Source organism: Chryseobacterium sp. Leaf405 (assembly GCF_001425355.1).
Taxonomy (GTDB): domain Bacteria; phylum Bacteroidota; class Bacteroidia; order Flavobacteriales; family Weeksellaceae; genus Chryseobacterium.
Genome location: NZ_LMQN01000016.1, coordinates 1 through 57,671, shown reverse-complemented (window position 1 = coordinate 57,671; position 57,671 = coordinate 1). Strand labels below are relative to the sequence as shown.

Annotated in this window: 49 protein-coding genes (1 of these 49 running past the window's edge); 27 read left to right on the top strand and 22 right to left on the bottom strand. The window is 33.9% G+C overall.

Annotated features, from left to right (window positions below; translation table 11 throughout):
• A protein-coding gene (locus tag ASG22_RS16100) for an aldehyde dehydrogenase family protein (protein ID WP_055986977.1) crosses the window boundary here: on the bottom strand, positions 1–1,291 show its 5' portion. Its footprint begins 260 nt before the window's first position; only the first 1,291 of its 1,551 coding nucleotides appear in the window; it begins with the start codon at positions 1,289–1,291; its stop codon lies beyond the left edge, outside the window.
• A gap of 137 nt (positions 1,292–1,428) precedes the next feature.
• Between ASG22_RS16100 and ASG22_RS16095 the strand changes: the two genes are divergently transcribed.
• On the top strand, positions 1,429–1,629 hold the full coding sequence (locus tag ASG22_RS16095; protein ID WP_055986974.1) for a hypothetical protein: 201 nt from the start codon (positions 1,429–1,431) through the stop codon (positions 1,627–1,629).
• Between the two features lie 79 nt (positions 1,630–1,708).
• On the opposite strand, the gene ASG22_RS16090 is transcribed toward ASG22_RS16095, so the two are convergent.
• From ASG22_RS16090 to ccsA, 3 genes are all read right to left on the bottom strand, one after another.
• Positions 1,709–1,897 (bottom strand): hypothetical protein, encoded by a 189-nt coding sequence (locus tag ASG22_RS16090; RefSeq protein WP_055986973.1) that lies wholly within the window; start codon positions 1,895–1,897, stop codon positions 1,709–1,711.
• A 106-nt stretch (positions 1,898–2,003) separates the two neighbouring features.
• On the bottom strand, positions 2,004–2,873 hold the full coding sequence (locus ASG22_RS16085) for an SPFH domain-containing protein (RefSeq protein WP_055986971.1): 870 nt from the start codon (positions 2,871–2,873) through the stop codon (positions 2,004–2,006).
• Between the two features lie 178 nt (positions 2,874–3,051).
• Positions 3,052–6,309 carry a cytochrome c biogenesis protein CcsA gene (gene ccsA, locus ASG22_RS16080; protein ID WP_055986969.1) on the bottom strand — a complete coding sequence of 1,086 codons (3,258 nt, stop codon included), beginning with the start codon at positions 6,307–6,309 and terminating at the stop codon, positions 3,052–3,054.
• A 429-nt stretch (positions 6,310–6,738) separates the two neighbouring features.
• On the opposite strand from ccsA, the gene ASG22_RS16075 reads away from it, so the two are divergent.
• From ASG22_RS16075 to ASG22_RS16055, 5 genes are all read left to right on the top strand, one after another.
• On the top strand, positions 6,739–9,312 hold the full coding sequence (locus tag ASG22_RS16075) for an FtsK/SpoIIIE family DNA translocase (RefSeq protein ID WP_055986967.1): 2,574 nt from the start codon (positions 6,739–6,741) through the stop codon (positions 9,310–9,312).
• A 103-nt stretch (positions 9,313–9,415) separates the two neighbouring features.
• Positions 9,416–10,063 (top strand): LolA family protein, encoded by a 648-nt coding sequence (locus ASG22_RS16070; RefSeq protein ID WP_055986964.1) that lies wholly within the window; start codon positions 9,416–9,418, stop codon positions 10,061–10,063.
• Between the two features lie 88 nt (positions 10,064–10,151).
• Positions 10,152–11,612: an LptF/LptG family permease gene (locus ASG22_RS16065; protein WP_055986962.1), complete on the top strand. Its 1,461-nt coding sequence runs from the start codon at positions 10,152–10,154 to the stop codon at positions 11,610–11,612.
• 136 nt (positions 11,613–11,748) lie between these two features.
• A complete protein-coding gene (locus ASG22_RS16060) occupies positions 11,749–12,537 on the top strand; it encodes a hypothetical protein (protein WP_055986959.1) in 789 nt (262 codons plus the stop codon).
• A gap of 101 nt (positions 12,538–12,638) precedes the next feature.
• On the top strand, positions 12,639–13,271 hold the full coding sequence (locus tag ASG22_RS16055; RefSeq protein ID WP_055986957.1) for a hypothetical protein: 633 nt from the start codon (positions 12,639–12,641) through the stop codon (positions 13,269–13,271).
• Positions 13,272–13,324: 53 nt separating this feature from the next.
• On the opposite strand, the gene frr is transcribed toward ASG22_RS16055, so the two are convergent.
• Positions 13,325–13,879: a ribosome recycling factor gene (frr, locus tag ASG22_RS16050; RefSeq protein WP_055986956.1), complete on the bottom strand. Its 555-nt coding sequence runs from the start codon at positions 13,877–13,879 to the stop codon at positions 13,325–13,327.
• Positions 13,880–13,990: 111 nt separating this feature from the next.
• Positions 13,991–14,698, bottom strand: a complete 708-nt coding sequence (gene pyrH / locus ASG22_RS16045) for a UMP kinase (RefSeq protein ID WP_055986954.1) — start codon at positions 14,696–14,698, stop codon at positions 13,991–13,993.
• A 676-nt stretch (positions 14,699–15,374) separates the two neighbouring features.
• Here pyrH and porQ point away from each other — a divergent pair.
• From porQ to ASG22_RS16015, 5 genes are all read left to right on the top strand, one after another.
• On the top strand, positions 15,375–16,367 hold the full coding sequence (porQ, locus tag ASG22_RS16035; protein ID WP_055986951.1) for a type IX secretion system protein PorQ: 993 nt from the start codon (positions 15,375–15,377) through the stop codon (positions 16,365–16,367).
• Between the two features lie 95 nt (positions 16,368–16,462).
• A complete protein-coding gene (cmk, locus tag ASG22_RS16030; RefSeq protein ID WP_055986949.1) occupies positions 16,463–17,137 on the top strand; it encodes a (d)CMP kinase in 675 nt (224 codons plus the stop codon).
• Positions 17,138–17,230: 93 nt separating this feature from the next.
• Positions 17,231–17,581 (top strand): YtxH domain-containing protein, encoded by a 351-nt coding sequence (locus ASG22_RS16025; protein WP_055986947.1) that lies wholly within the window; start codon positions 17,231–17,233, stop codon positions 17,579–17,581.
• A gap of 81 nt (positions 17,582–17,662) precedes the next feature.
• On the top strand, positions 17,663–17,971 hold the full coding sequence (locus ASG22_RS16020; protein ID WP_055986945.1) for a phage holin family protein: 309 nt from the start codon (positions 17,663–17,665) through the stop codon (positions 17,969–17,971).
• A gap of 3 nt (positions 17,972–17,974) precedes the next feature.
• Positions 17,975–18,472, top strand: coding sequence for a hypothetical protein (locus ASG22_RS16015; RefSeq protein ID WP_055986942.1), 498 nt, complete (start codon positions 17,975–17,977; stop codon positions 18,470–18,472).
• Positions 18,473–18,588: 116 nt separating this feature from the next.
• On the opposite strand, the gene ASG22_RS16010 is transcribed toward ASG22_RS16015, so the two are convergent.
• Complete coding sequence (locus tag ASG22_RS16010) at positions 18,589–19,314, bottom strand: TrmH family RNA methyltransferase (protein WP_055986941.1); 726 nt, start codon at positions 19,312–19,314, stop codon at positions 18,589–18,591.
• On the opposite strand from ASG22_RS16010, the gene ASG22_RS16005 reads away from it, so the two are divergent.
• Positions 19,300–21,897, top strand: a complete 2,598-nt coding sequence (locus ASG22_RS16005) for a BamA/TamA family outer membrane protein (protein WP_055986939.1) — start codon at positions 19,300–19,302, stop codon at positions 21,895–21,897. The genes ASG22_RS16010 and ASG22_RS16005 overlap by 15 nt on opposite strands.
• A gap of 21 nt (positions 21,898–21,918) precedes the next feature.
• Entirely contained in the window at positions 21,919–22,632 is a 714-nt protein-coding gene (locus ASG22_RS16000; RefSeq protein WP_055986937.1) for a class I SAM-dependent methyltransferase, read from the top strand.
• Here the strand turns inward: ASG22_RS16000 and ASG22_RS15995 are convergent.
• Genes ASG22_RS15995 through ASG22_RS15985 form a run of 3 tightly spaced genes read right to left on the bottom strand, consistent with a single transcriptional unit; the run spans position 22,629 to position 25,447 of the window.
• Positions 22,629–23,663 (bottom strand): GNAT family N-acetyltransferase, encoded by a 1,035-nt coding sequence (locus ASG22_RS15995; RefSeq protein ID WP_055986934.1) that lies wholly within the window; start codon positions 23,661–23,663, stop codon positions 22,629–22,631. The two genes, ASG22_RS16000 and ASG22_RS15995, sit on opposite strands and share 4 nt — an antisense overlap.
• A gap of 45 nt (positions 23,664–23,708) precedes the next feature.
• Positions 23,709–24,326 carry a vancomycin high temperature exclusion protein gene (locus tag ASG22_RS15990; protein WP_055986932.1) on the bottom strand — a complete coding sequence of 206 codons (618 nt, stop codon included), beginning with the start codon at positions 24,324–24,326 and terminating at the stop codon, positions 23,709–23,711.
• Positions 24,323–25,447, bottom strand: a complete 1,125-nt coding sequence (locus ASG22_RS15985; RefSeq protein ID WP_055986930.1) for a ferredoxin--NADP reductase — start codon at positions 25,445–25,447, stop codon at positions 24,323–24,325. The genes ASG22_RS15990 and ASG22_RS15985 overlap by 4 nt, the downstream gene beginning before the upstream one ends.
• A 31-nt stretch (positions 25,448–25,478) precedes the next feature.
• Here ASG22_RS15985 and ASG22_RS15980 point away from each other — a divergent pair, with 31 nt between their 5' ends.
• The 11 genes from ASG22_RS15980 to ASG22_RS15930 all read left to right on the top strand — a co-directional run bounded on the left by ASG22_RS15980 (position 25,479) and on the right by ASG22_RS15930 (position 36,028).
• A complete protein-coding gene (locus ASG22_RS15980; protein ID WP_055986927.1) occupies positions 25,479–26,033 on the top strand; it encodes a TlpA family protein disulfide reductase in 555 nt (184 codons plus the stop codon).
• A 23-nt stretch (positions 26,034–26,056) separates the two neighbouring features.
• Positions 26,057–27,028: a FecCD family ABC transporter permease gene (locus ASG22_RS15975; RefSeq protein ID WP_055986925.1), complete on the top strand. Its 972-nt coding sequence runs from the start codon at positions 26,057–26,059 to the stop codon at positions 27,026–27,028.
• Positions 27,029–27,086: 58 nt separating this feature from the next.
• Entirely contained in the window at positions 27,087–27,374 is a 288-nt protein-coding gene (locus tag ASG22_RS15970; protein WP_055986923.1) for a hypothetical protein, read from the top strand.
• Between the two features lie 3 nt (positions 27,375–27,377).
• Positions 27,378–28,301 carry an ABC transporter ATP-binding protein gene (locus ASG22_RS15965; protein WP_055986922.1) on the top strand — a complete coding sequence of 308 codons (924 nt, stop codon included), beginning with the start codon at positions 27,378–27,380 and terminating at the stop codon, positions 28,299–28,301.
• A gap of 164 nt (positions 28,302–28,465) precedes the next feature.
• Positions 28,466–28,912 carry a MarR family winged helix-turn-helix transcriptional regulator gene (locus ASG22_RS15960; protein ID WP_055986920.1) on the top strand — a complete coding sequence of 149 codons (447 nt, stop codon included), beginning with the start codon at positions 28,466–28,468 and terminating at the stop codon, positions 28,910–28,912.
• 17 nt (positions 28,913–28,929) lie between these two features.
• Positions 28,930–31,323, top strand: coding sequence for a 3-hydroxyacyl-CoA dehydrogenase/enoyl-CoA hydratase family protein (locus ASG22_RS15955; protein WP_055986919.1), 2,394 nt, complete (start codon positions 28,930–28,932; stop codon positions 31,321–31,323).
• A 39-nt stretch (positions 31,324–31,362) separates the two neighbouring features.
• Complete coding sequence (locus ASG22_RS15950; RefSeq protein WP_055986917.1) at positions 31,363–31,725, top strand: four helix bundle protein; 363 nt, start codon at positions 31,363–31,365, stop codon at positions 31,723–31,725.
• 39 nt (positions 31,726–31,764) lie between these two features.
• Positions 31,765–32,943, top strand: a complete 1,179-nt coding sequence (locus tag ASG22_RS15945) for an acetyl-CoA C-acyltransferase (protein ID WP_055986915.1) — start codon at positions 31,765–31,767, stop codon at positions 32,941–32,943.
• A gap of 21 nt (positions 32,944–32,964) precedes the next feature.
• Positions 32,965–34,752 carry an acyl-CoA dehydrogenase family protein gene (locus ASG22_RS15940; RefSeq protein ID WP_055986913.1) on the top strand — a complete coding sequence of 596 codons (1,788 nt, stop codon included), beginning with the start codon at positions 32,965–32,967 and terminating at the stop codon, positions 34,750–34,752.
• Between the two features lie 449 nt (positions 34,753–35,201).
• Positions 35,202–35,480: a hypothetical protein gene (locus ASG22_RS15935; protein ID WP_055986910.1), complete on the top strand. Its 279-nt coding sequence runs from the start codon at positions 35,202–35,204 to the stop codon at positions 35,478–35,480.
• Between the two features lie 101 nt (positions 35,481–35,581).
• Positions 35,582–36,028, top strand: coding sequence for a phosphohydrolase (locus tag ASG22_RS15930; protein ID WP_082505031.1), 447 nt, complete (start codon positions 35,582–35,584; stop codon positions 36,026–36,028).
• Between the two features lie 59 nt (positions 36,029–36,087).
• Here ASG22_RS15930 and ASG22_RS15925 read toward each other — a convergent pair whose 3' ends face one another.
• Positions 36,088–36,804 carry a DUF2490 domain-containing protein gene (locus ASG22_RS15925; RefSeq protein ID WP_055986908.1) on the bottom strand — a complete coding sequence of 239 codons (717 nt, stop codon included), beginning with the start codon at positions 36,802–36,804 and terminating at the stop codon, positions 36,088–36,090.
• A 73-nt stretch (positions 36,805–36,877) separates the two neighbouring features.
• Complete coding sequence (locus ASG22_RS15920) at positions 36,878–38,689, bottom strand: TonB-dependent receptor plug domain-containing protein (RefSeq protein ID WP_055986906.1); 1,812 nt, start codon at positions 38,687–38,689, stop codon at positions 36,878–36,880.
• Between the two features lie 581 nt (positions 38,690–39,270).
• Between ASG22_RS15920 and uvrA the strand changes: the two genes are divergently transcribed.
• Positions 39,271–42,063 carry an excinuclease ABC subunit UvrA gene (gene uvrA, locus ASG22_RS15915; RefSeq protein ID WP_055986904.1) on the top strand — a complete coding sequence of 931 codons (2,793 nt, stop codon included), beginning with the start codon at positions 39,271–39,273 and terminating at the stop codon, positions 42,061–42,063.
• A gap of 440 nt (positions 42,064–42,503) precedes the next feature.
• Here uvrA and ASG22_RS15910 read toward each other — a convergent pair whose 3' ends face one another.
• From ASG22_RS15910 to ASG22_RS15870, 9 genes are all read right to left on the bottom strand, one after another.
• The gene (locus tag ASG22_RS15910) at positions 42,504–43,322 is read right to left on the bottom strand and encodes a GLPGLI family protein (protein ID WP_055986902.1); all 819 of its coding nucleotides are present in this window, start codon (positions 43,320–43,322) and stop codon (positions 42,504–42,506) included.
• A gap of 1 nt (position 43,323) precedes the next feature.
• Positions 43,324–44,496: a carboxypeptidase regulatory-like domain-containing protein gene (locus ASG22_RS15905; RefSeq protein ID WP_055986900.1), complete on the bottom strand. Its 1,173-nt coding sequence runs from the start codon at positions 44,494–44,496 to the stop codon at positions 43,324–43,326.
• A 247-nt stretch (positions 44,497–44,743) separates the two neighbouring features.
• Complete coding sequence (locus ASG22_RS15900) at positions 44,744–45,658, bottom strand: helix-turn-helix domain-containing protein (protein WP_055986898.1); 915 nt, start codon at positions 45,656–45,658, stop codon at positions 44,744–44,746.
• A 94-nt stretch (positions 45,659–45,752) separates the two neighbouring features.
• Entirely contained in the window at positions 45,753–46,550 is a 798-nt protein-coding gene (locus ASG22_RS15895; protein ID WP_055986896.1) for an SDR family oxidoreductase, read from the bottom strand.
• Positions 46,551–46,903: 353 nt separating this feature from the next.
• Positions 46,904–47,410, bottom strand: a complete 507-nt coding sequence (locus ASG22_RS15890) for an endonuclease V (protein WP_055986894.1) — start codon at positions 47,408–47,410, stop codon at positions 46,904–46,906.
• A gap of 2 nt (positions 47,411–47,412) precedes the next feature.
• Positions 47,413–47,781, bottom strand: a complete 369-nt coding sequence (locus tag ASG22_RS15885) for a glyoxalase (RefSeq protein ID WP_055986893.1) — start codon at positions 47,779–47,781, stop codon at positions 47,413–47,415.
• The gene (locus tag ASG22_RS15880; RefSeq protein ID WP_055986890.1) at positions 47,778–48,221 is read right to left on the bottom strand and encodes a GNAT family N-acetyltransferase; all 444 of its coding nucleotides are present in this window, start codon (positions 48,219–48,221) and stop codon (positions 47,778–47,780) included. The genes ASG22_RS15885 and ASG22_RS15880 overlap by 4 nt, the downstream gene beginning before the upstream one ends.
• 118 nt (positions 48,222–48,339) lie before the next feature.
• Complete coding sequence (locus ASG22_RS15875) at positions 48,340–49,389, bottom strand: M28 family metallopeptidase (RefSeq protein ID WP_055986889.1); 1,050 nt, start codon at positions 49,387–49,389, stop codon at positions 48,340–48,342.
• Between the two features lie 142 nt (positions 49,390–49,531).
• Positions 49,532–52,531: a LamG-like jellyroll fold domain-containing protein gene (locus tag ASG22_RS15870; protein WP_055986887.1), complete on the bottom strand. Its 3,000-nt coding sequence runs from the start codon at positions 52,529–52,531 to the stop codon at positions 49,532–49,534.
• A gap of 352 nt (positions 52,532–52,883) precedes the next feature.
• Here ASG22_RS15870 and ASG22_RS15865 point away from each other — a divergent pair, with 352 nt between their 5' ends.
• Entirely contained in the window at positions 52,884–53,324 is a 441-nt protein-coding gene (locus tag ASG22_RS15865; protein ID WP_082505030.1) for a cupin domain-containing protein, read from the top strand.
• Positions 53,325–53,484: 160 nt separating this feature from the next.
• Complete coding sequence (locus ASG22_RS15860) at positions 53,485–54,624, top strand: aminotransferase class I/II-fold pyridoxal phosphate-dependent enzyme (RefSeq protein ID WP_055986885.1); 1,140 nt, start codon at positions 53,485–53,487, stop codon at positions 54,622–54,624.
• A gap of 46 nt (positions 54,625–54,670) precedes the next feature.
• On the opposite strand, the gene ASG22_RS15855 is transcribed toward ASG22_RS15860, so the two are convergent.
• Positions 54,671–57,397, bottom strand: coding sequence for a sodium-translocating pyrophosphatase (locus ASG22_RS15855; protein ID WP_055986884.1), 2,727 nt, complete (start codon positions 57,395–57,397; stop codon positions 54,671–54,673).
• Positions 57,398–57,671: the final 274 nt, after the last annotated feature.

Sequence of the window (57,671 nt, the reverse complement as noted above, 5' to 3'; positions counted from 1 at the left end):
ATCCCTGAGGAACGTCATTCTGAATAGTGATTGCTTCTTCTAATGTTGTGTATTTAATTAAATATAAGATCGGTGCAAAAGTTTCATGCTGAACGATTTCGTAAGAATTCTTAACTTCAGCAATACAAGGTTTTACATAACAACCCGATTCGTATCCTTTTCCTTTCAGCACTTCCCCTTCAACGATGAATTTTGCGCCTTCTTTTTTACCTTTTTTAATCGCTTCTTCATACATATTCACAGCATCGGTGTCGATAAGCGGTCCAACGTGATTCGTCTCATCCAAAGGATTTCCGATCTTCAATTGTCCGTAGGCTTTTGCCAATCTGTTTTTAACTTCATCATAAATACTTTCGTGAATGATTAATCTTCTTGTTGAAGTACATCTTTGTCCTGCAGTTCCAACCGCTCCGAAAACCGCTCCGATAATTGACATATCGATATCTGCATCTTTAGAAATGATGATGGCGTTGTTTCCTCCTAATTCCAGAATAGATTTCCCGAATCTTTGGGCAACATTTGTAGAAACCATTCTTCCCACTCTTGTAGAACCTGTGAAAGAAACCAAAGCAACTCTCTTGTCATCTACTAATTTTTGTCCGATTTCATGATCAGCAACCAAAACACTCGAAATTCCTTCCGGAAGACTGTTGTCCTTGATTACTTCATTCATTATATTTTGACAGGCAATCGCACAAAGTGGCGTCTTTTCTGATGGTTTCCAGATGGTAACGTTTCCGCAAATCCATGCTAATGCTGTATTCCAAGCCCAAACGGCTACCGGAAAGTTGAATGCTGTGATGATTCCCACCACTCCAAGCGGATGATATTGCTCGTACATTCTGTGACCCGGTCTTTCCGAGTGCATCGTGTACCCGTGAAGCTGTCTGGAAACTCCCACTGCAAAGTCACAGATATCGATCATTTCCTGAACTTCCCCTAATCCTTCCTGCAAAGATTTACCCATTTCATAAGAAACAAGTTTACCCAAATCATCTTTATATTCTCTTAATTTCTGACCTAACTGTCTTACGATTTCCCCTCTTTTAGGCGCCGGAATTGCCCTGAATTCCTGAAAAGCCTTTTGAGCCGTTTCAATAACCTTGTCATAATCACTTTCGCCAGACGTCTTTATTTTAGCAATCAAATTGCCGTCTACAGGAGAATAGCTTTCTATCACTTTTCCTGCTGCAAAGTATTTCCCGCCTACAGAAGTTCCTTTATTTTCATCCTTAATTCCTAGATTTTTGAGCGTTTTTTCAATCCCAAAATCCTTTACTTTTTTAGACATAAAAATTCTACTTTTCGTTTCCTCTAAAGATAAAAATATTATGCGAACTGCAAAATTTTAATTTTTTTAACGTGTTTTTTATTTGGAATGATTATAAACATGCTTATCTTTGTAGGGTAATCATTTGAATTTCAGAAATGGAAAATAATAAAACGATCAACGAACCTGTTGTTGAAGAAAAGAAAAATTCGAAGTGGAAAAGGCTGGTGAAGAAATTCGGAATCGGTGGGATTATATTTTTTACTGTGAAAGGAATTATTTCTTCTACTCTTATCTATTTCTTAGGGAAAAATGCATGGAGCGTGGTTGCAGGATATTTTACAGGAATATTTGATTAAATAAATTGACATATAAACAGCAAAAGCAGAGAAAACTTCTCTGCTTTTTGTTTTTTGTTAAAGGTTAATTTATGGGTGGCTATTCTTTCTTTTTCCTTCCCGAATTCGTTAGACTTTGATGCAGCAAATACTCAATTTGTCCATTCACACTCCGGAATTCATCATTTGCCCATTTTTCCAGAAGCTTGTAAGTAGACTCATCAATCCTTAGAACAAAAGATTTCTTGCCTTTATTTTCGGAAGGATTCTGAGCTTTTTCTGATTTCATTTTTTTATTTTTTTAACGCAAAGTGCACAAATTTTTTCTTACTTTTCGAGTGTTTTAAGTTCTCGAAGGCGTTTCACTCAAGCAAGATTTTACTATATTTAAAACATTAATTATATAAAGTTCCGGCATTTAAAATTGGTGTTGCTGCTTTTTCTCCGCAGAGAACAACCATTAGATTGCTTACCATTGCTGCTTTTCTTTCATCATCCAACTCAACAATATTGCCTTCTGAAAGTTTCTTTAAAGCTAAATCCACCATTCCGACAGCACCTTCCACAATCTTGGTTCTCGCTGCTACAATTGCGGTTGCCTGTTGTCTTTGCAGCATTGCTCCTGCGATTTCTGAAGCATATGCCAAGTGCGAAATTCTTGCTTCCTGAATGACAATTCCTGCTTTTGCTAATCTGTCGGTCAATTCCTGCTCTAAAATCGAATTGATTTTGTCACCACCTTCTCTCAAAGTAATCGGTGCATGGTCATCTTCCAGATTATCATAAGGAAAACTCATTGCCAAATGACGAACTGCCGCCTCGCTCTGCATTTTCACGAAGTCAGAATAACGCTCCACATCAAAAGCAGCTTTATAAGTGTCTCCCACCTTCCAAACCATTACAACTGCGATTTCTATAGGATTTCCCATTTTGTCATTTACTTTCAAAGTCTGTCCCTGAAGGTTTTCAGAACGAAGCGACATTTTCTGTGAAGAATACAAAGGATTAATAAAGAATAATCCGTTATCTTTTACAGTTCCAACATATTTTCCGAAGAAATTCAGAACTCTTGAGTGGTTCGGCTGGATAATCATCAACCCTTTAATAAAGAAGAAAAATGTGATAGCGCATGCAACTGCCAATATAATATTTGTAATATTTTCACTGTCTGCACCCGTAATAAACAAGTAGACCGATGCAATAAATAGTACTAAACAAATAACTAAAGCAAGATAGCCTGACATTGGTTTTAAAACTTTTTCCATGATATAATTTTTAATTTGATATTATTTTGATATCATAAAGATATGAGTAAATTTTGAATCAGAAGTAATTATGTAAAAATTTCTTTGATTTTTTAAAACTGAATATTAAAAATATGTCACAAAAAAATCCCTGAAAAATTAATTTCAGAGATTCTGTTTTATGTATAAAATTTAAATTTTATTTCTTGTTTAATATTTTAAATTTAAAGTAAGAAACTGCTGATAACAGTGCCATTGTTCCAAGTCCGATATATACCCACGCCGGAACCGGAACCGGATCTCCCGCTGCGTAAGAGTGAAGTCCACTCAGGTAATAATTTACTCCGAAATATGTCATTACCATCGAACAGAATGCAAACATTGTTGCTACGTGGAATGCCCATTTGCTTCTTAGTCCAGGAACTAATCTCATGTGCAATACAAATGCGTAAACCATGATTGAAATGAAAGCCCAGGTTTCTTTCGGATCCCAGCTCCAGTATCTTCCCCAAGATTCATTTGCCCAGATTCCTCCTAAAAAGTTACCTACTGTTAATGCAAATAATCCGATTGTTAAAGACATTTCAGAAACAATTACCAATTCTTTTAACGTTGTATCATGGTGAATTTTGTACGTCTCTTTATTTGAAATAATATAGAATACTAATGAAATCACTGCAATGATCATTGACAGAGCAAAGAAACCATAACTTGATGTAATAATGGCAACGTGAACGATCAGCCAATACGATTTCAATACTGGAACAAGCGGTGTGATCTGTGGATCAAGTGCTGAACCTCCGTGAGCAAATCCCATCATAATTACAGCAACCATAAATCCTGCCGCAGGAATTAATGCGTTTGAGTTTCGATATAAAATTAAACCTGCCGTAATACCAACCCACGAAATAAAGATAATCGCCTCATAACCGTTACTCCAAGGTGCATGACCAGAAATATACCATCTGGCAATCAATCCTAAGAAATGGAAAGCATATCCAATAATTCCTAATACAATGATTACTTTAATGATTTTATTTAAAACTTTTTTAGGCTTAAATAATTCAACAAAACCTAAGATCAATAATAATCCTCCGACTAAAGTATAGAAAATTAATAATTTGAAATTAAGATTCACTTCATTCATGAAAACTTCCAAATCGACTTTAGATTTTGCAGGAACTACTGCTTTCCCCCATTTTTGCTGATATTCTGAAAGTTTCGCCAATTCAGCGTCTGCTTTGCTCCAGTTTCCTGATTTCTGAGCCTGTAGAACTTCTGCGAAATAAGGTCCCATCACTTGTTGAGATTCCATATCCGGCTCCATTTTTTGGTCTAGCCAAGAATGCCAAGTGTGATTTGCATCATTTTTTACAGGAACGATTCTCATAAACTGACCGCTGAAAAATTCATTAAAAATCTGAACTCTTTCGTTGACAGATATTACTTCTTTATCATAATTTGTCTGTTCAGACGGTTTTTTACGGAAAGCTGTATTATAATCATGCTCAAGAATATATGTTAAATTTCCATTCGCATCCGCAGGGAAAAGGTTCATTAATGATGTATATCCCTCTTCATCTGCTTTTGTTTTATTTTTTAATTCATCACCTCCTTTAGTCCCAACTTTAATCATCGGAACCATCGTCCAGCTCGGTGTATCTGTATTGATTGAAAGAAACCATTGGTTTGCAGTCAAATACTTTCCGTCTGTTCCTTTAAACTCGTCTTTTTTATATAATTTTCTTAAAACATCTAAAGCCTCAGTATTGATAGGAACAATTCTTCCTTCAAAATTCTGTACCAAAAGATATCCGAATTTATCTGCATGCTCTACACTTATTTTATTTCTCGCAATAATTTCATCGGGAGAAATGGTCTTCATTTTTGTCAAGGGAGCCGCAAGAGAATTCTGTTGCGACGATTGAGCTTGAGTGGCTTCCGGAGTGTGGTTATGAGCTTCGCCTTCTACATGAACGTGCTCTCTGCTTCCGTCAGTTGTTCCGTGAGTTTCAATTTTCTGAGCATTTAAACCTAAACTTAATAACAATAAAATTACTGTTGCCGCTCTCTTTTTATTAACATCAGTCAGCATTTTATTTAATTTCCAGAAGTGAGTTCCTTTCCAGAAGAAGATCACAAACATTCCTCCGAATAACGACGCATACCCGATATAAGAAATCAAAGTTCCCCAATAATCGTGGTTTACAGAAAGTACTGTTCCCATTCTGTCAGGATCGAAACTTGATTGGAAGAAACGATATCCACCGTGATTTAGTACATTATTCATATAGATTTTATAGGGAGTCTGTTTTCCTCCTTCGATAACTTTAACATGACTTTCATAAGCACTTGGGGATGTACTTCCTGGATATGTTTCCATAACGAAATCATCCAGTTTAAGGGCAAAAGGCGTGTTATAAATTTTAGGACCGAAGCCAACCATAATATTCAACCCATCCATTGTTACCTGCTTATAAGCATTTGGATTTCCTTTTTCTACAGAAAGATCAACCAATTGTTTTGTCTTTGGACCCTGAATTTCAATCGTCAGCATATCAGGAACAGCCTGATCTTTCTTTCTGTCACCTTCAATTGCCATTAATTTTCCTTTTTTCAAACCTTCAGGAACAACTAATTTTAATTCGTTGATTGAATATAAACTTCTCAACACCAAAGGTTGAAAAGCATCTTTTACGGTATTTCCCGTTGCCTGAGTTGCCATCGTCATGTACGTTGCATCTACAGGAGTTTTAATAAACAATTGCCCGCCTTCTTTTTTGAATTCTACAGCACCTTCAATCGCTCTGTTGAACGTAACCAAAGTTCCGTTAATCGACTTTGTTTCGCCCGGTTTGATGTAAATATTCTGTCTTCCCGTACTTCCTGTAGAAACCAAATGAAGATATTCTGCGCCGTTTGAATCCGCTAATAAACTGTCTTTTTTTCTCTGAACATATTCTTTAGCAACAACTTTCACCTCTTTTCCGTGGAAATCGTAAGTTGCCTGCAAATCTTTGTGCAACGGAGACATTAAGTAAGGAACATCTTTGTAATTAAGAACATCCCCTTTTTCTTCAATCTGAATTTTAAAGAAATTTTTGTCGGTTACAATTTCGTTTGACGTTTCCCCTTCTCTGATATGCATTGTACCTTCAAAACTGATGTATCTTGTGATCGCACCACCAATGAAAATTAAAATAAAAGCAAGGTGAAAAACCAAAACCGGCCATTTTTCTCTTCTCCAAAGTCTGTATCTTCCGATATTTCCTACGAAGTTGAGAATGAGCAAAAACATGATCAGTTCGAACCATTTTGCTTCATAAATTAATGCCTTGGCAGTTGGCGTCCCATAGTCGTTTTCAAGGAACGTTGCATAAGCCATTGCAAATGCGTACACCAGTAACAATACCGCCATTGTTCTGGTTGAGATAATAATATCCTGGAGCTTCTTCATGATTTATATACTTGACCTGCAAAAATAAGGATGATAAACCACAAAGAAGCCAAAAAAAACTGTTTTTTGTCACTTCGAGCCCTATTAATGCTATTTTGAAACATTCTTAATAAGCCGAAAAGTAATTATGAAAAGTTTAAAAATTCAATACAAAAACGACAGGAAAAAAAAATAACTATCTGATTAATTTGATTCATTGATATGCTAAAGGAGGAAAATAAGTTTCTACATCGAAATTATCTGAAAAATCGCCTTCCTTTATTAAGAATTATTTTAATCTAAATTAATTTTATTTTGAATATTTTTAATCATTCAAAAACTTTATACATAAAATAGCCAGCTTTCATAAACAATAATAAATAAACACTCTTTTAAGGAAAAAAGCATTTGTTTAATTTTGAAAAACACTAAATTTGCCTTCACTGTATTATGGATAGAAAAACACCAAACAATCAAACAGAATCGCCTGACAAAGGCAGAATTTTATCTAAGTCACGTATATTTTTCGGGCTTACTTTTATACTTTTTTCAGTAGTTCTTACTTTTTCATTTGTCTCCTATTTAATGAATTGGAAGGCAGATCAAAGTCAGGCAGGAACCATGCTGGACAAGAGTATAAAATCATCCAATCTTTTCGGCAAACTCGGCGACTGGCTGGGCAATATTTTCATTTTTGAAAGTGTGGGTGTTGCGTCTTTTATTATTGCATTTCTATTCCTTGTTTTTGGGACGATTATCCTTAAAAAAAGAACTTTTAAACCATGGAAAACAGTTGGTCATTCTCTGTTCTTCATCTGTTGGCTGCCAATTTTCTTTGCAGCAGCAGTTACGAAAGATCAAGGTGGTGTTTTAAGTGGTGTTTACGGATACCAAATCATGGATTCTTTGAATTCAATGATTGGTACAGTTGGTTTGTGGCTGGTGTTGGCATCAAGTATTCTATTATATTTCATCTTAGAATTTAATCTTCGACCAAGTTCTATTAAATCTAAATTAAATGATATTAACGAAAGTACGATTGGAAAAGTAAAATCGATGATTCCAAGTTCTGATGAAAACTTTGACGCTGATGAAGAATTAATTGAGGAAGTTGAAAAACCTGAAGAAATCACAGAAAAAGTTACCGTAACCGAAGTTGTTGAAAAACCAACTGTGAAGATTCATCAACCAGAACCTATTAGTGTGCCAAAAGGATTTCCGGAAGTTCCTGTTTCTGCAAACTTAGATCCTATTGTTACGCCGAACCATACTTCATTTGAAGAAGATAAAAGGGAGGATAGTTTTGCCTCCTCAGTCAATGTAACTTTAAATACAAAACCAACAGTTCCTGTTTCTACTCCGGAGCAGGCTTTTGACATGACACCTTCTGTTCCTCCAACTCAAGTTGTGAATACTGCTCAAGAAAATATCAAATTCAATGTAGAGATTGCTCCCGTGATAGATATTTTGGATGAATCAGATAAAAAGGCGAAGGAGCTAATAAATCAACATGGTCTTTATGACCATAAACTGGATTTGGCTAAATTTCAGATGCCCCCTGTTGAGCTTTTAACAGATTACGGTAATGAAGAAATTTCTATTAATAAAGAAGAATTAGAAGAAAATAAGAATAAGATTGTCGGATTGCTTAAAAATTTCAACGTTGGAATTTCTGAGATTAAAGCGACAATAGGACCGACCGTGACTCTATACGAAATTGTTCCGGAAGCAGGAATCAGAGTGGCTGCAATTAAAAAGCTACAGGATGATATTGCTTTAAATCTATCTGCTTTAGGAATCAGAATTATTGCTCCAATGCCGGGGAAAGGAACGATTGGAATTGAAGTGCCGAGAAAAAACCCTACGATGGTTTCTATGCGCTCAGTGATTGCTTCTCATAAATTTCAGAATACGGATATGGATCTTCCTGTGGTGTTTGGGAAAACAATTTCCAATGAAATTTTCATGGCAGATTTATCGAAAATGCCTCACTTGCTAATGGCGGGTGCGACAGGTCAGGGAAAATCAGTTGGTATCAATGCTATTCTGACTTCCCTACTCTACAAAAAACATCCGAGCGAATTGAAATTTGTGATGGTTGATCCTAAAAAAGTGGAACTTTCATTATATTCAAAAATCGAAAGACATTATTTAGCAAAACTTCCGGATTCTGATGATGCAATTATCACTGATACGAATAAAGTAATCAATACACTGAATTCTCTATGTGTAGAAATGGATCAGCGTTACGACTTGCTTAAAAATGCCTTCTGTAAAAATTTAAAGGAATACAATAAAAAATTCACAGAAAGAAAATTAAATCCTGAAAATGGACATCGTTATTTACCATACATCGTTTTGGTGGTAGACGAATTTGCAGATTTGATTATGACCGCAGGAAAAGAAGTTGAGTTACCTATTGCCAGATTGGCACAGCTGGCCAGAGCCGTGGGAATTCACTTAATCGTTGCCACACAAAGACCTTCGGTAAATGTAATTACGGGTATGATTAAAGCCAACTTCCCTGCAAGAGCAGCGTTTAGAGTAATTTCAAGTGTAGATTCAAGAACAATTCTGGATTCTCCGGGTGCAGATCAGTTGATCGGTAAAGGAGATATGCTTTACTTTAACGGAAATGAAATTTTAAGACTTCAGTGTGCATTTGTCGATACTCCTGAAGTGGAAAGATTAGCAGAGTTTATTGGTGAACAAAAAGGATACGCTTCGGCATTTCTTCTTCCCGAATATGTTTCTGAGGAAGGAACAAGCAGTGTCGGAAGTTTTGATCCTAATGAAAAAGATGCTTTATTTGAAGATGCCGCAAGAATTATAGTTTCGACACAACAAGGTTCTACTTCAATGCTTCAGAGACAATTAAAACTTGGCTATAACAGGGCTGGAAGAATTATGGATCAGCTGGAAGCAAGCGGAATCGTAGGTGGATTCAACGGAGCAAAAGCTAGAGAAGTTTTGATTAGTGATCTTCATTCTCTGGAACAGTTTTTAGAAGATTTAAGAAGATAATTATTGGAACGGTTTTTGGAAGACCTGCATTAATAAAAGGAAAATCTATCTATGATTTAACTTTTAAAATTTAAAAATGTCTAAAGATTATTAAATAAAGAAAATGAAACATATTATTTCTAAAGTGATATTAAGCGGATTTGTTGTTGGAACAATGGGATTTGCAAGCGCTCAGAAAATTGATGCGAAAGCAAAGAAAATTCTGGATGATATCACAGCAAATTATAACTCTAAGAAAAATACTTATTTTAAATTTTCTTTCGGAAGCGGAGCAAACGGACAGGTTGAAAAATCTGAACCTGGAATTTACTATGCTTCAGGAAATAAGTATAAGTTGAAAATCATGGAAACTGAACAGATTTTTGACGGAAGCAAAATCTACAATATCAATACAGAAGACAGCGAGGTTACGATTGCAAAACCGAACGGAAGCAGTTCGATGTTCTCCCCTATCAATTATCTTTCGACTTACAGAAACGATTATAATGTAACGTATAACGGTAAAAAAAATGTAAACGGCGTAAATGCAGATTTCATTAAACTGACACCGGTAAAGTCAAACGGAATAAAAGATGTCTATATTTTCGTAGATTCAGCAAAAAAACAAATGGTAAAACTTGAACAGCATGGCAACAATAAAGATGTCGCTGTTATTGCTATCAAAGAATATAAAGAAAACCAGAATCTGGATGCCAATATGTTCGTTTTTGATAAAGCAAAATACAAGAATTACATTGTTACCGAATTGTAATAAGATTATCCAATCAATTATTATAAAAATTTCATAAAATATAAGAGCTGCAAAGAAAACTTTGCAGCTTTTTGATTAATTTTGGCGAATGTTAAAAATATTAGACCAGTATATCATAAAGACCTTCTTTGGACCGTTTTTTTTCATATTCAGTGTATTGTTTTTCATTTTTATTGTAAACATTATCTGGGTTCAGTTGGGGCAGTTTATGGGTAAGGGATTAACCTACTTTCAAATCATGAAACTTCTTTTCTATTTGGGAGTGAGTGTTATCAGTATGGTTTTACCGCTAACCATTCTTTTGGCAAGTATTATGTCTTTCGGAGAATTCGGAGAACGGTATGAGCTCGCCGCAATGAAAGCTGCCGGAATTTCATTAACGAGAGTGATGGTTCCTCTTTTGGGAGTGGTCACCGTCATGTCAATTATGCTTTATTTCTTTTCCAACAATATCATTCCTGATTTTCAGAGGAAGGCAAAAAATATGCTTTTTAATATTGTACAGTCGAAACCTGCCCTGAATTTCACACCTGGACAATTTATTGATCAGCTTCCGGGATATATGGTAAAGTTTGACAGGATTTATGGTGCAAATGATGAAAATATCGACGGCGTATTTGTTCACAGAAAAGCAAGTGCATACGATAATCAACAAACGATTGTCGCAAAAAAAGGAAAATTTGTACCTGCTGCCAATAGGAAATATTTAAAACTGGAACTGTATGACGGATATATTTTTGAGGATAATTTTGCCGGAAAACCCGAAAACGTACGTTTAAAACAACCCGATCAGGCCATCAAATTCGGAACTTTGGTTTCGCATTTTGATATTAGTGAAATCATCAACAAAGCTATTGAAGAAGAAAAAATAACGGATGATTACCGTTTTCAGACTTTCAATCAATTGAATAAAACGATTGATAAGACTAAAAAAGACAACGATAAGTTCTTTACAACTGTTGGTAATGACGTTTTGAGCCAGACCAACTCAGCAGTAACTTATATGGATGTTGATAAGAATAGAGTAAAGGTTAAGCCAAAGCTCCAGCTAAAATTAGACACGGTAAAAAGTGTTAAAAAACTTGATCTGATTTATAATGCTTACAACAAATTAGAAAACCTTAAAGGAACTGTTGAAGCAAAAAATAATGAAGTAAGTCCGGGCGTAAAATATTACAGTAAAGTGGTAATTTATCAACAAAGAATTATAACCTATTCTTTCACCTGTATCATTTTCTTCCTGATTGGAGCAAGTTTGGGATCAATCATCAGAAAAGGAGGAATGGGACTTCCGGTTATTATTGCAATTGTAATTTTCATTATATTTTACGTCATCAATGTGGGTACGGAAAACATGGCGTGGTCAGGAAAATTAAACCCATATCTTGCAGCATGGATTCCTAATATTGTTCTTTTCCCATTTGGAATCTGGATGACTTATAAAGCATTGACGGATTCTCAATTGTTCGATTCTGAAAAGTATAAAGCTTTATTTAAACCGATTATTAATCTATTTGTTAAAAATAAAGAACATAAGAGATATCAATAATTTTGAAATTATTTAAATCATATATAAAGATTCGGAGGTTTTCCGGATCTTTTTTCTTGTGGTATATTAAAGGTTATCATTTAAGTTATTTTTATTCAGAAAAATATATCTTTGCCGGAATTAAAATAAATTAATCATGAAGAAATTATTACTTATTGGCTTGTTAAGCGTAGTTTCATTAAACGTATATGCTCAGGATGATAATACTGAATACGAAATGAGAGTTGGCGAAAAAACAGGCTATATTATAGACAAAAGCGGAAAGAAAATTGAAGGTATCGTAAGATTGGCGGGAGATGAAATGAATCCTTGGACGAATCAAAAAAAAGTAAAGTTTATTGCTTCTGCTGATATTGATAATGCTAAGAAAAAACAGAAATTCAAAACTTACGATGTTGATGATCTGAAAGGTTACATGGCGATCGACAACAACGCAGAAAGACATTTTGAATCAATAAAATACACCAATACAAAAGAAGCTTACAATTCTTCTAACGGAGGTTTGAGCGGCGGATTAAAAGCTTTCAACAATTTAACAAAAAGCAATCAGTTTGCTGAAATAGTAGCAGATGGCAAGATTAAAGTATACAAATTATATGGTTACCCAACAACATTCTCTGCAGGAAGTCAAATTGCTGTGGCAGAAGCTGAAACAAAAAAAATGAGAGAAAATCCATCTTATATTTACTCTAAAAAAGGTGGAAAAGCAGAAGAATTGACTTTGGCAAAAACAAAAATCATTGTTGCAGACTGTCCTGTTGTAAAAGCAAAAGTGACAAAAGGTGAATATGGCTCGTTGAAAAAAGACACCAAACAAAGATCAGGTTTAGGGAAATTCATCAGAAATGAAATCGATAATGCAATGTCTGACAATCTTTCTATTGTAAATGAAGTGATCTACGATTACAACGAAAATTGTAAATAATCAATTTTTAAAAATATCATGAAAAGCAGTTTCAAATTGAAGCTGTTTTTTTATGTCTGCACATTTTTTGCAATGTAAAATCAACTAAAATCACTTTAATTATGAAAATTACACTTCTCGGTTTAAGTTTATTATTGATTATTTCCTGCAAGAAAGAAAACCATAAAAACATTCATAATGAATTTTCTAAAGATAGTTTGACTGCTAAAAACGATTCCACACAATCAAATAGAACACCTCAAAACATTGATGAAATAAAAAAGGAATTTGCTGTTCTTAATGAGAAATTATTAGCTAAAAAGCTAGATTCCACAAGCTATGATTACAACTGTGAGGAATTGGAAGGTGATGTTCATTTTTATTATGAAAATAAAAAACTAAAAATGGTAAAACACTTTTTTGCAGACAGTCATTTTTCTTCTGTAACGAAATATTATGTAAAAAATGATCAGGTATTTTTCATTTTTAAAGATGATACTTTATGGCAATTTGACGGCGGGACTCCTGAAAAACCAATTACAAAAGACAGTATCAATCAACAAAGAATTTATTTACAAAATAGCAATCCTATACAATGTCTGAAGAAAAATTTTACGATAAGATCCGTCGGTAAAAACGTAAATCCAGAAACAGTTCCGAACAAAAAAGGAAACTGTGATGTAAAAGAATTGATGAAAACGTATCTGACTATTCTTAAAAATAAAGATAAAAAAGACAAACTAATGTGTCTGTAAAAACAAAAGCGGTCTCAAATAGAAACCGCTTTTTTATTTTCAAAAACTGAAAATTATACTTTCATAATTTCAGCTTCTTTTGCTTTAAGATGATCGTCACACGCTTTTACATGTTTGTCTGTAAGCTCCTGAATATCTGCTTCTATTCCTTTGATAACGTCTTCAGAAACCCCTTCAAGTCTTTTCAGTTCTTTCAAACCGTTTTGTCTTGCGTTTCTTACAACGATTTTTGTATCTTCAGTTTCTCCTTTAGCCTGTTTTGCCAAATCTCTTCTTCTTTCCTCCGTTAAAGGCGGAACATTAAGGATAATATTTTCCCCGTTATTTGAAGGCGCAAAACCTAAGTTAGAATTAATAATAGCCTTTTCAATTGCGTTGATCGCAGTTCTGTCCCAAGGTTGAATAGAGATTGTCATCGCATCCGGTACAGAAACATTAGCAACCTGATTAAGAGGAGTCGGAGCTCCATAATACTCAACCATTACATCCTGAACCATGTTTGTAGACGCACGTCCCGCCCTGATTCTTTGAAATGCATGATCCAAGTGCTTAATAGCTGCTTCCATGTCATGTTTTACAGATTCTACTATAAGATCTAATTCTTCCATTATATAATAAAAATTTGATAAGTTACACATTAATTATATGAGTAATAAATAATTGGTAATGAACGATTTTAAATTAAAACTAATTCCTAAAATCTATTACCTTTTACCTAATTACAAATCTACTAAAGTACCCACATTTTCTCCGTCTACAATTTTTTCTAAATTACCATCTTTGTTCATATCAAAAACGATGATTGGCAATTTATTTTCGTGACTTAACGTAAATGCTGTCATATCCATTACTTTAAGATTTTTAGCATAAACTTCGTCGAAAGATAATGAATTATATTTTACTGCATTTTCGTTTTTTTCAGGATCGCTGTCGTAGATTCCGTCTACTCTTGTTCCTTTTAATATAACGTTGGCATCAATCTCGATTGCTCTTAATATAGCCGCAGTATCTGTTGTGAAATAAGGATTTCCCGTTCCAGCTCCGAAGATTACCACTCTACCCTTTTCAAGATGTCTTACAGCTCTTCTTTTGATAAAAGGTTCTGCAACTTTGTCCATTTCGATAGCAGATTGTAGTCTCGTTTTTACTCCTACATCTTCCAAAGCGCCTTGTAAAGCCATTCCATTGATTACAGTGGCAAGCATTCCCATATAATCTCCCTGCACTCTGTCCATTCCTTTTGCAGCACCTGCTACACCACGGAAAATATTTCCTCCTCCAATTACAATGGCAACTTCACAGCCTTTTTCTACCACTTTTTTTATCTCAGCTGCATATTCCTCAAGCCTTTCGGTATCGATACCATATTGTCTGTTCCCCATTAAGGCTTCACCACTAAGTTTTAGAAGGATTCTTTTATATTTCATTTTTAATTTTTAATAACTTTTTAGTTGATCAATTTCCTCAGAATTTGATTTTGCAAATATAATCATTAATAGGGTTGATTTTTAATTATAGATTACAAATTTTAAATGTTCTTTTTTAAGTTATTTCTGAGGGCTTTTTATGATTAAATATGGAAGAACCCACGATCTATTTTTATTTGAAGCTTTTTCCCGCTTTCCACTGTATCTTTTTGGTTGCGGGCGCAGCGAAGCGGAGCCCGCAACCAAAAAGGATGTCGTTTCAATCGGGGCTAATGACAACATTTATTTTAAAAAGTTCATCAGTTTGCAAAATCTATTAGATTTAACGGGTTGTGCATTTTGAAAAATTTTAATGTTAGATACGTCAATTCGAGTGTTTTTTCGTAATGAAGTGGAGAAAAAATGTATCGAGAATAGATCTGCCTTCAAAATTACAAACTTCTCGATACGATTTTTTTCAAAAACCTACTCGAAGTGACGAAAGTACATCAAAATGCACAACGGGTTAGATTTAGTATAAAATTAAGGCTTCACACATTTTTTATAAACCAAAAACACCATTAGACTTAAAACCAACAGGCATTTTCACAAAACTTAAATATTTAAATATAAATAATGTAAGAAATATTTTGAAAAGTACGAAAAAGGATTATTTTTGCAATAATAATAATCTGAATTGAAGAAAATTGTCATTTTTTCATTATTTCTATCAGGAATTGTTTCTTATGCACAAACGGGAACAAATGTTTTCCCTTTCTTAAATCTTCCTGTATCTGCAAGACAGGCTGCTTTAGGTGGTGATGCAATTTCTATCAGAGATCATGATATTTCCTTTGCTATTGCAAACCCGTCTTTATTGAATAAAGATTCCGACCAGCAGCTTTCTGTAAACGCAACGTCTTACCTTGCGGACTCCAAATACGGAACCATTGCTTATGCCAGAGACTTTGATAACGGTCACATGGCTACCATCAATGCACGATATATGAGCTATGGAGACATTCCGAGAACGGATGACAGCGGCTTTGAGAATGGAACATTCAATGCATCTGATGTTGCTGTCGGAGCTGGATATGCCTATCAGTTTGAAGAAGACTGGACGATTGGCGGAGGATTGAATTTCATCACTTCAAAAATCGACACCTACTCTTCTTCTGCGATTTCGGGGAATCTTGGAGTAACCTATTATAATAAGAAAAATAAAGAAACTGCTTCTGTTATTATAAGGAATTTCGGGTATCAGTTTAAAACATTCAACGGAACAAGAGAAAATCTTCCTTTTAGAATAGATTTAGGGTATACACGAATTTTAAAGACGATTCCTTTAGCAATTACGATTACAGCACACGATTTACAGGAATTTAATATTTCTTCTGAATATAATGTAAACGGCCAGGAGGTAAATGTTGGGAGAAAAATTGCCGATCACTTATCTGTTGGTGCAGAATTGTTCCCGGAAAAAGGATTCAATATCAGATTGGGATACAATGTAAAAAGAGGAAATGAATTGGCGGTAGCCGATCAAAGAAATTTTTCAGGAATTTCTGCCGGGTTCGGAATTAAAATTGCCAGATTCCGTGTAGATTACGCCCATGTAAGATACCATAATTCATCGAACGTCAACCAAATAGGGGTTTCTATGGATCTATCTAGCCACGCAGGATATTAATTCAAATTAAAATATTTAGCAAAAAATAATCAGAAACCTCAAGAAAATCTCTTGAGGTTTCTTGATTTTTAAGAAAATTTCTTGAAATTTGCGTTATGAAAAAACCTGTAATAGCTATCGATGGATTTTCGTCTACCGGAAAAAGTTCAATATCTAAGATGATTGCCAAAAAACTGGCACTTATCCACCTGGATACGGGTGCACTTTACAGGGGAGTTACGTGGTTCGCTCTTCAGAATTGCTTAAACGGGGATGGCTCTATTAATACAGATCAGCTTTTCTCTTCCTTCGATCAAATTGAACTCGAATTTAAAAATGATGATGGAGAACTCGTTCTTTTCCTTAATCATATTGATATTTCAAAAGCAATTAGAACAAATGAGGTTTCCGATAATGTAAGTTTTATTGCTAAACAAAAAGAAGTAAGAGATTTTCTATTAGAATCTCAACGCTCTTTGGCAGAAAAAGGTGGCATTATTATGGACGGACGTGACATCGGGACAGTAGTTCTGCCAAATGCTGACTATAAATTTTTCCTGACAGCTAGTATTGACGAGAGAACAAAACGAAGATATATGGAGCTGCTTTCCCTTGGTATCGAAGCTAATGAACAGAAGGTGAAAGAAAACCTGATGATACGTGATAAGATTGACAGTGAGCGGGAAATAGCTCCTCTGAAGCAAGCGGAAGATGCTATTGTAATTGATAATACCAACATCGATAAGCAAGAAACTATCGAGAGGATTTTATCTTACATAAAAGATTTTTAACAATTTTTAGTAGGACATCACCTCTTTTGGTATATTAATTGTAGACTTAGAGGTAAGAAAAACTACTATTTATTAACTATTAAAAAACAGAAAATGTCTAAAAAAGGAAACAATACAGCGGGTGTTTTAGCAGGACTTCTTGCAGGTGCTGCAGCAGGAGTTATTTTAGGAATGCTATATGCTCCTGAAGAAGGAAAAGAAACCAGAAAGAAGATAAAAACTAAGGCTAATGATCTTAAAGATCAGGCTAAAGAAAAGTATGATGAAGTTTCAGAAAAAGTGAAAGACCAATATGGAAATATTTCTTCTACTTTTAAAGAAACAGCCAGTACGGTTGCACATACTGTAAAAGACGGATATGATAAATACAAAGATCAGATCGTTTCTAAAACTACAGACGTAGTAAAAAATGTAGAATCTGAACTAAATGATCTTAAGAACTAATAATTTATTTTTTTAAGTAAATTATAAAAAGGAACTTTACACAAGAAAGTTCCTTTTTTTATAACTTTAAAACAAAAACGAATGATAGAAACTATAAAAGAATATGCTTCAAAAAGAATAGACCTTCTAAAAATTGAGGCTACCGAAAAGTCTTCGCTTTCAGCAGGAATGATTACTTATTTTGTCGCATTGCTCGTTGCTTTCGGGTTTTTCATTATTCTGTTCAATTTCGGGATTGCATTTCTCATAGGTAATGCTCTTAACAACCATTCCTATGGATTTTTAATTGTGGCAGGTTTTTACTTTTTAATAATGTTTGTTATCGTTCTCTTTAAAAAGAGAATTGTAAATGCCGTTGCAGATCAGGTTATAAAATTTTTAAATCATTAAACTATGGGCAGAAAGTATGAAAGCTTAGAGGAATTGAGAAGAAAGAAAAAATTATTGAGAACAGAAATCAATGATCTTGAAGATCTTCTTACATTCAAAAATACAAAAGAGAGTTTAAGTGCGTTCACCAATGGTTTGACGGATCAATATCTGAAGGAGAAAGTAGATGAAGACGGCGATGAGAAAGTAGTTCTCAGAAAGGATGTTATTGCTAAACAGATTACTTCCGAAATCAAAGATGCATTCTTTAATAAAAAAGCAATTGCTGGTATTGCCACTTCAGCTGTTAAAGGAGATGCTGTCGATATATTGATAAAGCTCGGAGTGACAGCCTTAGTAGGTAATTACGCCAAGAAAAATATAAAAAGCAGCAATTGGAAGAAAAAGTTGATAGGCGCTGCAATGATCTATCTTGCTCCGATTGCTTTAAGATATGTGAGACAAAAACTGGAACATTACGAAAAAAACAAAAGTGTTTCGAGTATGGAACAACTTATATAAGTTAAACTATCCCTGAGTAGTTAATATTATGGATGCTTCGACTCCATTCAGTATGATAATAAAAATATAATTTATCATACTGAATGGAGTCGAAGCATTTTTAATTTATTGAAATTTTATTTTGAAAACAATTGTCCTAAAATAATTCCTGCTGCCATTGAAACATTCAAACTTTCTGTGGACTGCGATTTTCCAAATCGTGGAATCATGATGCTTTTTTGAAGTAATTTTTCAGTTTCCGGACGCATTCCATTTCCTTCGTTTCCTAAAATTAAATTAATTTTTTCAGGCTTTTCGAAAGTATAAATATTTTCACCATCCATATCGGTTCCAATATTTACATTTTTTGTTGTTGAAAGATACTCGACCAAATTTGTATACACTATATTTACCCTTGTGAAAGATCCCATACTCGACATGATGACTTTCGGATTGTAAAAATCTACGGTATCTTCACTGCAAATAATCTGCTCGATTCCAAACCAGTCTGCAAGGCGGATAATAGTTCCAAAATTCCCCGGATCCTGAATTCCATCTAATATTAATTGAATATTCTTGTCTTCTAATTTTTCTTCAGTATTTAAATAACAAACCGCAACAGAATCTTTCGGATTTTGCAGGAAACTTATTTTTTTCAACTCATTCTCAGAGATATGAGTTATGGGTACATCGGTACGGTCCAATTTTTGCGGATCGGTAGAAAATATTTCCTTAATTTTAAAGTTAGAATTAAAAAGTTCACAAATGATTTTATTACCCTCAACCAAAAACAAATTGTATTTTTGTCTGAACTTCTTTTTATCTAAAGACTGTAAAATTTTTATTGTATGAGCTGTAAGCATTATAAGAATTCTCCTCAAAAATATTATAAAATTATCTCATTTGCAACATTTGTTGGTATGCTTTACGCTTGCAGCACCACAAAAAAAGTTCCGGATGGTGATTATCTGCTTACTAAGAACAATTTTGAATTCGAAGATAAGAAAGAGTTTTTCGACAGTGAATTAAAAGGTTACGCTCAGCAGAAACCCAATAAAAGGCAGTTTCTTTTCATGCCGTTGAGTCTTTTGCTTTATAATGCGGCTAACCCAAAATATGATACGCTGCTTAATGAATACATGACATATCCCAATGAATTGAGAGATCAGAAATTAAGAGATTCTCTATTTATTAAATATGATATGAAAAGCAGTGTCGGTAAAAGTCTGTTTTTTGACAGATTATACCATAGCTGGGGTTCTGCTCCCGTTATCTTGGATCAGACAAAAACAGAAAAAGGTGCTCAATCTATTGAAAAAAGATTAACCTATCGTGGATACTGGGACGCTGAAGTAAAATTTAAACACGATTTGGATTCTGCTTCGAAAAAAGCAGCCGTAACTTATTTTATTACACATAAAAATCCTACTTATATTAAAGATTATTATTATAATATTCCTGATGCGGGTATAAGAGGACTTTATCAGCATAAAATTCATGAAACTTTAGTAAAAAAAGGGCAAATTCTTGATCAGACTGTTCTGGAAAAAGAAGTAACCAGAATTACTGATTTAATGAAAAATTCCGGTTATTACAGATTCAACAGCTTTGGAGATGAAGTCGGTTTCATTGCAGATTCTCTTAAAAGTACAAAACAGGTTCCTTTAACGCTGGAAATTCACAAAGATTCTTTGGATACTCCTTACAAAGTGGCTACCGTCGGAAATATTGATGTCGTAGTGGTAGATGAAATGAAAGAATATCCTAAACGAACTAAGAAAGACAGCTTAAGAGGAATACGCTTTCATAAAACGGATAATAAATATGACACAAGAGCTCTGTGGCGCGCAATTACAGTGGGACACAAGCAGGTTTATGATCAGAAAAAATTTGATCTGACTAAAAGAAACTTGTTAGCAATGAACAATTTCAGTATTCTGAAATCCAGAGATTCATTGAGACGAGGTGGTGAAACGGCTCCAAACGACAGTATTATTGATGTTATGTATGTTCTGAAACCGCTTCCGAAATATGAACTTAAATTGGGAACCGATATTAATTATTCCCAATTATTAAATTTAGGGATTTCGCCTTCCGTAGACCTTACTACAAGAAACGTTTTTGGCGGTGCAGAAAACCTTTCTACCAGTTTGGCAGGAACTTTTGGGCGCATTGTTAATCCAAAAAATATAGATAAAAGAATCTTGGCGTATGAAATCTCTGCTCAGACATCACTTAATTTCCCAAGATTATTACTGCCTTTTGATTATTATAAATTAATTCCGAAAAGATACAGCCCTACATCATCTATTGTGTTAGGAGCTTCTGTTCAGAATAATATTGGTCTGGGAAGAGTCAATTTTAATACGGGATTAAATTATCTTGCTACTGTAAATGATAAAGTTTCTCACAGACTCACACTTTTCAATACACAATTAAGCTTAACGAAAAACAAATCAGGCTATTATGACTATTTTGTGAATGATGATGCGGTAAGAAAAGAGATTTTTGACAATTATTTCTTAACTAATCCAGCTATATCTCAGCAATTTACTGCTGGACAATTGACCATTGATGAGGTTTCTCAGAAAATCACTCAGGATCTTGCTTATCAAGGAAGTTTAGATCAGAGTGGATTAGATCTTTACACAGCATTCAGAGGAACATTGATTAATAAAGACAGACAGACTCAGGATGTTTTAATTTCTTCTATGATCTACAATTTTATCTACAATGAAATTGGTAAAAAAGATTATCCGAATGCTTTTTATTTTAACGGAAAGGTGGAATTGGCAGGTAATATTTTCAGTATTTTTAACCAGAAAAGAAATGACGGTGGAATCGTAACAAGTCCGGAAAGAACAATTTTTGGAATTCCTTACGCACAGTTTGTAAAGTTTGATTTTGATGTAAGAAAATATTATAAATTCGGAAATAATACGTTGGTTCTTCGCCAGTTTTTAGGTCTCGGTGTTCCTTACGGGAATTCATCAAATATGCCGGTTATCAGATCTTATTTCAATGGTGGAGCAAATGATATTAGGGCTTGGGTCGCTTTCGGAGGTCTCGGACCTGCAGATTCTCAGGTAGATCAAAGAGTTCGTACATATATGACGGATAATTTAAAATTAACAACAAATATCGAATTCAGAGTTCCATTTAATGACATGTATGAAGGAGCACTTTTTACCGATATTGGTAATACATGGAGTGTTCTTAATTATAATACTGGTTATGGCGACGAATTCAAGTTTAATAAATTCCTCAGTCAAATGGGTGTCGGCAGTGGGTTCGGACTTAGAGTAAACGTTGCTTATATTACATTAAGAGTAGATTTGGCTTATAAAATGTATGATCCTAACCGACCGGAAGGCGACAGATGGAGAGTAAAAGATTTCCAGCCGTTTAAGCCTACTTTGAATATTGCATTCGGTTATCCTTTCTAAATAAAAAAATAAAACTATACTATGAGTGACCAATGGAAAAAATTTTGGGAAAGTTATAATGCAATCGAGCCTGAAAATGAAGACGATCTTTATATTCAAGTCGGAAAAACAGTTAATAAAGCACCTGTTTCAAAAGAGGTTTTTCAAAGCTTTGTAAATGATGTTGTCGAAAAATTAGATCTTAAAAGTTCTGATATTCTTTTGGAAATGTGCTGTGGAAACGGTCTTCTTACTTATTCTTTATCCCAGATAGTACAGAAAATTTATGCATTCGATTTTACCGAAGCACTTATTGATGCGGCTATAAAATACAAATCAAATGACAATATAGAATATGTAAAAGGAAATGCAAAGGAAGATTTCACAACAATATTTAAAGAAGAGTTACCTGAAATTCAAAAGTTTTTAATCAACGATTCTACATCTTATTTTACACCTGAAGAATTAGAAAAAATCATTGAAAGAATAACTACAATTTCTAAAGACTTCAAATTTTATCTTACAAATGTTCCCAATAATGAAAACAAATGGAACTTTTATAACACCCCGGAAAGAAAAGCCAATTATGAAAAGGCAGTTCAATCAGGTGATATTTTCTTAGGTGGAATCGGCAGATGGTGGGAAAAATCAGAATTTATACATATTGCTGAAAAATTCAATCTAAAAATAGAAATTTTCGATATGAATAATGAATATTCATACCGAATGAGTGTTTTATTATCTACGCAAGATTAATTTCGATATAAAGGAAAAAAAGTATTTACTGATTTCCAAATATTCATATAGGCTACAAGTTTGTTGTATTGTTCCATGTCTGTGATATGCTTCCATACAGAAAATTGTAGCCTGTTTTTCGAAAATCCGGACTTGAAAAGATAAAGATTGTCATCATCTCTGCCCGCAAATCCGCCACCTAAATGTAGAAACTGCAAATTTTTATTTTTTGCTTTAACTCTGGCTTCATCAAGAATCAGCTTCATAGGAGCATCCTTTATACTTTCTTCTGCAGTTGTTGCCAGATGATATTGCATGATATTACCTACGACTGTAAAAATTCCACCGGCAACATACCGTCCGTCTTTTTCAGCCATCAGCAAAATCACTTCATAATCATCATTATTTAAAAATCCGTGGAAATAATCTCTGTCATAATAATACCTGTCAAAAGCACGTACTTTTTCCATTGTTTTATAATACATTTCGATAAAATCATCAATATCCTTAGGGTTTTTAGTTTCAATAATAGAAAAATCTCTTTCTCTTAAATATTTTATTTCGTATTTGGTAGATTTCCTGTATTGTTTTATCTGTTCCTGCGAAGATTGCTCAAGGTCTATAACAACAGTTTTATTGATGTCAGCAAATTCGCCAAAATTATCAAAAAAATTACTATAATCACTAAGCGGATGCAGCCTTGAAAATACTGAAACTATATAATTTTTAGTACAAAATTCTGAAAATTGTTGATGAAAGAAAGCGAAATGTTCCTTTGACAAATCATTAAAATTTCTATTAGAAATCGGGCCACAATAGCCATAAACAGAGGTAAGATCAAAGTAACCTGTACCTTCTATATTTCGTATTTTAAAAGGAAAAACGATTAATTCATCATTATATTCAGAAACAAATAAAACAGACGGAAATGAGCTCTCTAAAGAATGATAAAAATAGGTATGGTAAATGTCATAAAAAATACATTTTTTAATCGTCCGATCCCAGCCTGCTTTGTCGGTGATCTCAATGGTGTAAAAGTTTTGGATGGTCATATAGTTTAAGTAGAGTATGTGTTTATAATGAAAGGAATATATCGACTAATCCGGCGAAATTCCTAATGCGAAATATACTACAGCCACTGTTCTTGCCAGAATCTCTCTGAACTGATTTCTGTAATAACTTTCAGGTTTTGTCACATCCTGTGCATCAAATCCCAACGCATTCATACTATTGTTTCTTGCAAAAAGCAATGCGCGAAGGTTATGAAAACCCTGCGAAACAATAATCACATTATCTTTTTTGTAAACGTGTTTACAACGTAAAATACTTCTATAGGTATTAAAACCTTTCGGATCTTCAATAATAATATCGTCCGGAACTCCTTCCTGATAAATCAGGTAATTTTTCATGGCGGCAGGCTCATCATATCCTTTACTTTTTTCGCCGCTTACAAGGATTTTTTTGATTTTCCCATGGTGATAAAGTAGCGCTGCAGCATCCATTCTTTTGGTAAAATACGGGTTCGAAAGACCAGATCTCATTTTAGGTGAAGTTCCTAAGACAAGAGCAATTTCTCTAGGAGGAATTTTTGAAATTTTGTTGTAAGTCCTACCATCTGTAAGGGCAAAAACCCATGCATTGGCGAGACATATCAACAGAATTCCTATTTCTATTGATACAAAGATTAAATTAAATATGTTTTTAATAATTCTCAACTCAAATCAAAGTTAAGTTTTAGCTTTTTACTTTTTACAATTGACATACATGCTAAAATACGTCCTCTCCCCTCTTCTTTTTCTGTTAAATATTCATTTTCCAGCAACTCTACTTCTCCATCTTCCAAAATACACTCACAGCTTCCGCAGATCCCGGATTTACACGAATAAGGTACAGGAAATTTTTGAATTAACAATTGCTGAAGAATCTTTTCCTTATTATTTGGTAATTCTGTATGATATTTTTTCCCGGAAACTATAAATTCTACTTCTACATTTTCAATTAATGGAAATTCTTTTTCAACTGGGTAAATATCTTTATTAAACTCTTCAAAAAGTTCAAAATGAATATTTTTTTTCAAAATTCCATGATGAAAACAAGCGTTGGCGAGCGTTTTAATCATCTCTCCCCTTCCACAGATCAAAACTTCATCCACCGCATCCCAAATCGTAGATTCTTCATCCGTATCATCCAAATGTAAAATCTGATTGATAATTAAACCTAATTTTTTCTCATCCAACCTTCCATAAAAGAAACTGTTTGCTGTTTTTTCCTGTGAATAAAAATAGAAAATCTGCAATCTGTCGTCGTACATTCTCGCAAGATTATCTAAAGTTTCTCTGTAAACTAAATCCTGTGAACTTTTATTTCCAAAGAATAAAAACAATCTTGTTCTTGGTTCGTTATGAAGAATATTTTTAAAATGACTTAAAATAGGAGTAATCCCGATTCCTGCAGCAAAACCAACAATCGTTCGAAACTCATGAGGCTTCGAAACTAAAGTAAATCGTCCGCTCGGTTCGCTCACCAATATTTCATCACCAACATTATAATTTTTGAACAGCTGGGAAGTTGCTCCATCAGTAGAATTAATTTTAATACCAAGGGTTATTTTTTTCTCATACGGTGCTGAAGTCATTGAATAATCGTTGATAATATCTTCACCGTGAGACCTGAATTTCAGACTTACAAACTGACCCGCTTCAAACTTAAAATTTTCCTTCAACGTCTCAGGAATTTCAAATTCCAGAGAAAAAGTATTTTTGGTCAGTTCTTCCTTTTTCGCTATTTTTAACCGGTGAAACTGCGTCAGTTTTCCTTTATAGATTTGTTGTTCCATACTTCAATTCAAAAATAGATAAAAATAATTTATGAAAAAGATAATTTTATCCACGCTTGTTGTTTTTGCACTGACAAGTTGTAAAAAAGAAAGTCAGAAAAATACAGAGAATTCTCCATCAATGGATTCCACAGCAATTAATAAAACAATTGAAGCTCCAAAAGTGGAGTTAAAAGAAATTTCTCAGCAGGAGTTGGTTACAAATTTATCTAAAAAAGACGATACTCTTTACGTAACAAACTTTTTTGCAACCTGGTGCGGACCTTGTATGATGGAAATTCCTCATTTTAAGAAAAAAATCGAAGAATTAAATGGAAAACCTGTAAAATTTACTTTTGTTGATATTCTTGATAAAGCCGCTTGGAAAGATAAGGTTCCTGCGTTTGCCAAAGAAAACGGATTAGAAAATTATATTGTATTAGTAGATGAATCCAAATTTGATGATACTTTCTTTTCTAATTTTGAAAAATGGAAAGGAAACGGAATTCCCTTTACTTATTTCAGAAAAGGGAATAAAACAGATGAAGTTGAAGGATCAATGTCTGAAGAAATGCTTAATGAAAAAATTAATTCATTCTTAAAATAATAGTACGAATCATTTCCAGAGAAATGTCGAATAAATTTAAAATCCTGTTTTTCATATCAATAATTGCAATTTTCATAACTGCGGTTATTAATCTGAATACAGGATTTTTAAGTTTAAATTTTCTTGATTTTTTTCAAGATTCTTCGAACAGTCAGATTGCTGAAATTCGTATCAACCGTGTTTTGGTGATGCTTTTAGCGGGAATTTCTATCCCGACTTCAGGTTTTCTTATGCAGGAATATTTTCAGAATCCTTTGGCTGGTCCAGACATTCTGGGAATCACTTCGGTTGCCAGTTTATCTGTCGCATTTTATATTTTTTTTTCTCACGATATTCTCCTACCCGATTTTCTTCAAAATAGTTTTCTCAGTTTATCTGCCATTACCGGAAGTTTTTTATTAATGTTGATTTTATTATCAATGTCGAATAAATTTCAGGATAAATCTTATTTAATTATTTTCGGATTTCTCGTTTCTGCCTTTGCCGGAGCGATCGTTTCTTTGCTTCAGTTATATGCAGAAAATCAGAGTTTAAAAAATTATATTTTATGGTCTTTTGGGGCTAATAATATGGTGACGAAAAATCAGATTTATGTTCTTTCAGTTTTAGTTTTAATAGGATTATTTATTTGTTTTAAAACCATAAAACCTTTGATTGGAAATTCGCTGGGAACATCTTATGCACAAAGTCTGGGAGTTAATCTGAATCAATTAAAACTGTTGATCATTGGTGCATCGTCCTTACTTTCTGCTTCAATAACAGCCTTTTTAGGTCCTATTTTATTTATCGGAATTATTGTTCCGCATTTTTGCAGATTACTTTACAATCCCGCAAAACTCTGGCAACAATGGATTTTAAATATGTTGTTGGGAATGTTGATCATGCTGTTATTTTCAATCGTTGCAGAAAAAACACAAATCCCGTTAAATGTTATAAGCTCTGTTTTCGGGATTCCTGTAATTTTATTAATGCTTTTGAAGCAGAATAAAGTGTAAAGTGAATTGTCAATTTGAAATAATACCTTATAATTGTCATTCCGTAGGAATCTAAACTATGAATATAAAAATAACACAGAAACAATTAATCATTGCAAATATAATTGTTTTTGTAGTGAGTGCTATTTTTCTTGAATATTCAAAACTTTTTAGGATAAACCAAGAAAAGCACTGGATATATTCATTCGGTCATAATTGGTGGTTTATGATTGGTATTCCTTCTGCCTTTTGGGGATCTCTTATTTTAGGTAGCTATAGCTTATGGAAAGTCAAAATAGATAAATTTCTATATTTTACTTTTAGTATTATTCCTTTTATCTTATTTATCATTTTTATTTCTATCTAAAATATGCACCTACAAATAAACCAAGCAAACATAGGCTACGATAAATCCCTAATTTCAAATGCAAATGCTGATTTGAATTTAGGGGAAGTATGCTTGATAATTGGTAACAATGGTGTTGGGAAAACAACGTTAATCAAATCTATTCTCCATCAAATTCCTCTTTTAAGCGGAGAAATTTCTATTAATCATAAGAATATAAAAAATCTTTCCGTGAAAGAGATTGCTGAACAAATTGCAGTCGTTTTTTCAAAATCAGTTATTCCGCAGAATTATACGGTTGAAGATCTTATTTCTCTAGGAAAATATATTTACTATCCTTTTTATTTTGAACTTAAAAAAGAAGACAGAAAAGAAGTTTCGCATATTATTGGAGAACTGGATTTGGTTCAATATAAAAACACGTTGCTCAAAAACCTCTCTGATGGAAATCTTCAGAAAGCATTTATCGGAAGAGCTTTAACTCAAAATTCTCCTTTTATTATTCTTGATGAACCTACTACTCATTTGGATGAAAAAAATAAATTAATCATTCTAAAAACCCTCCGAAAATTAGCCAAAGAACAGAATAAATTAATCCTTTTTTCTTCTCACGACTGGCGTTTGGCAAAAGAATTTGCAGATAAAATCTGGTATATAAAAGATAATCATTTATATGCCGGAATTGTTGAAGACGTATTACTTCAGCACGAAGAGCTAACGAATGTATCTTTATTTCACATCAATAATCAATTTGTTCCTCCAAAAATATCAGCACCTGAGTTGCACAAAGAAATGTTATACTCTTTGCTTCAAAAAAACTTTCAAAAAGATCTTTCATCTTTACATTTTGAATTTCAAAATAACTTTTGGTTAATTTCTAATGGTTTTTCAAAACACGAATGCGAATCTTTTGAAGAAATTGTTAATTTAGTGAAAACCATCTATTAATACCATAATTTCATTACATAATTCACATACTATGCATGCATAGTATTATGCTAATCATACAATTTAATCCGTTAAATATCAGATTGTTAACAAATTTTAACGTTAATAAATACTATGCATGCATAATATTTGCTACATTTGAATAGCACCATTTCAATAAATATATGGATAACAAAGATAAAATAGAAAACGTAGATTTAATTTTGAAGCAAACCTGGTTGGCAGTTTCAAAAATGTATACGGATCTAGCTCAGGAACACGATTCTACAGCGGTTCAGGCACTCACTTTACTTAAAATAGATCCGAAAGAAGGAACAAGAAGTACAAACTTGGGACCTAAAATGGCCATCGAACCTACTTCTCTTACAAGAATTATTAAACTTCTTGAGGACAACGGATATATCTACAAGGAAAAAACTACAACAGACAAACGTGAAGTCATTATAAAGCTTACCGATAAAGGACTGAATTCCAGAAACATGTCTAAAGAAGTTGTCGTTAATTTCAATAAAAGAATCATGGAAAAAATTGCTCCCGACAGATTGGAAACTTTCAAGGAGGTAATGAATGAAATCATGAAAATCGCTACAGACTTAAATAACAGAAAATAAATTATAAATATAAAGTAATGAAAAGAAGAATCAAACACGTTACCGTTCTTGGTTCAGGAATTATGGGAAGCGGTATTGCAGCGCACTTTGCCAATATTGGCGTAGAAGTTTCGCTTTTAGATATCGTACCTTTTGAACTGACTGAAGCAGAACAGAAAAAAGGTTTGACCAAAGACGACAAAGCGGTAAGAAACAGAATCGCTTCCGAAAACTTTGAAAAACTGAAAAAAGCAAGTCCGGCTCTACTCTATTCTCCAAAATTTGCAGAGAGAATTAAAGTTGGAAATTTTGATGATGATTTACCGAAAATAAAAAATACAGACTGGATTATTGAAGTTGTGGTTGAAAAACTAGACATTAAAAAATCGGTTTACGAAAAAATTGAACAGTTTAGAAAACCGGGAACTTTAGTTTCTTCAAATACTTCCGGAATTCCGATAAATATGTTGGTTGAAGGAAGAAGCGATGATTTCAAACACTATTTTGCAGGAACACATTTCTTTAATCCTGTTAGATATCTTCCTCTTTTAGAGATTATTCCGACACACGATACAAATCCGGAAATCATTGATTTCTACATGAATTACGGAGCAAAATTCTTAGGAAAAACAACTGTTTTAGCAAAAGATACACCCGCCTTTATTGCGAATAGAATCGGAGTTTTCTCTATGATGGATTTGCTTCACAATGTTCAAAAATTAGGATTAACCGTTTCTGAAGTTGATAAATTGACAGGTCCAGTAATCGGCCGTCCAAAATCTGCGACATTCAGAACGGCAGATGTTGTTGGATTGGATACGTTGGTGATGGTTGCCAACGGCGTTCGTCAAAGTGGTGCTGAGGCAAATGATTTTAATGATGTTTTTTCCCTTCCAAGCTACATCCAGAAAATGGTTGATAATAAATGGTTAGGTTCTAAAACGGAACAAGGCTTCTATAAAAAAGTGAAAAATGCAGAAGGAAAATCTGAAATTCACGGATTAAATCTTGATACATTAGAATACGAACTTCAAGGAAAATCTTCTTTCCCGACTTTAGAATTAACTAAAAATATTGATAAACCGATTGACAGATTTAAAGTTTTAATTGGTGGAAAAGATAAAGCCGGAGAGCTTTACAGAAAATCTTTAGGCGCATTATTCGCTTATGTTTCTCATAAAGTTCCTGAAATTTCTGATGAAGTTTACAAAATCGACGACGCAATGAGAGCTGGTTTCGGTTGGGAAAACGGTCCGTTTGAAATCTGGGATGCGGTTGGTGTTCAAAAAGGTATTGAATTAGCAAAAGATGCAGGCTATGAAGTTTCAGACTGGGTAAAAAATGTGGAAACTTTCTATAAAGTTAATGATGAAGGACAAAGCATTTATGTTGATAAAAATTCAGGTGAATACAACAAAATTCCGGGACAGGATGCTTTCATTATTTTAGATAATATCAGAAAAAATAAAACGCTTTGGAGTAATTCAGGAGCTTCGATTGAAGATTTAGGCGACGGAATTATCAACTTTGAAATCCGTTCTAAAATGAACTCTTTAGGAGGTGAAGTTCTGGATGGATTAAACAGAGCGATTGATTTAGCTGAAAAAGAATACGACGGATTAGTGATCGGAAATCAAGGGACAAATTTCTCTGTTGGAGCCAATTTAGCGATGATTTTAATGATGGCTATCGAACACGACTGGGATGATTTGAATATGGCAATTGCTTATTTCCAAAAATCAATGATGAGAGTTCGCTACTCTTCTATTCCTGTTGTCGTTGCTCCTCACGGAATGACGCTTGGCGGCGGTTGCGAAATGACGATGCACGCTGACAGAGTTGTCGCAGCAGCAGAAACTTACATTGGATTGGTTGAAACTGGAGTCGGTGTAATTCCAGGCGGTGGTGGTACAAAAGAGTTGACTTTAAGAACCTCAAGGGAATTCCACAACGATGATGTTAAAAACAACAGACTTCGTGAAGCTTTCATGAATATCGCAATGGGTAAGGTAGCAACTTCTGCTTACGAAGCTTACGATATGGGAATCCTTGAAAAAGGAAAAGATATTGTTGCCGTTGATAAAAGAACACAAATCAAAACAGCAAAAATGTTGGCGATAAGTTTGGCTGAACATGGCTATACTCAACCGATTGAACAGAAAGTAAAAGTTTTAGGTAAAGATGCATTAGGAATGTTCTATGTTGGAACAGATCAAATGCTTACTGGAAAATATATTTCTGAACACGACAAAAAAATTGCTGACAAATTAGCGAATGTAATGGTTGGAGGAAATCTTTCTGAACCAACTGTTGTAACTGAACAATATCTATTAAATCTTGAAAGAGAAACATTCTTACAGCTTTGTGGTGAGAGAAAAACGCTGGAAAGAATCCAGTATATGTTACAGAATGGAAAGCCACTTAGAAATTAGAATTTTTTGTAAAATGTCAAAAGTATTAATGTATTAACGATGCACAATTTTAGAGATTTAGAAGTTTGGACGAAATCAATGAAACTTTGTAAAATATTTTACATGGCTTCCAATAATTTTCCAAAGGATGAAATGTTCGGATTGATTTCACAGTCGAGAAGAAGTTTATATTCAATTCCTTCTAATATTGCTGAAGGTGCAGGCCGAGATACAAATGCTCAATTTTCACATTTTCTGAATATTGCATTAGGATCTTCATTCGAATTTGAAACTCAAATTTTAATTGCAAATGATTTGGGATTCTTTAAAGGTGATGATTTTATTACTATTTACTCCGAAATCAAACATATACAAAATATGTTAGCAAAATTGAAACAGAAACTTAATACTCAAACATTTTAAATCATAAATACATTTTACGTAATACATTAATACAATTAAATGAAAACAGCATATATAGTAAAAGGATTTAGAACGGCGGTAGGAAAAGCACCAAAAGGTTCCCTTCGTTTTACTCGTCCCGATGTAATGGCGGCAACCGTAATTGAAAAATTAATGGCTGAACTTCCGCAATTAGACAAAAACAGAATTGACGACCTTATCGTTGGAAATGCGATGCCGGAAGCTGAGCAGGGCTTAAATGTTGCCCGTTTAATCTCTTTAATGGGTTTAAATACAGACAAAGTTCCCGGAGTGACCGTAAACAGATATTGTGCATCCGGAAGTGAAGCAATTGCAATTGCTTCTGCAAAAATTCAGGCTGGAATGGCGGATTGCATTATTGCAGGAGGTACAGAATCAATGTCTTATATTCCAATGGGTGGTTACAAACCGGTTCCGGAAACGGAAATTGCCAAAACAAACCCTGACTATTATTGGGGAATGGGTTATACTGCGGAAGAAGTTGCCAAACAATACAATATCACAAGAGAAGAACAGGATCAATTTGCTTTTGAATCTCATATGAAAGCTCTAAAAGCTAATCAGGAAGGTAAATTTACCAATCAGATTGTTCCGATTCCTGTTGAATATAATTTCCTGGATGAAAACCAGAAAATGCAGACTAAAAAGTTTGATTTTTCTGTAGATGAAGGTCCGAGAGCTGATACTTCTTTGCAAGGGTTGGCTAAATTAAGACCAGTTTTCGCCAACGGTGGAAGCGTAACAGCAGGAAATTCATCTCAAATGAGCGACGGTGCAGCTTTCGTAATGGTAATGAGCGAAGAAATGGTGAAAGAATTAGGATTGGAACCGGAAGCTAGATTAGTAGCTTATGCAGCGGCTGGTCTTGAACCAAGAATTATGGGAATGGGACCAATTTATGCCATTCCAAAGGCTCTAAAACAGGCAGGTTTAGAATTAAAAAATATTGAATTAATCGAATTAAACGAAGCCTTTGCATCACAATCGGTTGCTATCAAAAAAGAATTAGGCTTAAATCCTGATATTTTAAATGTTAATGGAGGAGCAATTGCGCTTGGTCACCCACTTGGATGTACCGGAACAAAATTAACGGTTCAGCTTCTTGATGAAATGAGAAAACGCGGTAACAAATACGGAATGGTTTCTATGTGCGTGGGAACAGGACAGGGTGCGGCTTCTATCTTCGAATTATTATAATTAAAAAAAATACAAAATATAATGACTACACTTAATAAAACACTAAAAGGAGGTGAGTTTTTAATAAAAGAAATTTCGGCAAATGAAATTTTCTCTTTAGAAGAACTTTCAGAAGAGCAAAAAATGCTTCGTGATTCTGCAAAAGAATTTATAGATAGAGAAGTTGTTCCTCAACATGATCGTTTTGAGAAAAAAGATTATGCTTTAACGGAAGAAAAAATGCGTCAATTAGGCGAAATGGGATTGTTGGGTATTACTGTTCCTGAAGAGTACGGCGGTCTCGGAATGGGATTCGTGAGTACCATGCTTGCGTGCGATTATGTTTCAGGAGGAAACGGCTCATTAGCAACAGCTTATGGAGCGCATACGGGAATAGGAACTCTTCCTACTCTTCTTTATGGAAGCGAAGAATTAAAAAAGAAATATCTTCCGGATTTAGCGACCGGAACAAAATTCGGAGCCTATTGTTTGACTGAGCCAGATGCGGGTTCTGATGCCAATTCCGGAAAAACAAGAGCAAAATTGTCGGAAGACGGAAAACATTACATCATCAATGGACAAAAAATGTGGATTTCCAACGCAGGTTTTGCAGATACTTTCACGTTGTTCGCAAAAATTGATGATGATAAAAATATCACAGGTTTTGTAATTAACCGTTCAGAGCTTGAAAATCCTGAAAGTTTAACTTTCGGCGAAGAAGAGCATAAATTGGGGATTCGTTCGTCTTCTACCCGTCAGGTTTTCTTCAATGATATGAAAGTGCCTGTAGAAAATATGTTGGGTGAAAGAAACAACGGTTTCAAAATCGCTTTGAATGCTTTAAATGTTGGTAGAATCAAGTTAGCTGCTGCCAATCTTGACGGGCAGAGAAGAATTTTAAACCACTCTATTCAATATTCAAACGAAAGAAAACAGTTTGGTGTTTCCATTTCAACTTTTGGAGCAATCAGAAAGAAAATTGCTGAAATGGCAACCGGAGTTTTCGTAAGTGAAGCGGGTTCTTACCGTTTAGCAAAAAATGTTGAAGATAAAATTGCAGAATTGGTTGCAGGTGGCATGGATCATCAGCAGGCTGAATTAAAAGGGGTTGAAGAATTCGCTGTAGAAGCTTCTATCCTTAAAGTTTTTGTTTCAGATCTTACTCAAAATACAGCCGATGAAGGAATCCAGATTTATGGTGGAATGGGATTCTCAGAAGATACTCCGATGGAATCTGCATGGAGAGATGCCAGAATCGGTAGAATTTACGAAGGAACCAACGAAATCAACAGACTTCTTGCGGTTGGAATGTTGATTAAGAGAGCAATGAAAGGAGAATTAGATTTATTATCTCCGGCAATGGCAATCAGCAAAGAATTGATGGGAATTCCTTCATTTGAAGTTCCTGATTATTCCGAATTCATGAGTGAAGAAAAAGCAATTATTGCCAATCTTAAGAAAGTTTTCTTAATGGTTTCAGGTGCTGCACTTCAAAAATATATGATGGATATTGAGAAACAACAGCATTTATTATTGAATGCTTCTGAAATTTTGAATCAAATCTATATGGCAGAATCTGCAATTTTAAGAGCAGAAAAACATTTTTCTGCTGATTCTGTGGAAGCTGCAATGGCTCAGTTAAATCTTTACAAAGCAGTTGAAAAAATCATTACCTCTGCAAAAGAAGGAATTGTTTCTTTCGCTGAAGGTGATGAACAAAGAATGATGCTTTCTGGTTTAAGAAGATTTACAAAATACACAAATCATCCGAATGTTGTCGCTTTAACTGAAAAAGTGGCTGCACATTATATTGAGAAAGGACATTATTAGTCCTTGACAGATATTTGATTTTAAAGCGTCTCAATTTCTTGGGACGCTTTTATTTTATTATTTTTAAATTAGTTTAAAATTAAATTCATTTGATGAGGTCAAAATTTTATATTCTTGTGGCAATTTTTATATTTTCCTTTTTTTCTCAAATCAAAGATACTCTTGATGATTGCAATGGCAGATTAAAAGACATCGTAATGAGCAAAAGATGAAAATGATTTAGATTTCAAACTTAATGAATCTGATGATGCCGAATTTCAAAAATGGAAATCTCAAAAAAAATCATAATTTCTCTGCAGTTATAATTTCAAATGAGATTGATGATCGTAATGAATCTATCCAAATTACAATTACTTTAAACAAATAAGTAATAAAAAAGCAGTATCAACTGTTTTATAATAACGAATGGAATTTCAAACCATTATAATTAATTATTAAAATCCGAAACAATGAAATTATTATTTATAGCAATTACCTGTATTTCCTCTTCAATATTTGCTCAGCAGAAAGAGAAAAAAATTGTTCCTCCCAAAAAAGATTCAGTAAAAATAAATAAGTTCGACCCGAACAGAAGGAAATTGGAAAGTCCACAAAATGATGAAAAGAATATTTACAAAATGCCCGTTGCTAAACCAAAGGACACTATTTATTCAAAAATGAAAAATAAGAAGAGAGATACAACGGATTATAAAATACTAAATGCAACAAAGCCGGAAGAAAGCAAATAAATCCCGGAATTTATTAATAAATAATTATCTGAAATTATTCATAAAATATGCTCTAAATATGGCTTCATTTTTTATTTTTGTACTTTAGTTTACACAGAAAAATGACAAAAGACCAAATGCTCCACCGGGCAATCAAAATAGCTGATAAAGCACACAAAGGTCAGACAGACAAATATCATGCTCCTTACATTGCTCACGTTATGCGTGTCATGGAATATGGGAAGACAATGGATGAAAAAATCGTGGGTGTTCTTCATGATGTTGTAGAAGATAATCCCGTTGAATTCAGTCTCGATTATTTAAGAGATCAGGGATTTCCTGAATATATTATTTTCGCCATAAGCTGCCTTACAAAATTTGATCCTGACGAAGAATATGATGATTTCGTCAAAAGGACCGAACGTTCTCCCCTTGCCGTTGCCGTAAAGTTAAACGATCTTCGTGATAACATGGATTTAAGACGTGTAAACCGCGAATTAACTTCAAAAGATATCAAAAGATTTAATAAATATTTAAAAGCTTATCATTATTTGATTGATAAATATTAAAAATAAACCCTCATTAGAAAATTCTAAAGAGGGTTTGTTTTATATTTAAATTATATTTTTTAATCCGCTCCCGGAAAATGATATGTTTTCGTCGGAGGATTGGTATCGTCGATATTGATGTTTAAAGCAAGATATACAAAATGAACATTTCTGTTGCCTTTTGCCTCAAATTCTCTCTGCCAGAGATAACCACCCAAAACACCAAAGTTTTCATCAATCTGATATCCCAAACCGCCATATACCCTGTTTCTCGCAAAAGTAGGTTTATTAGGTGATACAATAAAAATCTCGTCATAAACGTTGGTAAACAATGTTTTCGGTCCGATTTTCTTGGCATTCAAAGGAACTGAAATATTCAGACGGTAACGGTAGCGCATTCTTTCTGAGCTTTTGTCCGTTTGCGGTTCATAAAACCATGATTTTTCTGCACGAAGTCTGTTTTCAAATTTTACAATTCCTTTTTTGAAATCGATAACGTCCTGTAGCCAAACTCTGAATTCTTCTTTATTGATAGCGTGATCCTTATACGTTGCATATCTTCCCAATCCAATAAAAGGCTTGTGATTTTTGGTAAGATTATAGCCCAATCCACCTTTTATTTCGTAATAATCGGGATAGGTATAATCTTCAATTCCCCTTGACTGTCCCTCTGCATACAAGAAGAATTTCGGATGAAATTTATAAGTTATAGTCAGTGCATTGAAGCTGGAAATATGTTCCTGTGCCTTGAAAAATGTAACACTTAAAAGTAAACTCAAACTTACAAACAGTTTCATCTAAAAAATTTTTGCAAATGTAAATGAATTAACAATTTCGTAATATTAACTTTAATTAATTCTGAATTAACATTTATTTAATATTGATATTATAAGAAAAACCAATATGAAACCATCGCTGGGGCATCATTACACCGAAATTCTCTGTGTATGAAGTATTTGTAACATTATTAATTAAAACATAGACCGAAAAATCTTTTTTAGTAAAACTCAATTTTTCATCCAGGATTTGATAATCTCCCAGATTTGCTCTGTAATTATATCGGTAAACCAATTCATTTGTAAAATATTTCAGGAATTTAACATCTAATTTTGAAATAAATTGATGCTTCAGATTATCCAGAATATATCTTGAAACATTGCTGTTTGTGATAGCTGATTGTGTATCCAGATAAGTATAGCTAACAGAGTATTTAAGCCAGTTCAGCACTTTATGATCCCACTCCATTTCGATTCCTTTTGTTTCGGTATCTCCTACATTGAAGGCATACCAGGTCGGATCGTCCAACGTCTTTTTTGTCCAGTCGATTGAGTTTTTTGAATTTCTTAAAAAACCGCTGATTTTAGCTAAAAATTCTTTGTTCTGATATTGATAGCCTATTTCTGCTGAAACCGCATTTTCAGGCTGCAAATCAGGATTTCCTACTTCCGTTTTGCTTACATAATAAAGATCTGTAAAACTTGGAACTCTGGAAACTCTGGAAATATTTCCGTAAACTTTATTGTTTTGATTAAAATTATACCCAACATCTAATCCAGGATAATAAAAATTCCCGACTTTAGAATAATTTGCCCAGGAAATTCCCGGACTTATATTTAATTTTTTATCTAAGAAAGAAAAGTGATGTTCAAAGAAAAACTGCGAGACAAAACGATTTCTGTCTCCTAAATTGTTACTCGTCAAAAACTCTTTTCTCAATTCAATACCAATTCCCGTCGTTCCCAATCCCCATTGATAGCTGGAATTTACTTCTCCGCCCACATTATTTCCGATGTGCATATTTCTGTAGATTTCAGGTTTTTCTCTGTTAAACAGATACATATCCTGACCTCTTCTCCAATACACATTAGAATGAATTTTCAAATTTTTAAACGTTTGCTGATGTGCTAAACTAATGATAGAAGCCTGAGTTTCTTCATACTGCTCGGTAGCTTTTGGCGAAGAATAAAAACCGTTTGCTCCAAATTTCTTTTCCGAAAAACCTGCCTGCAATCTGATGTCACCATCTTTTATATTTAATTTGCTTTGATAAAAAACATTTCTGATCTCATAATCTGTATTGTACATATATCCCTGAGACGAGTTGGAATTTGCCTGAAGAGCATTTGAAAATTTTTCATTTCCCAACTGAGCATTCAGACCAAATCCGAAAGTTTCAAAATCTCCTGCTTCTGCGCTTATTTTAACTTTTTTACCGACATAAGTTTTCGTGATGACATTGATAATTCCGGCGTAAGCATTTTGTCCGAATCTTCTTGCTCCGGGACCTTTTATCACTTCAATCCGTTCTACATCTTCAAGATCAATCGGTAAATTCATTGAATTGTGCCCAGTCTGAGAATCATTCATTCTGATACCGTTCAACAATAAAAGTACCTGCTCAAAAGAACTTCCACGAAAGCTGATATCACTCTGCACGCCATTCGCTCCTCTCCTTCTGATGTCCATTCCGGCAACCTGCTGGAGAATTTCATCGATACTCTTTGCTGGAGAATTTTCTATATCATCTTTGGTGATCACTGTAATATTTTGATTGGCAATCTTGTAAGGTATAGAGATCAGTTTCCCTTGAATTTCAACAGACTCTATATCATTAGATTTTTCCTGTGCCTGTGCAAAAAACAGCATTCCAAGGAAAAAGATACTTCCGGCTTTTTTAATCATTTTATCAGAATTATTCTCAGTTGGTTAATTGAGCCCAAAAGTAATAGAGTTATAGAAGACATACAAATGATAGATGTCATAAAAAAAGATGCAGTTTTGGTGCATCTTCTTGGGAAGTAATTTCGTTTTATCTTTTTCTCATTAAATGTGTAACAAGATCTCTGAATAACTTTCTCATTTCTATATTACATATTTATGAATGCAATTTTAACAAATTTTACGATATAAAACAATACTATAGTCATAAAAAAGTATAAAAATCATAAAATTTAATATTGAGAAATAATTCACTCTAATGAGCAATATTTAAAGTATATAATTGTTTAAAATTTTAACCATCAATAATGTTCTATTATAGAAAAAATTTCACTTTATGATAATTCCCTGTTTAATGTTTTCAGTTTAAATAATTGATTTAAAGAAAATATTTAATATTTTAAATTTCTATGATTTGTTGTATTCTTTTATCTAAAATTCATCTTAATCATATATTTAATTCAAAACATTCTGCATCAAATTTGAATTAATTTAAGCAAAAAAATCCGTCAAAAATTCGTATTTTTGTTAGTCTTAATTTTACTATGGCTAATACAACAGATATAGATATAAAAAAACAGATTTTCGTTAAGAATGCACACCTTAACAATCTGAAACACATAGATGTTCTCATCCCAAAAAATAAATTAATCGTCATCACAGGAGTTTCCGGAAGCGGAAAATCTTCCTTGGCTTTTGATACTATTTATGCGGAAGGACAGAGAAGATATGTGGAGAGTTTGAGCTCTTATGCCCGTCAGTTTTTGGGAAAATTAGAAAAACCAAAAGTTGATGATATTAAAGGATTGGCGCCTTCCATCGCAATTCAGCAAAAGGTAATTTCTTCGAATCCACGCTCAACCGTAGGAACTTCGACGGAAATTTATGATTATATGAAACTTCTTTTTGCCAGAATCGGGAAAACAATTTCTCCGGTTTCAGGTGAAGAAGTAAAGAAAGACTCGGTAACAGACGTTGTTGATTTCATTAAATCTTCCAAAAAAGATTCTTCGTTTTTACTCACTGCTCCTTATGAATATGATGCTGCGAATTTTGGTGAAAACTTAAATGTTTTAAAACTTGCCGGATTCACAAGATTAGAAATTAACGGAAATGTGGCAGGAATTGAAGATCTGGAAAGTTTTGGTTTCACTCCCGAAAAAGGAATGGAAATAAATCTGGTCATCGACCGTTTTTCTTATGAAGAAGATGAAAGTTTCTTGCAGCGATTAGCAGATTCTATCCAAATGGCTTTTTATGAAGGTCGCGGATATTGTTCATTAAAAAATACGGATACAGGAAAAGTTAAAGAATTTTCAAATAAATTTGAGCTGGACGGAATCGAATTTTTAGAACCGAATGTTCATTTTTTCAGCTTTAATAATCCTTACGGTGCATGTCCGACGTGTGAAGGCTACGGAAAAGTAATTGGAATTGATGAAGATCTGGTCGTTCCTAATAAAGCATTATCCATTTTTGAAGATGCTGTTGCTTCCTGGAGAGGCGAATCAATGAGCGAATGGAAAAAAGATTTCATTAAAAAAGCAAAAGACTTCCCTATTCATAAGCCTTACCATCAATTAACCAAAGAACAGAAAAAATATCTTTGGAAAGGTGATGGAAAAGGAACATTTCCTTCGATTGACAATTTCTTCAAAATGCTGGAGGAAAATTTATACAAAATCCAGTATCGAGTAATGCTTTCCCGTTATCGTGGAAAAACGCTTTGCCCGACATGTGAAGGTTTGAGACTGCGAGAGGAAACTACTTGGGTAAAAATCGACGGACACAATATCCAATCGATGATTGAACTTCCTTTGGATGAACTTTTCCCTTTAATCAACAGCTTAAAATTATCCGAACACGATCAGGAAATTGCCAAAAGGTTATTATACGAAATCACAACGAGAATTGAATTTTTATTAAAAGTCGGTTTAGGATATTTAACGTTAAACAGAACATCAAATACGCTTTCAGGTGGTGAAAGTCAGAGAATTAACCTTGCTACAAGTTTGGGAAGCTCTTTGGTGGGATCTATTTATATTTTAGATGAACCTTCAATCGGACTTCACTCAAGAGATACAGAAAATTTAATTGAAGTTTTAATAAATCTTCGTGATCTCGGAAATACGGTAATCGTCGTAGAACACGATGAAGATGTAATGAAAGCTGCCGATTATATCATTGATATTGGTCCGGAAGCAGGTTATCTTGGCGGGGAATTGGTTTTTGCTGGTAACTATGATGAGCTGAAAGATGCGGATACTTTAACCTCAAAATATTTAACAGGAAGATTAGAAATTGAAGTTCCGAAAAAGCGCAGAAAAGCAAAAGAATGGATCAATATAAAAGGAGCTCGTCAAAATAATTTAAAAAATATTGATGTTGATATTCCCTTAGAAAGTCTTGCCGTAATTTCGGGAGTTTCAGGAAGTGGGAAATCTACTTTAATGAAAGAAATTCTAACGAATGACATTCAGATTCAGTTGGGAATGGGCGGAAAAAAAGGAGAATATGATTCTGTAGATTTTCCGAAAAAATTAATCAAGAATATTGAATTAATTGATCAGAACCCAATCGGAAAATCATCAAGATCCAATCCTGTAACCTATCTGAAAGCGTACGATGACATCAGAGATTTGTTTGCAAAACAAAAAGTCTCAAAAATGATGGGTTATAAACCTAAACACTTCTCTTTCAACGTAGATGGCGGTAGATGTGACGAATGTAAAGGTGAAGGTGTAATTAATGTTTCCATGCAGTTTATGGCCGACATTGAGCTCGAATGCGAAGTGTGTAAAGGAACCCGTTTTAAAAACGAAATTCTGGAAGTGAGGTTTGACGAGAAAAATATTTCTGATATTCTTCACATGACGGTTGATGAAGCACTGGAATTTTTCAGAGATAATAAAGAAGAAAAAATTGCGACAAAATTAAAACCTTTGCAGGACGTTGGTTTGGGATATCTGCAGTTGGGACAAAGCTCTTCTACCCTTTCAGGCGGTGAAGCGCAGCGTGTAAAGTTGGCCTCATTCCTAGTAAAAGGAGTTACAACAGACAAAACTTTGTTTATATTCGATGAGCCTTCAACGGGACTGCATTTCCATGATATTCAGAAATTATTAAAGTCTTTGCAGGCTTTGATTGATCTGGGACATTCCGTGATTGTGATTGAACATCAGCCGGATATTATAAAGTCTGCCGATTACATCATTGACATTGGTCCTGAAGCCGGAAAGCACGGCGGTGAAGTTGTTTTCGCAGGAACACCGGAAGATTTAGCTAAAAATAAAAAATCTCATACAGCAAAATATATTAAAGAAAAGCTGGAAAATTAAAAAAAAGAGCGTAAAATTTACGCTCTTTTTTTTCTTTTCAATTTGATCTTACAATTAAATTGTAAAATTTAAATATTACTTAATAAAAATAAATACTTGAGGATTGTCAGGATTATTTTATCCAAAGAAAAATGAAATGACCAAAGTTATCCACAAAAAATTGTGGATAACTTGTGAACTTTAACATTAAATTCATTGTAAGTAAAAAATTAATTCCTACATTTACTATGTAATAAATCTGAAAATGAATTCAATTTTTGCTTTCTTCAGTTTTGAAATTGCAATTAAATTTATAAAAATTTAAGCACAGCGTTGTCGGCTGTGCTTTTTTATTGTTGTCTAATTAAAAAAATGAGATGTATTTATCTACTGGATCCGCTTCTAAAGAGCGGGTTCTTTTATTTTAAAATACAAGTTTACCAAATTACCATCGATGATTTTTAAGGATAAACAATCGCTTTTTTCAGATCAATCGGATTATTATATTTTTTAATATTCTGTCTCAATCTCTCGTTTATTTCACGGGAATTGGCTGGATTTACCTTTGTTCCGTCGTTCAGGAAAAACTGGTCGCCTTTTCCTCCGTTTTTAAGATAATTTATCGGAGAATCATAAAAAGTAAGCTTCGTTTTTTTATACTTTTCCCAATCTACAGGTACACTCATTTGTCTTGACATCTCTATAAACTGGTTCTTCGCAGGTTTATCTATTTTTACCGATTTTACCAATTCAAATTTATAATTTTCTTTATCATCATACAATTCTACGATCAAACCAGGAAGTCCATGAAACTTGTAAGGACCTTCCTGAAACGGAATTTCTTTCGTAAACCATGCCGTCCATTTTCTGCCGCCGAAAGTTGTGGTTGCTTTTTGTAACATCAGATCATTAACTTTTTTATTTTCATTGGTCAATTTCCAGTTTTGAGAATCTTTGGATTGAAGTTTTAAAATAATATTTCCTTCCAACAAATCAAATTCATCATAATTCTCATCGCCTTTTTTGTGAAAAACAATGGTTGAAGTGTTTAGTTTTGTTCCTTTCGGAAATTCGATATTATTAACAATCAAAGAATCTGCGATAAAAAAATCTCTTGTATAATACGTAACATTTTCGTTATCAATATCCAAATGATAATTTTCTTTCATGAACATCGTTGAAGTTGAATCTTTTTTGTAAACTACATCATAAATAAAACGATGTGTTTGCGCCTTCATTAAAGCCCCGGTAATTAAAAAAGTAAATAGTAGTTTTTTCATGTTATTTCTCGTCTATAAATTCCTGTTCTTCTTTTGATAATGCTATTTTACTGTCTTTTTGTTCATGGTTCGGAATGTTTTCCCACATATTTTTGGTCATATCTATTCTATTCGGAAGACTTTCATTTTTTGCTTCTCTAAAGGTCTGGAAAGTAACTTTTCTTTCGTAAGTTCGGCTGTGTTTTTCACCATTGAAAGTTATATATCCATCACTTTCTATATTGGCTTGTGAAGGAAGATATTTATTATTTTTTTTATAAAAATCGAAGCTTATTGTTCCAGTTCCAGCCTGAAATTCATACTCTTTTCCATTTTTATCATTTACTTTATAGGGAGCAAAACCACTTTGATCAAAATCCAGTTCATAATGTGTAATTACTTTATCAATAGCATTGTAAAGCAGAGTGCCCTCCACCTTTATTCCTGGCATTGTTTCTATTTTAAATAAAATTGTCTGTTCATTATTATCATCGGCAACAATTTTCCCTGAATATTTTGCTCCAGCCACATTTATGTGAAGCAATATTCTTCTGAGTTCATAATTCAGAAAAAAATTTCCTCCCACTTCATTTTTCTTTACATTGGTTTGTGAAATCGAATCCAAGTCACTTTTTATAAATTTAAAATATTTGATATTGTTGAGTTCGATCTGAACAAATTTGTCATAATCTTCCCTGTTACTGAACTTGAAATTATACGCATTCGAAAGTGCCCAGAACTTTGCTTCAGCAATCACGAGAGAGTTTGTTTTATCGTCAACTGTATATTTCTGCTTAAAAATAATATCATAAAGAGAAGGTTTGCTGTAATATCTTTTAGAATAATTGTCTCTTACATCTTCAAAAAGTTTTTTAATATCAATATTGGTAATTTTTATTTCTTCAATATCTCTGTACAAAAGTTTAAGCTTAATAATCGGAGTAAATTGAGTCAGCTTTTCTGTTTGGTATCCTACCTTTGAGACTTCGAGATTGATCGTATTTTCAGGAATCATGGCGACACCATCATCATTGGTATAAATTATTTCTGCCGGTAAAATAATTCTTGCATTCGGAATTGGTTTTCCGTCTTCGGCACCAATGATTTTTAGATTTTTTAAGTTTTGAGAAAAGAAAAAGCTATAAAGAAATAGAAAGCCCGTAAAAAGAAGCTTCCTCGAGAGATGTTCAGTCATAATTTGTAGTGGTCTTAATTTTTTGTCAAAATAAGTCCAATTTATCTACATCATGAGAATTAGAAATAATAAAGTTTTTATAATTTTCATCAGGGAACTGTTAAGGTTTTATTTTAATTTTTTAACAACTGAAAGAAAAAATATATTTTTAGTTAAATATCTCTTAAATGCTTTATTTTATTCGTTTCTGAAAAATAGCAAACGCCTGTAAATTTTACAGGCATTTGTTGATGATTTATATATAGTTTTAATTAAACGATAATTTATAGTTCAGAGGAGTTGTATTCGTTTTCTTTTTAAATAATTTATTAAAAGACTGTGAATGTTCAAATCCTAACTGGTAAGCCACTTCAGAAACTGAAAAATTTGTTGTCGTGAGATATTCTTTTGCTTTTTCAATTAATTTTTCATGAATATGCTGTTGTGCATTTTGCCCTGTTAGATTTCTTAGCATATCACTTAAATAATGCGTCGACAAATTCAGCTTTGAAGCGAGAAATTCTACGGTCGGAAGTCCTTTTGTAAGCGTTTCCTGTTGATTAAAATAATCTTCTAAAAGATCATCCATTTTAGTTAAAAGATCATGGCTGACGACTTTTCTCGTGATAAATTGTCTTTTATAAAAACGATTACTGTAATTTAGCAAAACTTCAATATAAGAAATAATAACATCTTGGCTAATTTCGTCAATTGCCGTATTCAGTTCATCATTAATATTATTCAGCAAACCTACGATTAACGTTTTTTCTTTATCAGATAAATGCAAAGCTTCATTCGTATCATAGGAAAAGAAGCCATATTTCTTAATATTTTTCGCCAGAGGATAATTTCTCAAGAAATCCGGATGAATGAACAAAGTATATCCATAATATTTCGCATTTTCATCTGTCATCAACACCTGATTCGGAGCGGTAAACATCATTCCTCCTTCATTAAAATCATAATATCCCTGTCCATAACCCATTTTTCCATTTTCAGAAAATTTATAGGAAATTTTGAAAAAACTGAGGGTAAAACTTCGGTCTAAAAAGGATTTATCTACTTCCATTTCACCATTATTCACTAAACTGATTAAAGGATGAAGTGGTTTCGGCAACTGTAAAATGGTATGCAGTTCCGAAATAGACGAAATTTTTAATGGAGATGTATCTTTCTTTTCCATGATTAAAGATATAAAAATATTAAGGAGACAAAATTCGTGATCTGCTATTTTAGATTAAAACTTCAGCAATTCAAACCCAAATTTCAGATCTGATTTAGATAAACTGTTTTCCAAACTGCTCTCTGAAAGCTTCTGCGCCCATTTCCAAACGCTGTGCATATAAAGCTTTCGAGTCTTCTCCGGCTTGATATCGTAATTGTTTTTTGCCGTCCGTTGCTGCTTCATAGATTACTTCGGCAATCACTTCCGGTTCTGAAGCTCCTTCCATCATTGCATCCGTATTAGACATCATTTTATCAATCATTCCCTGGTATTCAGGATGCGTTCCCATATCTAAAGAACGGGTGATAAAATCGGTTTTAATTCCTCCCGGGGAAACCGTTTTTACATCAACTCCGAAAGTATTTAACTCAAAAGCTAAGCTTTCACTCCAGCCTTCCAAAGCCCATTTCGTTGCATGATACGTTGATCCCAATGGAAATGCAATCAATCCACCGATAGAAGTTGTGGTGATAAACATTCCGCTTTTTTTCTCTCTGAAATAAGGGATAAATTCTTTAGTTACACGAATTACTCCCAACAAATTAGTATCCAGTTGTCTGAGAATCTGATCATCATTTAGTGATTCCAATGGACCGATTAATCCGTAGCCTGCATTATTTAATACCAAATCGATATCACCGATTTCAAGTGCTTTTTTTAACGTTGATTTAATTTGCTCTAAATTGGTAACGTCCAAAGGAAGAAGCGTAACATTTTCTAATTGAGTTAATTCCGTTTCAGCTTCTGGGTTTCTCATCGTTGCAATAACGTTCCATCCTTTGCTTTGAAATAATTTTGCGGTTGTTTTGCCTAGTCCTGTTGAGGCACCTGTTATAAAAATTGTTTTCATTTTTTAATTTGTTTAAATTTTACATGACAAAGGTCTACACTTGTGAAAAGATTAAAGTTGCCAAAACGGATATTGATGTAGCCAAAATGGAATTAACAAAAGATATTTCAATTTCTTAGCAAACAATAAATTGAAGTTGAAAAATAAAAAACCGGTGGATATGGCCGCCGGTTAGAAAAAACAAAAATTGATATGGATATGATTAGATATGTGTTTTCCTCATACTTTTCTGGTGATTGGTTGATTAATTTTTACTTGCACAAATTTATATTTATTTAGAATTAATAAAAATAATATTGTACTGATATTTGTCAGTTTAGTGAAATAAATAAAACTTTTGAAATCATTCCAAATTAATCGTCAATTCTTGTTAATTGATCTAATTTTTTCAATAATGTCGGAATCCTGAAATTTCCGTGCATTTTTTCTATTTTTGGCTGAATGAAATCTACATCAATACCTTTTGCTGTGAGGAAAATCGGTGTTTTACTTTCACCTCGGCAAATTGATCTTCTTTGAGAATCAGGGCTTTTAAAATCATTCTTGGCAATACCAATTACAGGAATTTCCTTTTCTAAGGCTTCATAAAGATAGCCTCCCAAACCAATTTTCCCATCGTCGTCTAAAGTCACATAGCCATCAACAATGATCAGATCGTTTTCTTTAAGATTGATTTTTTTTAATAAACTTAAAATACAAGGCAATTCTCTCTTGTAGAAAGCACCACTCTCATATTCGGAAGTGATATCTGTTTTTTCTCTGAAAATTTCTGTTTCCTGTTCAGAATCCCAATGTTCAAAGGCAATACAGACAGTATTTGCGTAATCTGGATAATAATAGGTGTCGAAAGCGTAAATCATAATTATTTAGTGACAAATTCACCGAAGTGCCATAAAATTCCAGAAGGATCGTGTACAAAACATTCTTTTCCCCAATCCATTGTTCTAATAGGTATTAAGCGAACATTTTCATATTTTTCAGGAAGTTTCAATTGTGTAAGTTCCTGCCAGAAATTTTCAACATTTTCCACTTCTATAAAAAGCATTGTATTATCAATCCAATCTTTGATATAAGCATCCTGAAGATAAAAACCGACTTCATTCCATCTGAATAAAGAGAGTTTCGGCTCTAAAATAATTTCTTCAAACCCTAAATCTTTGTAAAAATTTCTGCTAATTTCAAAATTTTCAGAACCTATGAACGGACGGATTGTTTTTATTTTTTGATTCATAAATGTTTATTTTTCCAGTTTTGATATGTCATTTCAAACTTAATTTCATTTTTACCATGCATTCCGATTTGTTTCCATCCGGATTTTCTATAAAAGGTTTCAGCTCTAGTATTGGGTGAAGTTCCCAACCAAATATTTTCCTGTGTTTGGCTAAAATACCAATCAAGCATACAATCATGAAGTTTTCTGCCAATGCCTTTCTTTTCAAAATCAGGATGTAAAAATAAAGCCCAGACATTATTCTCTTTTACATCTACGATAGAAAAGCCTACGATCTCAGCATTGATTTCACAAACCCAGCCTTTCCCTCTTTCAAAAAGGAATTCTTCACAATCTTTATCGGTAACCAAATTTGGATTAGACAATGTATTTTCTTTTACACTGTTTCTTACGATCTGAATCTGTTGAATATCTTCTATTTTAGCTTCTCGAATTTCCATATTCAATTTCACTTTAACATAAACCTATAAGACATTATTTCTTATAGGTTTATGAGTATTGTTTACAATTTAGTTTAAGTAAATTCTAACATAATTTATTCAATTAGACAATTAGAAATTATTTTTTATCAACTACAATTCTGTCTTTTCTGTTAGCCAATTCCCAAGCAGTAGCGAAGACAAGCTGTGTTCTTTTTTGTAACAAAGGATAATCAATTTTCTCCACATCATCAGTCGGTTTATGATAATCTTCATGAATTCCGTCGAAGAAAAATGCCACCGGAATATTATTTTTCGCAAAATTATAATGGTCTGATCTATAATATAATCTCTGCGGATCGGCCGGATCGTCATATTTATAATTCAGCTCAAGTTTATTCGTATTTTTGTTGGCTGCCTCATTGATTACTTTTAACTGAGAACTTAGCATTTCAGATCCAATTACATACACATACTGTTTTCCTCTATTTTCAGGATCATCACGACCAATCATGTCAATATTGAGGTCAACAACTGTATTTACCAATGGAAAAACCGGGTTATCCGTATAAAATTCAGAACCGAAAAGCCCGTGTTCTTCACCCGTTACGTGTAGAAATAAAATTGATCTTTTTGGTCCGTGTCCTGCTTTTTTAGCACTTTGAAAAGCTTTTGCAATTTCCATTACGGCTACCGTTCCACTTCCATCATCATCAGCACCGTTATAAATAACCCCGCCTCTTGTTCCGACATGATCATAATGCCCCGAAATCACAACAATTTCATTTGGTTTTTCACTTCCTTCGATGAAAGCAAGAATATTTTCAGAATCAGGAAGCGTTTCGCCACCTCTTTTTTTCATGTAATCCGATGGAACTTTCTGATAATAAGACCCCAAAGCTTTTGGATAAAAAATTCCCAGATTCTTATAATAATTAATCATATATTCACCTGCTTTCTTCTGACCGGAACTCCCTGTATCACGTCCTTCCATTTCGTCTGAAGCAATAACATATAAGTTTTTCTTAAGATCTTCGGCTTTAATCTCTTTATAAGCTGCAAGAAAAGCATTATCACCTTTTACTTCTGCCGTAGAAGATTTTGATGTTGAATCGTTTACAGAAGTCTTCGTTGTTCCACAGCTTACAAGCACAGCAACTGAAAATAACGGAATGATTAATTTTTTCATTTAAAATAATTTCTTTAAAAATAATAAAATTTATTCAATAGCAAGTTGATTTTTCTCTGTTAGGCTCATCAATAAAAATCCTTTCAAATGAGTTTGAAAGGATTTTTTACTAAATATGAATTAACTAAAGTGTGCTTGTAGTTTATTTAACAATAACTTTAAAATTACTGTTCAGGTTTTCTCCTGAAACGTTCAGAATATAATTTCCTGATGTTTTTTTGCCTGAAACATTTAAATTAAAAGTCCCGTTTCCATCAACTTTCAGTTTTTCTTTAATGATAATCTTTCCTGTCATATCAAGCAAAGTTGCCGTTATATTAGATTTTTTATACTCTGGAAGTTTAATGAAAATCTGATCTTTTACAGGATTCGGATATACTGTTCCTACATTTTTACTGATACTAAATTCTGCATTCCCCAATACTGCCTGATTGTACAACGCAGATATTTCGGTAGTAGATAAAGCATAATTGTACATTTTAAGTTCATCAAATGCACCTCTGTAAGGAGCCGGAGCGTTGGTTGTTGATAAAAATTCCAATTCTCCGATGTTTCCGATAATCAAATCACTTACTTCACCAATACCTGTAACCGCAGTTTCATCTCCTTCAGAACTGAGAACACCGTTTGTGTAAATTCTCATTTTATGCGCAGTAATATCTCTCTGGATCACAACATGAACCCAGTTGCCTGTAAAGTAATTGGCAATTGGTGATGTAATCTCCTTTTTCGTAATATCGTCATCGATAGCATATCGTAGCTGACCTCCTTTTATTTCTACATTAAAACGTTTACCCGTTGCTCCTGTTGCCGTATTTTTAGTAAATGAACCTTTACACAAAACATAAAGACTTGTAGCCGAAGACGATGGAATCATGCTTACCGGAGCTTTCATCCAATAAGAAACGGTAAAAGAATTAGTATTAAATAAAATCTGATCCTGATGCGGAATACTCGCAATGTACGGAGTACTCGGTGAAGTTGCAAGATCAAGTGCATAATTCTCTTTTCCTGTTACTCTTACGCTGGCGTTATCATAGGCAACATTTAATGTCCCATGATTGGCATACGATGTTAGATCAGCAATTTGTTCACCCGCTAAAGGAGGTTCTGCAAATGGCCAGTTACCGACAAGACTTGGCGTTAAAGCACGAAAATTCCACACATCGCCTGTCACAGATCCAAGTGCATTAGACGCATCAACTCTCCAATAATAATTGGTTGCGGTATTTAAACTACTCAATTGATAAGATGGCGCAGCTGAATAAGGTACAGTCGCAATATTATTTAAGTTTAAGGGATTTGTTCCGAAATAAACAGTGTAATTTGTTGTATTCGTACTGCCCGTCCATTTCAAAAGCAGATTGCCGTTAGTCAATTGCACATCATTAAAACCATTTGCAGGAGTTGGATTAACAGGTTTTGTCGGCGCAGATGGAATTGGTGGTGTCGTTACCGATGCATTGGCATATACCGAAGATTCCGTAGCATTCGTTGCCTTTACTCTATAATAATATTGAGTATTCGGTGTTAATCCTGTTTCATTATAACTGGTTGTATCAGCAGCTAATGTTGCAATTACGCTATAATTAGTACCATTTGTTGAACGTTCTAATACATAATTTGTTTCATTTGCTGCATTATCAGCCCAATTTACGGTTAAGGAACTTGATGGCGAAACCGATGTAGTCAATGCATTCGTAAAATTCAAGTTAGTTGGCGGAATAATAAATTCTGAAGGAGCGGTGTTGGGTAAACCATTAATATAAACCTCGATATTCAGATAAGGTGCGTGAGTTGTACTGACTGCCAGTGCATCAAAAACATTCGGATTTAATCCGTTAGCAGTTTCCCATGCATCCGGCATTCCGTCATTATCGGTATCCAAAGGAGCCGGAGCACCGTAAACGTGTCCTGCACCACCATTTGTAAAACCGAATTGTGTTGTTAAATCACTTTGTACATACACATAAGTTGCTGTTGTTCCTTTCGATTGCAGATCTGAAATCATTAACTCATCTACCTGATCACGTCTCGGATAAGACGCTCCTGCGCTTGCAATAATTTTATCATAAGCAGCCTGAGCTGTTAATGTTGTACTCTGCATCGGATAATCATACGGAGCCGACTGTATTGCTGCCAGGTCTCCTACAGGATATCCTGTTAAATTTTGAGGAACTAAAGTACCATCTAATACTCCATTTTTATTGTTATCGAAATAATTTCCGGCTCCATATAAATTGAAATTGGCATTTCCTACGCTAAACGGTGTAGTAACCGCACTGTTTGTATTGGGACCTCCGATGAAATAATTATTGATGATATTCGCATAAGAACTCCCCGCAGAATCGCCTCCCATAATATAAGCTTCTCCGGATTGTGTGTGCCCATATGTATTCCCGTAATTTCCCCAGTTGTAAACCACATTGTTTACGAACTCATTAATTCCTTTAATTTTATTATTTCTGGTTTTATTACAGATATATAAATTACCGATTAAACTGATCTTTCCACCAGGTGGCGGTTGCATCAATCCTCCCGCAGAATGATTGTGACGGTGCATTCCCTGTCCGATAATACAATTCTGAAGCGTTATATTATCAGGGCTCGTTCCATTATTATCCCAGTTTACGGAAAATACTTCATCTGTACCCCACGTAAAAGTCATATGATCTAAAATGATATTGGCACCATTGGATATTCCCGATGCATCCTGATTTTGAGATGTTCCGCCATAACGAATTCTAAAATATCGGGCAATCGTATTATTCGCTCCCGAAAAAGATACCCGAGGTCCTAAAAATACAATTCCTTCTCCCGGGGCAGTCTGTCCCGCAATCGTTGTATTGGGAGCAACCGCTACAATCGACTGTAGATTAACAATACCTCCGACCTTAAAGATAACGAATCGCCCAGGCTGACTTACCGCATCACGAAATGAACCTGCTCCACTGTCATTTAAATTAGTAACCAGATAAATTTGAGGGTTTGCTGCACCTCTGGCACCTGTAGTGTATCTACCAAAACCTGTTGCTTCAGGAAATGCTAAAGTCTGAGCATCTAAACCTATAGCAGATAATGTTAATCCGCAAAAAAGTAAAGATTTAAAAGCTTGCTTACCTAGTAAAGATTTATGTTTCATAAATATTAATTTTATATGAACCAATCTACCTACAAACCCAAATATGAGCATCCTGCCCCGTCCTGCTACCCCGTTAAAAATCAAATATTTACATTTACAATATATAAAAAGGCATTATATCTATACTTATCGTAATAGCAGAATATCTGTTATTTACTAAATAAATCCTGCAGCTTTCCATGACTTCATTCGCTAAAATTTAAGGAGAAAATCAATTGAAAGACAATGATTTTAAGTTAATTTCAATTTGCAATTTGAATAAAAAGAAAAATTAGAGAGAATTGAATATCTTTGAATAAATTGCTTTACTAATTTCAAATTAGACTGAATTTTTATACAAGCATCAACAAATATGACAAGATCTACCAAATTTACATCAGCAGTAGTTATGGGCATTCTATTTCAACAGTTTGGATATGCTCAAAAAATATCCACTAAAGAAAATCCTACACCTTATACCATAGAAAATTGTGTAAATGAATTTGATTTGTCTAAAGCAACAAAAACAAAAGTGGGCTATCAGTATTGGTTTGCCGATAAAAAATTTACTGAAGAAAATACTTTAAAAATGAGCATTGTAGAACCCGGAAAATCGACACACGCACCCCATCGCCATCCGGAGGAAGAGTTTTTCTATATTCTTGAAGGAACAGCTTCTTTTTATCTTGACGGTAAAACAGTGACTGTTGGTCCAAATACAAGTTTATATTGTCCTCCCAATTCGGAACATGGTATCAGTAATGCAGGAAATATCGATCTTAAATATTTAGTTATAAAAAAGGATTTACGTTAGTTTTATGAGAATCTTTTTACCAAAACAATAGCTCTAACACAAAATTCAAAAACATATAAAATATTTAAAATCAATTAATTAACCTTAATTTACTTCATCAAAAAACTTTATCATTTCTGGATTGCAATTTTTCTTATATTTGGTATATAGGCAAAAATTAATGGATAAAATCTACGAGTTCAATCATTATACTTTTTTCACTGAAATGTCTGAACTGGCTTCAAGGCACAACAGTTTTGATTTGTCTTTGGGATTGCCCGATTTCGAGATTGATCCGACATTAAGATACTATCTAAAAGAATCGGCTGATATTATTACTCACAGCTATGAATCTCTTGCTGGAAATCCTTTATTATTAGACAGTATTGTTACATTTAATGCCAACAGAAAAAATAGTCTTTATGTAAAAAAAGAAGAAATCAATGTCGTCCCTTGCTCAACTTTTGCTTTATATACTTCACTTAAATCTATTTTAAATCAAGGAGATGAGGTAATTATCATTCAGCCTTCTTATTATACGTACGCTCCATCGATTGTTTTGAATGGCGGAATTCCTGTTTATTACGATCTTGATGAGGATTTCACCATTAATTGGGAAAAATTAAAATCTTATATTTCATCAAAAACAAAAGCAATCATAATCAATTCACCACAAAATCCGACAGGAAAAATCCTGACTAAAGAAAATTGGGATGATTTATATGAACTTATAAAAAACAGAGAAATTTATATTATTTCTGAGGAAATCTATGATATTTACTGTTATGATGGGATCGAGCATTACAGTCCTTTTCATCATCCTCAGCTCAAAGAAAGAACATTTTCTATTTTTTCATTCGGAAAAATGTTTCATGCAACAGGCTGGAAAGTAAGTTATTTGCTCGCATCCGAAGAATTGCTGAAGAAATTCAGATGTTATCAGCAATACATTTCCTTCAGCACAAATTCCCCTGCACAGTACGCTATAGCAAAATATTTGAATGTTTTTAATCCTGATGAAAACCGAAAAATGATGCAGGATAAAAGGGATATTTTTAATGATTTAATTCAAAATACGCCATTAATTATAGAACAAAAATCTGCCGGAGGTTTTTTTCAAACCGTTAATTTCAGAAATGTTTCTAAAACAATGACCGATGTTGAATTTTCAAAATGGCTGACTGTTGAGAAAAAGGTATCGTGTCTTCCGCTTTCTGCCTTTTACAATTCAAAGCAAAATTCTGATTATATACGATTCAGCTTCGCCAAAAAAGACGAATTGATAATTAATGCTTTGGAATATTTAAAAGAAAATTTATAACAAAAAGCACCGCTTATGCAGTGCTTTTGATAGTATTGAATATTGTCTAAAGAGCGAGAACTCTCACATCAATTCTTCTGTTTTTCGCTTTACATTCATCCGTATCATTCGATTCACAAACAGGATGTTGAGAACCGTAGCCTTCCGCTTCTACCCGATCTCCGGCAATACCTAATTCTAATAATTTAAGTTTTGCAGTCTGCGCTCTTAAATTTGACAGTTTCTGGTTGCTCTCTTCATCTCCTGTATTGTCTGTATAACCGCCTAATTTTATCTTTACATCAGGATAAGCATTTAAAATTTCAACTAAATTTAATAGCTGAACTTCGGAACCGCCTCTCAGCTCGCTTGAACCCGTTTCAAAATAGAGATTTTCGATCGTAAACCATTTATTGGGATCTAAAACTGCCTGATCTTTATTTTTAATTAAATTATATAATTGGTACAACTGACTTCCTTCGCCAATAGAAATTTTCTTACCGCCTTTTAATTGTACTTCCTGAATATTTCCTGTGTCATATACAAAATCTCCGTTTTCGTTTAGATGACCTTTAATTTCTCCGGGAATGATAACTGATGAATGATTTCCTGAAATCGTTTTAGCACCTTTTATTCCCGTTAAACTTTCAATTTTTGCCTGTCTGTTTGCTTCAATTTTATCTTTATGCAAAACTGCCAAAGTCGGCGCAATTACCAATGAAACAATTGACATTAATTTGATTAAAATATTCATAGACGGTCCGGAAGTATCTTTAAACGGATCTCCCACTGTATCTCCTGTCACAGAAGCTTTGTGCGGTTCTGAACCTTTATAATAGGTCTGTCCGTTGATTTCCACTCCTTTTTCAAAAGACTTTTTAGCATTATCCCAGGCTCCACCCGCATTGTTTTGGAACATTCCCATTAAAACACCGCAAACCGTTGCTCCGGCAAGAAAGCCTCCTAACACTTCAGGTCCAAAAATAAATCCGATCAATAAAGGAGAAATAATAGCAATTGCTCCAGGAAGCATCATTTTTCTGATCGAAGCATCCGTTGAAATTGCCACACATTTTTCATATTCAGGTTGAGCTTTGCCTTCCAAAATCCCCGGGATCTCACGAAACTGTCGTCTTACTTCCTCTACCATTGCCATGGCTGCCTGTCCGACCGCTGTGATTGCCAGTGAAGAAAAAATAAATGGAATCATGCCTCCTACAAACAATCCTGCTAAAACATCAGCTCTGTAAATATCAATCCCATCAATTCCCGCAATTCCGACAAAAGCGGCGAATAAAGCCAACGCCGTTAAAGCTGCTGATGCGATTGCAAAACCTTTTCCTGTAGCTGCCGTTGTATTTCCTACGGCATCCAGAATATCTGTTTTTTCACGTACTTCTTTTGGTAATTCACTCATTTCAGCAATACCTCCGGCGTTATCAGCAATCGGTCCAAAGGCATCAATTGCCAACTGCATTGCCGTTGTTGCCATCATTCCTGCTGCTGCAATGGCAACCCCGTACAATCCGGCACAAAGGTAAGATCCGTAAATTCCGCCTGCCAAAACAATGATCGGAAGCAAAGTTGATTCCATACCCACTGAAAGTCCACCAATAATATTCGTTGCATGACCTGTTGATGATTGTCTGACAATACTTTTAACCGGTCTTTTGCCCATTGCCGTATAATATTCTGTAATGATACTCATTAAAGTACCAACAACTAATCCTACCATAATTGCCCCGAAAACACCCATTTTAGTGAATTCGTGACCTCTTAAAATCATTTTATCCGGCAAAATATAAGTTACCAGAAAATAAGAAGCTACCGCTGTGATCACAATACTTCCCCAGTTTCCAAGATTTAACGCATTCTGAACGCTTGAAGTTGAAGAATCTTCATTATCATTAATTCTCACGAATAAAGTTCCTATCATGGAAAATATAATTCCTGTTCCGGCAATCAACATTGGTAAGAGAATAGGAGCAAACCCTCCGAAAGAATCTTCTGAAATCGTTTCTCTTCCTAATACCATTGTTGCTAAAACCGTTGCTACGTAAGAACCAAATAAATCGGCTCCCATTCCGGCAACATCACCAACGTTATCTCCTACATTATCAGCAATTGTAGCAGGATTTCTTGGATCATCTTCAGGAATTCCGGCTTCTACTTTTCCTACTAAGTCAGCACCTACGTCGGCAGCTTTCGTATAAATTCCGCCGCCTACTCTGGCAAACAAAGCAATTGATTCTGCACCTAAAGAAAATCCTGTAAGAATTTCAATGGTTCTTTCCATTTCATGAGAATCGACCGTGGATTCGGGAGCAAAAATTTGTTTGATGATTAAAAATAAAGAACCCAAACCTAAAACCGCTAATCCTGCAACGCCCATTCCCATTACAGAACCTCCTGTAAAAGAAACTTTTAATGCTTTAGAAAGGGACGTTTTTGCAGCTTCGGCAGTTCTCACATTGGCTTTTGTAGCGATCTTCATCCCGATGAAACCTGCCAAAGCTGAAAATATTGCTCCCACAACGAAAGCAAGACCGATACTCCAATGTGAATTTGAATTTGTCATTCCCATTACTGCTAACAGAATAGCTACAATGACCACGAAATAAGTTAAGACTTTGTACTCTGCTTTTAGAAAAGCCATGGCACCGTCAGCGATATGTCCGCTGATAATTTTCATTTTTTCATTTCCGGCATTTTGCTTATTGACCCAGTTACTTTGAATAAAAGTGAACAACAAAGCAGCCACACCAAAAATTGGTACTAACATAAATAAGTTCATAGTTTAATATTTTTTTGGTAATAGAGTATTAAATATAACGAATTATTCCCACGAATGATCTGAAAAATATTATAACTGACTAAAAATTAGAAGTTAAACGATTAAATAATCAAAATCTAATCATAGTCTAATTATGGATTTTCCGAAAATCGTATTTTCATTACAGTCATGAGCTATATAAATATTGTACCAAAAGAATATACCATGACTGCAGTCCTAGCCCGGCTTTTCGCACTCGCTATTTTTAATTTTGAGGTTGCGGCGGCAAAGCCGC

Bases quoted from the DNA above. Each gene is read 5' to 3' on its own strand.
- ASG22_RS15960 (WP_055986920.1), top strand. From the start codon at position 28,466: ATGGATAACAAAGATAAAATAGAAAACGTAGATTTAATTTTGAAGCAA.
- ASG22_RS15855 (WP_055986884.1), bottom strand. From the start codon at position 57,397: ATGAACTTATTTATGTTAGTACCAATTTTTGGTGTGGCTGCTTTGTTG.
- ASG22_RS15905 (WP_055986900.1), bottom strand. From the start codon at position 44,496: ATGACTGAACATCTCTCGAGGAAGCTTCTTTTTACGGGCTTTCTATTT.
- ASG22_RS16000 (WP_055986937.1), top strand. From the start codon at position 21,919: ATGAGTGACCAATGGAAAAAATTTTGGGAAAGTTATAATGCAATCGAG.
- ASG22_RS15995 (WP_055986934.1), bottom strand. From the start codon at position 23,663: ATGACCATCCAAAACTTTTACACCATTGAGATCACCGACAAAGCAGGC.
- ASG22_RS16020 (WP_055986945.1), top strand. From the start codon at position 17,663: ATGATAGAAACTATAAAAGAATATGCTTCAAAAAGAATAGACCTTCTA.
- ASG22_RS16015 (WP_055986942.1), top strand. From the start codon at position 17,975: ATGGGCAGAAAGTATGAAAGCTTAGAGGAATTGAGAAGAAAGAAAAAA.
- ASG22_RS15870 (WP_055986887.1), bottom strand. From the start codon at position 52,531: ATGAAACATAAATCTTTACTAGGTAAGCAAGCTTTTAAATCTTTACTT.
- ASG22_RS15885 (WP_055986893.1), bottom strand. From the start codon at position 47,781: ATGAATCAAAAAATAAAAACAATCCGTCCGTTCATAGGTTCTGAAAAT.
- ASG22_RS15955 (WP_055986919.1), top strand. From the start codon at position 28,930: ATGAAAAGAAGAATCAAACACGTTACCGTTCTTGGTTCAGGAATTATG.
- ASG22_RS15875 (WP_055986889.1), bottom strand. From the start codon at position 49,389: ATGAAAAAATTAATCATTCCGTTATTTTCAGTTGCTGTGCTTGTAAGC.
- ASG22_RS16055 (WP_055986957.1), top strand. From the start codon at position 12,639: ATGAAAATTACACTTCTCGGTTTAAGTTTATTATTGATTATTTCCTGC.
- uvrA (WP_055986904.1), top strand. From the start codon at position 39,271: ATGGCTAATACAACAGATATAGATATAAAAAAACAGATTTTCGTTAAG.
- ASG22_RS16005 (WP_055986939.1), top strand. From the start codon at position 19,300: ATGAGCTGTAAGCATTATAAGAATTCTCCTCAAAAATATTATAAAATT.
- ASG22_RS16060 (WP_055986959.1), top strand. From the start codon at position 11,749: ATGAAGAAATTATTACTTATTGGCTTGTTAAGCGTAGTTTCATTAAAC.
- ASG22_RS15925 (WP_055986908.1), bottom strand. From the start codon at position 36,804: ATGAAACTGTTTGTAAGTTTGAGTTTACTTTTAAGTGTTACATTTTTC.
- ASG22_RS15880 (WP_055986890.1), bottom strand. From the start codon at position 48,221: ATGGAAATTCGAGAAGCTAAAATAGAAGATATTCAACAGATTCAGATC.
- ASG22_RS15940 (WP_055986913.1), top strand. From the start codon at position 32,965: ATGACTACACTTAATAAAACACTAAAAGGAGGTGAGTTTTTAATAAAA.
- ASG22_RS15935 (WP_055986910.1), top strand. From the start codon at position 35,202: ATGAAATTATTATTTATAGCAATTACCTGTATTTCCTCTTCAATATTT.
- ASG22_RS15910 (WP_055986902.1), bottom strand. From the start codon at position 43,322: ATGAAAAAACTACTATTTACTTTTTTAATTACCGGGGCTTTAATGAAG.
- ASG22_RS16010 (WP_055986941.1), bottom strand. From the start codon at position 19,314: ATGCTTACAGCTCATACAATAAAAATTTTACAGTCTTTAGATAAAAAG.
- ASG22_RS16085 (WP_055986971.1), bottom strand. From the start codon at position 2,873: ATGGAAAAAGTTTTAAAACCAATGTCAGGCTATCTTGCTTTAGTTATT.
- frr (WP_055986956.1), bottom strand. From the start codon at position 13,879: ATGGAAGAATTAGATCTTATAGTAGAATCTGTAAAACATGACATGGAA.
- ASG22_RS16075 (WP_055986967.1), top strand. From the start codon at position 6,739: ATGGATAGAAAAACACCAAACAATCAAACAGAATCGCCTGACAAAGGC.
- ASG22_RS15895 (WP_055986896.1), bottom strand. From the start codon at position 46,550: ATGAAAACAATTTTTATAACAGGTGCCTCAACAGGACTAGGCAAAACA.
- ASG22_RS15865 (WP_082505030.1), top strand. From the start codon at position 52,884: ATGACAAGATCTACCAAATTTACATCAGCAGTAGTTATGGGCATTCTA.
- ASG22_RS15985 (WP_055986930.1), bottom strand. From the start codon at position 25,447: ATGGAACAACAAATCTATAAAGGAAAACTGACGCAGTTTCACCGGTTA.
- ASG22_RS16025 (WP_055986947.1), top strand. From the start codon at position 17,231: ATGTCTAAAAAAGGAAACAATACAGCGGGTGTTTTAGCAGGACTTCTT.
- ccsA (WP_055986969.1), bottom strand. From the start codon at position 6,309: ATGAAGAAGCTCCAGGATATTATTATCTCAACCAGAACAATGGCGGTA.
- ASG22_RS15920 (WP_055986906.1), bottom strand. From the start codon at position 38,689: ATGATTAAAAAAGCCGGAAGTATCTTTTTCCTTGGAATGCTGTTTTTT.
- ASG22_RS15930 (WP_082505031.1), top strand. From the start codon at position 35,582: ATGACAAAAGACCAAATGCTCCACCGGGCAATCAAAATAGCTGATAAA.
- ASG22_RS15965 (WP_055986922.1), top strand. From the start codon at position 27,378: ATGCACCTACAAATAAACCAAGCAAACATAGGCTACGATAAATCCCTA.
- ASG22_RS15975 (WP_055986925.1), top strand. From the start codon at position 26,057: ATGTCGAATAAATTTAAAATCCTGTTTTTCATATCAATAATTGCAATT.
- ASG22_RS16065 (WP_055986962.1), top strand. From the start codon at position 10,152: ATGTTAAAAATATTAGACCAGTATATCATAAAGACCTTCTTTGGACCG.
- pyrH (WP_055986954.1), bottom strand. From the start codon at position 14,698: ATGAAATATAAAAGAATCCTTCTAAAACTTAGTGGTGAAGCCTTAATG.
- ASG22_RS16070 (WP_055986964.1), top strand. From the start codon at position 9,416: ATGAAACATATTATTTCTAAAGTGATATTAAGCGGATTTGTTGTTGGA.
- cmk (WP_055986949.1), top strand. From the start codon at position 16,463: ATGAAAAAACCTGTAATAGCTATCGATGGATTTTCGTCTACCGGAAAA.
- ASG22_RS16090 (WP_055986973.1), bottom strand. From the start codon at position 1,897: ATGAAATCAGAAAAAGCTCAGAATCCTTCCGAAAATAAAGGCAAGAAA.
- ASG22_RS15900 (WP_055986898.1), bottom strand. From the start codon at position 45,658: ATGGAAAAGAAAGATACATCTCCATTAAAAATTTCGTCTATTTCGGAA.
- ASG22_RS15945 (WP_055986915.1), top strand. From the start codon at position 31,765: ATGAAAACAGCATATATAGTAAAAGGATTTAGAACGGCGGTAGGAAAA.
- ASG22_RS15950 (WP_055986917.1), top strand. From the start codon at position 31,363: ATGCACAATTTTAGAGATTTAGAAGTTTGGACGAAATCAATGAAACTT.
- ASG22_RS15890 (WP_055986894.1), bottom strand. From the start codon at position 47,410: ATGATTTACGCTTTCGACACCTATTATTATCCAGATTACGCAAATACT.
- ASG22_RS15980 (WP_055986927.1), top strand. From the start codon at position 25,479: ATGAAAAAGATAATTTTATCCACGCTTGTTGTTTTTGCACTGACAAGT.
- ASG22_RS16095 (WP_055986974.1), top strand. From the start codon at position 1,429: ATGGAAAATAATAAAACGATCAACGAACCTGTTGTTGAAGAAAAGAAA.
- ASG22_RS15970 (WP_055986923.1), top strand. From the start codon at position 27,087: ATGAATATAAAAATAACACAGAAACAATTAATCATTGCAAATATAATT.
- ASG22_RS15860 (WP_055986885.1), top strand. From the start codon at position 53,485: ATGGATAAAATCTACGAGTTCAATCATTATACTTTTTTCACTGAAATG.